Source organism: Candidatus Palauibacter sp. (assembly GCF_965197445.1).
Classification (GTDB): Bacteria; Gemmatimonadota; Gemmatimonadetes; order Palauibacterales; family Palauibacteraceae; genus Palauibacter.
The window spans coordinates 460,001-517,671 of sequence record NZ_CBDANE010000004.1; the positions used below are offsets into that span (position 1 = coordinate 460,001).

Annotated in this window: 47 protein-coding genes (2 of these 47 running past the window's edge); 36 read left to right on the plus strand and 11 right to left on the minus strand. The window is 67.9% G+C overall.

Annotated elements, in window-relative coordinates:
• From rnr to ACN9M6_RS06060, 36 genes are all read left to right on the plus strand, one after another.
• Positions 1-1,271 carry the 3' portion of a ribonuclease R gene (rnr, locus tag ACN9M6_RS05885; RefSeq protein ID WP_419161981.1) on the plus strand. 1,018 nt of this gene lie to the left of the window's left edge, so 1,271 of the gene's 2,289 nt are visible here — the last part of the coding sequence; its start codon lies beyond the left edge, outside the window; the stop codon is at positions 1,269-1,271.
• 97 nt (positions 1,272-1,368) lie between these two features.
• Positions 1,369-2,479 (plus strand): peptide chain release factor 2 gene (gene prfB, locus ACN9M6_RS05890; protein WP_419161982.1). Its coding sequence is split into 2 segments (ribosomal slippage): positions 1,369-1,440 and positions 1,442-2,479, totalling 1,110 coding nucleotides; the frame shifts between segments, so codons are not numbered across the junction.
• Positions 2,476-4,074, plus strand: a complete 1,599-nt coding sequence (gene lysS, locus ACN9M6_RS05895) for a lysine--tRNA ligase (RefSeq protein WP_419161983.1) — start codon at positions 2,476-2,478, stop codon at positions 4,072-4,074. Before prfB ends, lysS begins: the two co-directional genes overlap by 4 nt.
• The gene (locus ACN9M6_RS05900; RefSeq protein ID WP_419161984.1) at positions 4,071-5,375 is read left to right on the plus strand and encodes an FtsX-like permease family protein; all 1,305 of its coding nucleotides are present in this window, start codon (positions 4,071-4,073) and stop codon (positions 5,373-5,375) included. Before lysS ends, ACN9M6_RS05900 begins: the two co-directional genes overlap by 4 nt.
• Positions 5,372-6,085, plus strand: coding sequence for an ABC transporter ATP-binding protein (locus ACN9M6_RS05905; RefSeq protein WP_419161985.1), 714 nt, complete (start codon positions 5,372-5,374; stop codon positions 6,083-6,085). The genes ACN9M6_RS05900 and ACN9M6_RS05905 overlap by 4 nt, the downstream gene beginning before the upstream one ends.
• A 34-nt stretch (positions 6,086-6,119) precedes the next feature.
• Positions 6,120-6,614 (plus strand): UvrB/UvrC motif-containing protein, encoded by a 495-nt coding sequence (locus tag ACN9M6_RS05910; RefSeq protein WP_419161986.1) that lies wholly within the window; start codon positions 6,120-6,122, stop codon positions 6,612-6,614.
• Positions 6,615-6,624: 10 nt separating this feature from the next.
• Positions 6,625-7,722: an ATP--guanido phosphotransferase gene (locus ACN9M6_RS05915; RefSeq protein ID WP_419161987.1), complete on the plus strand. Its 1,098-nt coding sequence runs from the start codon at positions 6,625-6,627 to the stop codon at positions 7,720-7,722.
• 69 nt (positions 7,723-7,791) lie between these two features.
• On the plus strand, positions 7,792-10,278 hold the full coding sequence (locus ACN9M6_RS05920; protein WP_419161988.1) for an ATP-dependent Clp protease ATP-binding subunit: 2,487 nt from the start codon (positions 7,792-7,794) through the stop codon (positions 10,276-10,278).
• Entirely contained in the window at positions 10,275-12,707 is a 2,433-nt protein-coding gene (gene bamA / locus ACN9M6_RS05925; RefSeq protein ID WP_419161989.1) for an outer membrane protein assembly factor BamA, read from the plus strand. The genes ACN9M6_RS05920 and bamA overlap by 4 nt, the downstream gene beginning before the upstream one ends.
• A 48-nt stretch (positions 12,708-12,755) precedes the next feature.
• Entirely contained in the window at positions 12,756-13,361 is a 606-nt protein-coding gene (locus ACN9M6_RS05930; RefSeq protein WP_419161990.1) for an OmpH family outer membrane protein, read from the plus strand.
• 40 nt (positions 13,362-13,401) lie between these two features.
• On the plus strand, positions 13,402-14,463 hold the full coding sequence (gene lpxD / locus ACN9M6_RS05935; protein WP_419161991.1) for a UDP-3-O-(3-hydroxymyristoyl)glucosamine N-acyltransferase: 1,062 nt from the start codon (positions 13,402-13,404) through the stop codon (positions 14,461-14,463).
• A complete protein-coding gene (lpxC, locus tag ACN9M6_RS05940; RefSeq protein ID WP_419161992.1) occupies positions 14,460-15,740 on the plus strand; it encodes a UDP-3-O-acyl-N-acetylglucosamine deacetylase in 1,281 nt (426 codons plus the stop codon). Before lpxD ends, lpxC begins: the two co-directional genes overlap by 4 nt.
• A complete protein-coding gene (gene lpxA / locus ACN9M6_RS05945) occupies positions 15,737-16,561 on the plus strand; it encodes an acyl-ACP--UDP-N-acetylglucosamine O-acyltransferase (RefSeq protein ID WP_419161993.1) in 825 nt (274 codons plus the stop codon). The genes lpxC and lpxA overlap by 4 nt, the downstream gene beginning before the upstream one ends.
• Positions 16,558-17,532, plus strand: a complete 975-nt coding sequence (locus ACN9M6_RS05950) for a Gfo/Idh/MocA family protein (RefSeq protein WP_419161994.1) — start codon at positions 16,558-16,560, stop codon at positions 17,530-17,532. Before lpxA ends, ACN9M6_RS05950 begins: the two co-directional genes overlap by 4 nt.
• Positions 17,510-17,644 (plus strand): hypothetical protein, encoded by a 135-nt coding sequence (locus tag ACN9M6_RS05955; RefSeq protein WP_419161995.1) that lies wholly within the window; start codon positions 17,510-17,512, stop codon positions 17,642-17,644. The genes ACN9M6_RS05950 and ACN9M6_RS05955 overlap by 23 nt, the downstream gene beginning before the upstream one ends.
• A 32-nt stretch (positions 17,645-17,676) precedes the next feature.
• Positions 17,677-18,759, plus strand: coding sequence for a lipid-A-disaccharide synthase (gene lpxB / locus ACN9M6_RS05960; RefSeq protein ID WP_419162264.1), 1,083 nt, complete (start codon positions 17,677-17,679; stop codon positions 18,757-18,759).
• On the plus strand, positions 18,756-20,501 hold the full coding sequence (locus tag ACN9M6_RS05965; RefSeq protein ID WP_419161996.1) for a tetraacyldisaccharide 4'-kinase: 1,746 nt from the start codon (positions 18,756-18,758) through the stop codon (positions 20,499-20,501). Before lpxB ends, ACN9M6_RS05965 begins: the two co-directional genes overlap by 4 nt.
• Before the next feature lie 11 nt (positions 20,502-20,512).
• A complete protein-coding gene (locus ACN9M6_RS05970; protein ID WP_419161997.1) occupies positions 20,513-20,974 on the plus strand; it encodes a 23S rRNA (pseudouridine(1915)-N(3))-methyltransferase RlmH in 462 nt (153 codons plus the stop codon).
• A complete protein-coding gene (locus ACN9M6_RS05975; protein ID WP_419161998.1) occupies positions 20,971-21,711 on the plus strand; it encodes a class I SAM-dependent methyltransferase in 741 nt (246 codons plus the stop codon). The genes ACN9M6_RS05970 and ACN9M6_RS05975 overlap by 4 nt, the downstream gene beginning before the upstream one ends.
• The gene (bshC, locus tag ACN9M6_RS05980) at positions 21,708-23,270 is read left to right on the plus strand and encodes a bacillithiol biosynthesis cysteine-adding enzyme BshC (protein WP_419161999.1); all 1,563 of its coding nucleotides are present in this window, start codon (positions 21,708-21,710) and stop codon (positions 23,268-23,270) included. Before ACN9M6_RS05975 ends, bshC begins: the two co-directional genes overlap by 4 nt.
• A gap of 86 nt (positions 23,271-23,356) precedes the next feature.
• Positions 23,357-23,659 (plus strand): hypothetical protein, encoded by a 303-nt coding sequence (locus ACN9M6_RS05985; RefSeq protein ID WP_419162000.1) that lies wholly within the window; start codon positions 23,357-23,359, stop codon positions 23,657-23,659.
• A gap of 22 nt (positions 23,660-23,681) precedes the next feature.
• A complete protein-coding gene (murJ, locus tag ACN9M6_RS05990) occupies positions 23,682-25,220 on the plus strand; it encodes a murein biosynthesis integral membrane protein MurJ (protein ID WP_419162001.1) in 1,539 nt (512 codons plus the stop codon).
• Entirely contained in the window at positions 25,217-27,124 is a 1,908-nt protein-coding gene (uvrC, locus tag ACN9M6_RS05995) for an excinuclease ABC subunit UvrC (RefSeq protein WP_419162002.1), read from the plus strand. The genes murJ and uvrC overlap by 4 nt, the downstream gene beginning before the upstream one ends.
• A 183-nt stretch (positions 27,125-27,307) precedes the next feature.
• Positions 27,308-28,777 carry a glutamate--tRNA ligase gene (gltX, locus tag ACN9M6_RS06000; protein ID WP_419162003.1) on the plus strand — a complete coding sequence of 490 codons (1,470 nt, stop codon included), beginning with the start codon at positions 27,308-27,310 and terminating at the stop codon, positions 28,775-28,777.
• Positions 28,774-29,907: a threonine synthase gene (locus ACN9M6_RS06005; protein ID WP_419162004.1), complete on the plus strand. Its 1,134-nt coding sequence runs from the start codon at positions 28,774-28,776 to the stop codon at positions 29,905-29,907. The genes gltX and ACN9M6_RS06005 overlap by 4 nt, the downstream gene beginning before the upstream one ends.
• A 114-nt stretch (positions 29,908-30,021) precedes the next feature.
• On the plus strand, positions 30,022-31,347 hold the full coding sequence (locus ACN9M6_RS06010; RefSeq protein WP_419162005.1) for a tetratricopeptide repeat protein: 1,326 nt from the start codon (positions 30,022-30,024) through the stop codon (positions 31,345-31,347).
• 84 nt (positions 31,348-31,431) lie between these two features.
• Entirely contained in the window at positions 31,432-32,709 is a 1,278-nt protein-coding gene (locus ACN9M6_RS06015; RefSeq protein ID WP_419162006.1) for a DUF512 domain-containing protein, read from the plus strand.
• 5 nt (positions 32,710-32,714) lie between these two features.
• The gene (gene der, locus ACN9M6_RS06020; protein WP_419162007.1) at positions 32,715-34,040 is read left to right on the plus strand and encodes a ribosome biogenesis GTPase Der; all 1,326 of its coding nucleotides are present in this window, start codon (positions 32,715-32,717) and stop codon (positions 34,038-34,040) included.
• Positions 34,037-34,681, plus strand: a complete 645-nt coding sequence (plsY, locus tag ACN9M6_RS06025; protein WP_419162008.1) for a glycerol-3-phosphate 1-O-acyltransferase PlsY — start codon at positions 34,037-34,039, stop codon at positions 34,679-34,681. The genes der and plsY overlap by 4 nt, the downstream gene beginning before the upstream one ends.
• Positions 34,678-35,688: an NAD(P)H-dependent glycerol-3-phosphate dehydrogenase gene (locus ACN9M6_RS06030; protein ID WP_419162009.1), complete on the plus strand. Its 1,011-nt coding sequence runs from the start codon at positions 34,678-34,680 to the stop codon at positions 35,686-35,688. The genes plsY and ACN9M6_RS06030 overlap by 4 nt, the downstream gene beginning before the upstream one ends.
• Positions 35,689-35,751: 63 nt before the next feature.
• Positions 35,752-36,114 carry a MerR family transcriptional regulator gene (locus ACN9M6_RS06035; RefSeq protein WP_419162010.1) on the plus strand — a complete coding sequence of 121 codons (363 nt, stop codon included), beginning with the start codon at positions 35,752-35,754 and terminating at the stop codon, positions 36,112-36,114.
• A complete protein-coding gene (gene surE / locus ACN9M6_RS06040; RefSeq protein ID WP_419162011.1) occupies positions 36,111-36,878 on the plus strand; it encodes a 5'/3'-nucleotidase SurE in 768 nt (255 codons plus the stop codon). Before ACN9M6_RS06035 ends, surE begins: the two co-directional genes overlap by 4 nt.
• The gene (locus ACN9M6_RS06045) at positions 36,860-37,546 is read left to right on the plus strand and encodes a protein-L-isoaspartate(D-aspartate) O-methyltransferase (protein WP_419162012.1); all 687 of its coding nucleotides are present in this window, start codon (positions 36,860-36,862) and stop codon (positions 37,544-37,546) included. The genes surE and ACN9M6_RS06045 overlap by 19 nt, the downstream gene beginning before the upstream one ends.
• 14 nt (positions 37,547-37,560) lie before the next feature.
• Complete coding sequence (locus tag ACN9M6_RS06050) at positions 37,561-38,457, plus strand: DUF368 domain-containing protein (protein ID WP_419162013.1); 897 nt, start codon at positions 37,561-37,563, stop codon at positions 38,455-38,457.
• Positions 38,458-38,519: 62 nt separating this feature from the next.
• Positions 38,520-39,332, plus strand: coding sequence for a tetratricopeptide repeat protein (locus ACN9M6_RS06055; RefSeq protein ID WP_419162014.1), 813 nt, complete (start codon positions 38,520-38,522; stop codon positions 39,330-39,332).
• A gap of 93 nt (positions 39,333-39,425) precedes the next feature.
• On the plus strand, positions 39,426-39,896 hold the full coding sequence (locus ACN9M6_RS06060; protein WP_419162015.1) for a DUF2299 family protein: 471 nt from the start codon (positions 39,426-39,428) through the stop codon (positions 39,894-39,896).
• A gap of 887 nt (positions 39,897-40,783) precedes the next feature.
• On the opposite strand, the gene ACN9M6_RS06065 is transcribed toward ACN9M6_RS06060, so the two are convergent.
• The 11 genes from ACN9M6_RS06065 to ACN9M6_RS06115 form a co-directional block, all read right to left on the minus strand.
• On the minus strand, positions 40,784-43,063 hold the full coding sequence (locus tag ACN9M6_RS06065; protein WP_419162016.1) for a DUF5916 domain-containing protein: 2,280 nt from the start codon (positions 43,061-43,063) through the stop codon (positions 40,784-40,786).
• Positions 43,064-43,076: 13 nt separating this feature from the next.
• On the minus strand, positions 43,077-45,305 hold the full coding sequence (locus ACN9M6_RS06070) for a DUF5916 domain-containing protein (RefSeq protein ID WP_419162017.1): 2,229 nt from the start codon (positions 45,303-45,305) through the stop codon (positions 43,077-43,079).
• Positions 45,306-45,445: 140 nt separating this feature from the next.
• The gene (locus tag ACN9M6_RS06075; RefSeq protein WP_419162018.1) at positions 45,446-47,758 is read right to left on the minus strand and encodes a DUF5916 domain-containing protein; all 2,313 of its coding nucleotides are present in this window, start codon (positions 47,756-47,758) and stop codon (positions 45,446-45,448) included.
• Positions 47,759-47,811: 53 nt separating this feature from the next.
• The gene (locus tag ACN9M6_RS06080; protein ID WP_419162019.1) at positions 47,812-48,567 is read right to left on the minus strand and encodes a class I SAM-dependent methyltransferase; all 756 of its coding nucleotides are present in this window, start codon (positions 48,565-48,567) and stop codon (positions 47,812-47,814) included.
• Positions 48,568-49,470 carry an ion transporter gene (locus tag ACN9M6_RS06085; RefSeq protein ID WP_419162020.1) on the minus strand — a complete coding sequence of 301 codons (903 nt, stop codon included), beginning with the start codon at positions 49,468-49,470 and terminating at the stop codon, positions 48,568-48,570. It lies immediately after the preceding gene.
• Positions 49,470-50,255 carry a polyprenol monophosphomannose synthase gene (locus ACN9M6_RS06090; RefSeq protein WP_419162021.1) on the minus strand — a complete coding sequence of 262 codons (786 nt, stop codon included), beginning with the start codon at positions 50,253-50,255 and terminating at the stop codon, positions 49,470-49,472. The genes ACN9M6_RS06085 and ACN9M6_RS06090 overlap by 1 nt, the downstream gene beginning before the upstream one ends.
• A gap of 94 nt (positions 50,256-50,349) precedes the next feature.
• The gene (locus ACN9M6_RS06095; protein WP_419162022.1) at positions 50,350-51,783 is read right to left on the minus strand and encodes a LamG-like jellyroll fold domain-containing protein; all 1,434 of its coding nucleotides are present in this window, start codon (positions 51,781-51,783) and stop codon (positions 50,350-50,352) included.
• Entirely contained in the window at positions 51,681-52,685 is a 1,005-nt protein-coding gene (locus tag ACN9M6_RS06100; protein ID WP_419162023.1) for a hypothetical protein, read from the minus strand. The genes ACN9M6_RS06095 and ACN9M6_RS06100 overlap by 103 nt, the downstream gene beginning before the upstream one ends.
• Positions 52,678-55,029 (minus strand): YfhO family protein, encoded by a 2,352-nt coding sequence (locus ACN9M6_RS06105; protein WP_419162024.1) that lies wholly within the window; start codon positions 55,027-55,029, stop codon positions 52,678-52,680. The genes ACN9M6_RS06100 and ACN9M6_RS06105 overlap by 8 nt, the downstream gene beginning before the upstream one ends.
• Before the next feature lies 1 nt (position 55,030).
• The gene (locus ACN9M6_RS06110; RefSeq protein WP_419162025.1) at positions 55,031-56,539 is read right to left on the minus strand and encodes a hypothetical protein; all 1,509 of its coding nucleotides are present in this window, start codon (positions 56,537-56,539) and stop codon (positions 55,031-55,033) included.
• Positions 56,536-57,671, minus strand: the 3' portion of a protein-coding gene (locus ACN9M6_RS06115; protein WP_419162265.1) for a glycosyltransferase family 4 protein. Its footprint extends 154 nt past the window's final position; 1,136 of the gene's 1,290 nt are visible here — the last part of the coding sequence; the start codon falls outside the window, past its right edge; the stop codon is at positions 56,536-56,538. Before ACN9M6_RS06115 ends, ACN9M6_RS06110 begins: the two co-directional genes overlap by 4 nt.

Consider the following 57,671-nt stretch of genomic DNA (forward strand, 5'->3'; position numbering starts at 1 on the left):
GGATCGGGATCCATATCGCGGACGTGTCACACTACGTTCGCGAGGGCGACGAGATCGATGGCGAAGCCTGGGAGCGGGGCACGAGCGTCTATCTGGTCGACCGGGTGCTGCCCATGCTCCCGCATTCGCTGTCGAGCGACCTCTGCTCGCTCGTACCGGGCGAGGACCGGCTGACGCTGGCGGCCTTCATCCGGGTCAATGCGGCGGGTGCCGTCGAACATGCCCGGTTTGCCCGCGCCGTCATCCGGAGCGCGCACAAACTGTCGTATGAGGAGGCGCAGGACATCCTCGAGGGCCGGGAGACGCCGGCCACGCGCAGGGACCCGGCGCTGGGTGACGACCTGCGGGGCCTGCTCCGCGTGAGTCGGGCGTTCCGCGAGCGGCGGCGAGTGCGCGGGAGCCTGGATTTCGATCTCCCGGAGTCACATGTCGTGCTCGACGACGAGGGGGCGCCGGTCGATGTCCGGCGCCGAGAGCGTCTTGCCGCTCACATGCTGGTTGAAGACCTGATGATCGCGGCGAACGAGGCGGTGGCGGGCTGGGCCATCGAGAAGGCCGTGCCGGTGCTCTACCGCATCCACGAGGAGCCGAACCGGGAGAAGCTCGAGGCGCTGCAGCTCCTGGCCGGAGAGTTCGGTCTCTCCTTCCCGAAGAAGAACCCTCAGCCGATCGACTTCCAGCGACTGCTCGACGCGGTGAAGGGTCGGGTCGAGGAGCCGATCGTTTCCATGCAGGTCCTGAGGAGCCTCGCCAGGGCGCGCTATGCGACGAGCAACGACGGCCATTTCGGGCTCGCGTCTCCGGCCTATCTCCACTTCACGTCGCCGATCCGCCGCTATCCGGACCTGGTGGTACACCGGCAGCTTGGCCGGTGGCTGGAGGCGCCGGGATCCGCCCGGAAGATCAACCGCGAATGGCTCGAGGCGACGGCGCGTCATTCGTCGCAGCGCGAGGAGACGGCCGCCCGGGCGGAGCGCGACTCGGTCGACCTGAAGAAGGTCGAATTCATGGAGCGGCATGTCGGCGATCACTTCGAGGCCGTGATCAGCGGGGTCACCGGTTTCGGGCTCTTCGTCAGGCTTGATGAGTATGACATCGAGGGGCTGGTGCACGTGAGCAGTCTGGCCGGCGACTATTACGTACACGACCAGACGAAACACACGCTCCGAGGGCGCCGCACCCGGAAGACATACCGCTTCGGCGACCCCGTCGAAGTCCGGGTGGTTCGCGTGGACCGCGAGGAACGGAGGATCCACTTCGACCTCGTATGAGGGCGGCGGGAAAGTTCGCCTTCCGCGAGGAAACGTGGTCTATTGGCCCCGGGCCGCCGAGCCACACCGAGACGTGCGGAGGGGTGCGACAGAACCGATGGAACTCGCGAAACAGAAGGAGCGCGCCGAGGCGCTCAGAGGCCGGCTCGATGAGCTACGGGGGTATCTTTGAGATCTCCGCGAAGCTGAAGCGCATCGCCGAACTCGAGGAGCGGATGGCGGCCCCGGGTTTCTGGAATGACCGCGACGAGGCGAAGCAGGTCATCGGCGAGGCCAATCGCCTCAAGAGCTGGACCCGGCCGTGGACCGCCGACTCCTCACGTGTGGATGACCTGCTCGAGATGGTGGCCCTGCTTGAGGAGGAACGCGACGCGGAGCTGAACGCGGAGCTCGAGGCGGGGCTGACCGCGGCCGAGAAGGACGCCGCCGAACTCGAGTCCCGCAACATGCTTAGAGGTGAGGACGCGCACCGCGGCGCGCTGGTCACGATCAACCCGGGTGCCGGGGGCACCGAGTCGCAGGACTGGGCCCAGATGCTGATGCGGATGTACATGCGCTGGGCCGAGCAGCACGGCTACGACGTCGAGATCATGGACCTGCTCCCGGCGGAAGAGGCGGGGATCAAGTCGGCCACGCTCGACGTAGACGGCCAGTTCGCCTACGGGTATCTGTCGGCCGAGCGTGGGGTCCACCGACTCGTGCGGATCTCGCCATTCGACTCGCAGAGCCGCCGCCATACCTCCTTCGCCTCGGTCTTCGTCTACCCCGTGGTGGACGATGACATCGAAATCGCGGTGAACGAGGAAGAGCTGCGGATCGACACTTTCCGGGCTTCCGGGGCCGGCGGCCAGCACGTGAACAAGACCGACTCCGCCGTGCGCATCACGCACCTGCCGACCGGGATCGTCGTCTCCTGCCAGCAGGAGCGCAGCCAGCACAAGAACAAGTCCAAGGCCATGAAGATGCTTCAGGCCGCCCTCTATCAGCGGGCGGTCGAAGAGCGGGAAGCTCGGCGTGCCGAACTGGAGGGATCGAAGACGAAGATCGAGTGGGGACGGCAGATCCGCTCGTACGTCCTGCAGCCGTACAAGATGGTGAAAGACCATCGCACGAACATCGAAGTCGGCAACGTCGATGCGGTGCTCGACGGCGATATCGACGACTTCATCCAGGGTTACCTTCAGGAAGCCGGCAAGACGAACGCATGAACTGCCCATCGTGCGGCGCCTCGACGCCTGGACTCCGCGACGGGGTCTGCGTCTCCTGTTGGTACGCATCCGAGGAGCGCCCGAAGCCGATCAGGGACCGCTTCGCCAAGCTCGCCCGGCTGCGTGAGCTGGGTGTAGACCCCTACGCCTACACCTTCGACCGTTCCCACGATCTGCACGAAGCGTTCGCGGCCTTCGAACGGCTGGAGGAAGCCGGGGACGGTGCGGCGGAACTCGAAGGGGTCCGCGTCGCGGGCCGCATCCTCTCCTACCGAGACCTCGGAGGCAGCGCCTTCGCCCACATGGGGGACCGCGACGGACGGCTGCAGATCCACCTGAGGCGGAACCTCCTTGGTGGCGAGGGACCGGCCCTCATGGACCTGCTCGACCTCGGGGACTGGGTCGGCGTCGAGGGGGCGGTGTTCCGCACACGGCGCGGAGAGGTCACCGTGCGCGCTGAATCCCTCACGCTCCTGGCGAAGACCCTCCGCCCGCTGCCCTTCGGCAAGGAGGAGATCACCGGAGATGGCCGTCGCATCGTGCACAGCGGGTTCAGCGACCAGGCCGCGCGCTACAGGCAGCGGGTTGCCGATCTGGCGGTCAACCCGGAGGTCCGGAAGGTGTTCCGGATCCGGAGTCGCCTGACGACCGCTTTCCGCAACTGGCTCGACGCGCGCGGCTTCCTGGAGGTCGAGACGCCCGTGCTCCAGCCGCTCTACGGTGGCGCGCTGGCGCGACCGTTCTCCACGCACCACCACAGCCTGGACCGGAAGATGTTCCTGCGCATCGCCGACGAGCTCTATCTCAAGCGCCTCATTGTCGGAAACCTGGACCGCGTGTACGAGATCGGGCACGACTTCCGGAACGAGGGGATCGACCGCACGCACAACCCCGAGTTCACGATGCTGGAGCTGTACTTCGCGTTCGCGGATTACGAGGACGTGATGCGCCTCACCGAGACGATGGTGAGCGACGTGGCGCGGGAGGTGATGGGCACGACCCGGTTCGAGTACGACGGGACGGAGGTGGACCTCACCGCCCCCTGGGGCCGCATCCGATGGGACGAGGCCTTCGCGGAGGCGACGGGTCTCGATCTCTGGACGGCGGGAGACGACCAACTCCGGGCGCTCGCCAAACAGGTGGGACGGGCCGACTCCGACGACCTCTCCCGCCTGCAGTTGCTCGACACGCTGTTCTCGGATCTGGTGGAAGACCGGATCACGGATCCGGTCTTCGTGTACGGCCACCCAATCGAGATGAGTCCGCTCGCGAAGCCGAAGCGGGGCGAGCCGGCGCTGGCCGAGCGGTTCGAGGCCATCGTGTGCGGGTTCGAACTGGTGAACGCGTTCAGCGAACTCAATGACCCAATCGACCAGTGGAACCGCTTCGCGGCGCAGCAGCGCCTGAGGGAGGCCGGCGATCAGGAGGCGATGGAGATCGACGAAGACTACGTGCGGGCGCTGGAGTATGGGCTGCCTCCGACCGGGGGTTTCGGGCTCGGGATCGACCGCCTCGTGATGCTGATGACCGGACAGACCTCGATCCGCGATGTCGTGCTGTTCCCCATGCTCCGGCCCGAAGAGGGAACCTCGTGAGCGGGGAAGGGGGCCGGTTCGAGCGCTTCATCGCGCGACGCTACCTCCGGGGTACCGGACGGCGTCTGTCGTGGCGCCCCTTTGGCGGTAACCGGACGGTCGACGAGCACGATTCCAGGCTCGTCACCTTCATCTCGAGCCTTGCCGTCGGCGGAGTGGCCGTGGGCGTCATGGCCCTCATCGTTGTGATCGGTGTGCTCAACGGGCTCCAGGAGAGCCTCCGGGACCGGATCCTGAGCGGCGGCCCGCACGCGCACGTGATGGAGCTCGAGACGGGCTTCCGGATGGACGACTGGGAGATCGTCCTCGACCGCGTCCGGGCGGACGAGGACGTGGTTTCCGCCTCTCCATTTGTCTTCACCGAGATCCTGCTCAACGCGGGCGACGACTACCACAAGGCCAGCGCGATGCGCGGCATTTCAGGTGACTCGGCCGGGACACGGATCGCAGGGCTGCTGGAGCACCTGGTCGTCGGCGGGCCCCCGTTCGGGCCGACCGAGTCGGGGGAACCCGGCATCGTAGTGGGTCGGGGGCTCGCGCAGCAGCTCGGCCTCTATGAAGGCAAGCTCGTCACCGTGGCGTCGCCCCGGAATGCGCCGCTCTCCGCAGTCGGCTTCTCGCCCGCGCTCAAACAGTTCGAGGTGACGGGCGTCTTCCAGACCGGGCTCTATCAGTACGACGACGAACTTGTGATGGTCGCACTCGAGGAAGCCCAGGCTCTGCTCGGTCTCGGCGAGGGGGTGACGGGCATCGAGTTCGACGTTCGCGACCCCTGGCAGGCGACAGAGGTGTCCGCACGGCTCGAGGAGGGGCTCGGGTGGCCGTACCGGGTCGAGGGCTGGCAGGAACTCAACCAGAGCCTCTTCTCCGCGCTGCGGCTCGAGAAGCTCGGGATGGCTGTCGTCCTCACGCTCATCGTCCTCGTCGCCTCCTTCAATATCATCTCGACGCTCGTGATGATGGTCGCCGACCGCACGCGCGAGATCGGGATCCTGCGCTCGATGGGGGTCACCGCCCGCGGAGTCGGGAAGGTGTTCACGAACATGGGGCTGTTCATCGGAGTCGTCGGCACCGCCATCGGGGGCACGCTCGGAGCGCTCCTCGCCTGGGCGCTGAGCCGCTACCAGTTCATCACGCTCCCCAGCGACGTGTATTTCCTCGACCGGCTTCCGATTTCGCTTGCGCCGCTCGACGTGACGCTGATCCTCCTCGGGTCTGTACTCATCTCGTACCTGGCCACGATCTACCCGGCGCGCAAAGCCGCCGCGCTGACGCCGGTCGACGCCATCAGGCACGAATGACGGCCACACTGGTGGAGACGCAGGAGGCGCGACCGCCCGCGGTCGAGGCGCGCGGGCTGGCCCGTACCTTCTCGAGTCCCGACGGCGGCCTGATCCCGGTACTGAAGGGGATCGACCTTGACGTGGCCCGCGGAGACTCGGTTGCGATCGTGGGTCCCAGTGGGTCGGGGAAGTCGACGCTGCTACATTTGCTCGGTGCCCTGGACAAACCGACGCGGGGCGATGTGTGGCTGGGAGGCGACCGTGTGTCCGAGCTCGGGGAGGGGAGGCTGGCCGAACTGCGGAACCGGTTCGTCGGGTTCGTCTTCCAGTTCCATCACCTGCTGCGAGATTTCACGGCGCTGGAGAACGCGATGCTGCCTCAGCTGATTGCCGGCGCTTCGCCGGAGGAGGCGGCGGCGCGAGCCTCGGAGCTGTTGGCGCAGGTGGGGCTGGCCGAGCGGGCAAGCCATCGGCCAAGACGGCTCTCGGGCGGCGAGCAGCAGCGTGTGGCGGTGGCGCGGGCTCTCGCCAACGCCCCCCCGCTCGTGCTTGCGGACGAGCCGTCGGGGAATCTCGACGCCGAAACCACGCTGAGGCTGCACGACCTGCTGTTCGAGCTGATCGACGGGCACGAGACAGCGCTGATCGTCGTGACGCACAGCCGCGAGCTGGCCGGCCGGGCCGCCCGTGTACTGCGCCTCGAGGGCGGCGAACTCTTCGAGACATGATCGGAGCGCCCGGGCGGCGCAACGGAGAACGACGATGGATTGCGAGAACTGCGGGGAGCGAAAGGCGAAGATCACGCTCACCGAGATCGAAGAAAACGAGATGCGCACGGTCAACCTCTGCTCGACCTGCGCCACCCTCAAGGGCGTCTCGGTCGGCAGCGGCTCGCCCCCGATCGCCGATCTCCTCGCGCACCTCGGCGGCGGCGCCGGCGACACCCTGTTCGAGGCCGGCGGCGAAGCGTGCGAGTACTGCGGGACCGGGGCGGCCGAATTCCGCAAGTCGGGACGCCTCGGCTGTCCTCAGTGCTACGTGCAGTTCGACCGGCAGCTGCGCGCGCTGCTGCGTCGCGTACACGGCGCCTGGCAGCACATGGGAAAGGTGTACGTGAGCACCGCCCTCGACACCGACCCCGCTCATGTGCGCCTGTCCACGCTCAGGCGGCGGCTCGAACGCGCGGTCGAGATCGAGGACTTCGAATCGGCGGCGGACCTGCGAGATGAGATCCACGTACTGACGGAGGCATCTTGAGGGGGGTATCGTGACGGAGGAGCTTCGCGCGGGCTCGCCCATCGGCGACCACGGCCTCGCCTGGATCGAGGAGCCGGGGCCGGACAACGACATCGTCGTCTCGAGCCGCGTCCGCCTCGCCCGCAATATCCAGGGGTATTCGTTCTCCTCGCACGCGACCGGTGAGGAGCGCGAGATCCTGCTGGACAAGGCACGGGAGGCCGCCGCGGGCGCCGGGGTCCTCGATGAGGTCGACTTCTGGGAGATCGCGAACCTCGACGCCTTCGACCGCCTGCTGCTCCTCGAGCGGAGGCTCGTGAGCAAGGAACTCATCAGCGGTCCCGCCGGCACGCCCCGCCGGGGCGCCGGGCTCGCCCTCGCCCGCGCTCGTGCGCTGGGGTTCATGGTGAACGAGGAGGATCACCTGCGCCTCCAGGCGCTGAGGGCGGGTTTCCAGCTCTCCGCGGCATGGCGCGAGGTCGACCAGCTGGACGAAGAGATGGGGGCGCGGCTGCCGTACGCCTTCCACCACGAGTTCGGATTCCTCACGTCCTGTCCCACGAATGTCGGCACCGGTCTGCGGGCATCCGTCTTCATTCACCTTCCCGGCCTCGTCCTCACCCGGCAGATTCGGAAAGTGCTGGAGGGTATGGGGCAACTCGGCGTCACCTACCGGGGTCTATATGGAGAAGGCTCGAAGATCGTCGGGAATCTGTTCCAGATCTCCAACCAGACCACCCTGGGCAAGACCGAGGAGGACCTGATCGATCAACTCGAACGTCTGGTCGACCGCGTGATCGGGTACGAGAAACAGGCCCGCTCCGTTCTTCTGAGGGAGGCGCCGAACGTCCTCGAGGACAAGGTGTGGCGGGCGTACGGGATCCTGCGCCATGCGCGCAGCCTGCCGTTCGAGGAGATGATGAACCTGCTCTCCGGCATACGCCTCGGGGTTTCGCTGAAACTTCTGAAGACGCCTCGTGTAGAGGTGATCAGCCGCATGATGATCCACGCCCAGACCGCGCACCTTGCGCGTGCGGCGCGCCGCCGGCTCGATGAAACGGATGCGGATGCGTTCCGCGCGCGGTACGTTCGAGAAGCCTTGGCAGCCCGCGACGAGACCCGGCCTTAGCACCGCGAGCGGTGAGACAACCCACCTGGCAGGGGCGGCTGACAACCGTCGAGGCCACATGAGGCGCGGATGAACTACAACTTCACGGACCGGGTTCGGAAAGTGCTCGCCATGGCGCGCGAAGAGGCCATCCGCCTCAAACACGACTACGTGGGCACGGAACACATCCTGCTCGGCCTGATTCGGGAAGGCGAGGGCGTCGCCGCGGCGGTGCTCGCCAACCTGTCCGCCGACCTCGAACAACTGAATCAGCTTATCGAAACGAACGTCCGCCCGGGGAAGAGCGCCTCGTCCATCGGGGAGCTGCCCTATACGACGCGCGCGAAAAAAGTGCTCGAGCACGCGATGGCCGAGGCGAAGGAACTCAACCACAGCTACGTGGGCACGGAACATCTGCTGCTCGGCCTCCTCCGACAGGACAAGGGCCTCGCGGCCAGAGTCCTCGGCGAAGCCGGGATCGGCCTGGACGGCGCGCGGACGGTAACGCTCAAGCTGCTCGGCACCGACATGCCGGCCGGCGGCACGTCAACGGCGGCTTCGGTGACCGACCCCGCCAGCACCGGCACCAAGGGCGACCGGAAGTCCAAGACCCCGGCGCTCGACCACTTCTGCCGCGACCTCACGCAGCTCGCGAGCCAGGGCAAGCTCGATCCCACCATCGGGCGGCTGGCCGAGATCGAGCGCATGATGGAGGTGCTCTCGCGGCGCAAGAAGAACAACCCCGTGCTCATCGGCGAGCCGGGCGTCGGCAAGACCGCGATCGTCGAGGGGCTCGCCCAGGCCATCGAGCGAGGCGACGTGCCCGACAGCCTGAAGAAGCACCGCGTGCTGGCGCTCGATATGGCCGCCGTGATCGCCGGCACCAAGTACCGAGGCCAGTTCGAGGAGCGGCTCAAGGCGATCGTTAACGAGACGTCGCAGGCGACCGGTGTGATCCTGTTCATCGACGAGTTGCATACCCTCGTCGGCGCGGGCGCCGCCGAGGGTGCGATCGACGCTTCGAACATGCTCAAGCCGGCGCTCGCGCGCGGCGAACTCCAGTGCGTGGGCGCCTCGACCCTCAACGAGTACCGCAAGTACATCGAGAAGGACGGGGCGCTGGAGCGCCGCTTCCAGACCGTGATCATCGAAGCTCCCACCATCGACGAGACCGTCGAGATCCTGAAGGGTCTGCGGAAGTACTATGAGGACCACCACAGCGTGGAGGTCCCTGATGAATCGCTCGTGGCGGCCGCACGGCTGGCGGAGCGCTACATCACGGACCGCTTCCTCCCGGACAAGGCCATCGACGTGATCGACGAGGCCGGGGCCCGCGCGCGACTCGCCGCACAGGTGCCGCCGGCCGAGGTGCAGGAGTTCCAGGCGAAACTCGAGGAACTCGCGGCGTGGAAGGACGCGGCCATAAGCGATCAGGACTTCGAGCGCGCAGCCGACCTGCGAGACCGCGAGAAGGAAGTCCAGGAAGAGATCAAGCGCCGGCGCGACGAATGGGAGCGTGCCCAGGCCAATTTCCGCCCCACCGTCGGGGAGGATGAGATCGCTTTCATCGTCGGCCGGTGGACGGGGATCCCGGTGACGCGCCTCAAGGAGGCCGAGACCGAACGCCTGCTTCGAATGGAGGACGAACTTCACGAGAGCGTCGTCGGTCAGGATGAGGCGATCGAGGCGGTCAGCCGCGCGATCCGACGTGGCCGGGCGGGTCTGAAGGATCCCGACCGCCCCATCGGAAGCTTCATCTTCTGCGGTCCGACGGGCGTGGGGAAGACCGAACTCGCCCGCGCGCTCGCCCGTTTCCTGTTCGTTGACGACAGGGCGCTCGTGCGCGTGGACATGTCGGAGTACATGGAGAAGTTCTCGGTGAGCCGTCTCATCGGAGCACCACCGGGATACGTCGGCTACGACGACTCGGGCGCGCTGACCAAAGCCATCCGGCGGCGGCCGTACAGCGTGGTCCTCCTGGACGAGATCGAGAAGGCGCACCCGGACGTATTCAACATCCTGCTTCAGGTCCTCGACGAGGGTCGGCTCACCGACAACTACGGCCGCGTGATCGACTTCAAGAACACGGTCGTCATCATGACGTCGAATGTGGGGAGCCGGGACATCGGCTCGTCCACGCGGCTGGGCTTTACAAGCGAATCGAACGGCTTCGACTACGAGCGGATCAAGGACCGGGTCTCCGACGAGATCGACCGCGTGTTCACGCCGGAGTTCCTCAACCGGGTGGAAGAGACGATCGTCTTCCATCCCCTCACCAAGGAACAGCTCGGCGACATCGTGCACATCCAGCTGAGGGATGTGCAGAACCGCCTCGCGGAGGAAGGGCTCACGCTGGAGCTGAGCGACGCTGCGGTCCGTTTTCTGGTCGACCGAGGCTACGACAGGAAGTTCGGCGCGCGGCCGCTCAAGCGGACGATCCAACGGCACGTCGAGGACGCGCTCTCCGAGCGGATCCTGATGGCCGATTTCGAGCCCGGAGACCAGATCTCGGTCGACATCTCCGCGGACGAGGATTCCCTGGTGTTCGTCACGCCCACACCTTCTTCGGCAACATGAGACAGCGGCCGCCGCCCGCCGCAGCGGCGAGCGGAGTGGCGCTTCTGGGGGCGATTCTCGCGGCCGCGGCCGTCCGTCCGGCGGCCGCCCAGACGACGGGCCTCGACCAGTTCTCCGTCCGGGTCGACTCGGTCGTGGTCGTCGGGAACCGCCGCCACTCGGCAAACATCATCATCACGCGGAGCGGGCTCCGCCCGGGGAACGTCGTGCGCCAGCCTCAGATCCAGGACGCCATCCGGCGCCTGTTCAGTTCGGGCGACTTCTCATTTGTGCACGTCGGCGTGGCGGATTCCGACGATCCCGAACGGGGCGTCTTCTATATCGGTGTCGAGGAGCGACCCTACATCACGCAGTACGCCTTTCGGGGGCTCGAACGGGTGGGAGAGGATGTCATCCGCGACACCGTCGGCCTCACGAACAACAGTCCGCTGGATCCGCACCGGATCGCCCGGGCCCGCGTCACCATGCTGGACCTCCTCTCGAACGAGGGGTTCCCGACCGCGAGCGTGGACACGCTTATCCGGCCGGATCCGGCGTTTCCCCCCGACTTCCTCGTCGTGTTCGATGTCGACGAAGGGCCGAGACTCGGCGTCACGGCGATCACCTTCGACGGGAACGACGCGTTCACCGACGCGGAACTGCGCGCGGCGATCGCAACGGACGAGGAAGGGTTCTTCTGGTTCGATTCGGGCGAACTCAAGAAGGACGAATTCCGCCGCGACCTGACGGAGCGACTGCCGGAGTTCTATCGCTCGAACGGCTACCTGGATTTCGAGGTGCTCGAGGACACGGTCGTCTCCGACCGCGTCACGGGGAAAGGCCGCATCGAGATCCAGGTGCGCGAGGGTGAACAGTATCTGCTCGAGGACTTGCGCATCACGGGAAACCGGGCCTTCCCGCTGGCAGCGATCGAGCCCATCGTGCGACGCGGCCAGCACGAAGCCCGCGACGAGGAAGACTATCCGCCCTTCAACTTCACGGCCTTCTACGCTTCGCCGGCGGATCTCGGCGACATGTACCGGAACAACGGGTATCTGGCATCGCGGATCTCACCGGACGTGCGGCGCGTCGAGGTGGCCGAGGGCGAGCAGCCCCGGGTGACGGCGCACCTCATCATCGACGAGGGCCAACGCAGCTACATCCGTGAGATTTCGATCGAGGGGAACACCGCGACGCACGACCGCGTGATACGGAACCGGCTGTTCGTCTTCCCCGGCGACGTCTACTCGCAGGAGCGCCTGATCCAGTCTTTCCAGGCGATCCAGGGTCTCAACTTCTTCGAGCCGCTCCCGCCCGACGAGGCGATCAACATCCGCCCGCGACCGGACGGCGACATCGACATCGGGCTTCGGGTGCAGGAGAAGCAGACCGGAACGCTGAACTTCGGGATCACCGCCTCGGGCTTCACGGGCCTGGCAGGATTCATCGGATACTCTCAGCCGAACCTGTTCGGGCTCGCGAAGACAGGGAGTTTCCGCTGGATCTTCGGTCGGCGGCAGCAGGACCTCGATATCAGCTATGCCGATCCGGAACTTCTTGGGAGCCACTACTCGGGCACGGTTTCACTCAGGAGTTCGCGCGACCAGTTCACCGGTTTCAGCCTCGGCGACCGCCGGCAGACGGGTGGTCTCACCGAGTTCGGCACGCCGATCCTCGGCCTCCGCTCGACGCGCGTGTTCGTCGGGTATTCGCTGTTCGCGGACGACGTGCGCGGGCTCGACACGACGAATGTGGTCGGGCGACGGTTCTCGCTCTTCTCCGGGACTCGTTCGACGTTCTCCGGGCGTCTCGTGCAGGACAGCCGCAACAACCCGATTTTCCCGACGAGTGGGGCCCGGAACCAGCTCGCGTTCCGACACACAGGCGGGTTCCTGGGAGGCGACGGCAACTACCAGAAGATCGACCTCACGAGCGAGTGGTTCGTGCCGGTGGGCCAGATCGGCGGGGGACCCGGAAGTACGAGCCCGCCCATCGAACTGACCTTCGGCCTCAGCTTCGAGACCGGGCTCATCCTGGGCCGCAATCCGTTCTTCACCGAGCGATACTATGTGGGCGGCACGCAGGCGGGCATCCAGCTCCGCGGGTACGATGAGGCGTCCGTCACCCCGTCCGGACACATCCCGGACGATGCGCCGTTCAGCGACCTGGACCGGGTGGGGGAGTCGTTCTTCAGGACAGGCGTGACTTTCGGGATCAAGCTCACAAGTAACATCTTCACGAGCGCATTTCTGGATGCGGGGAACGTCTGGCAGGACGCAAGCCAGGTGAATCCGACGGATCTGCTGGTGGGGGCGGGCATCGGTGCGAGCCTCGTAACCCCCTTCGGGCCGTTGGGGCTCGATTACGCGTATGGTTTCGATCGTCGCGATGTCCTGGGTCGACCGAACCCGGGTTGGCAGTTGCACTTCAAGTTCGGACGGGTGTTCTAGCTGCCCGTGGCAACGCTCAGCGTACTGGACCGACAAGGGATATCTCACATGCATTGGATCCATAGGGGCGCGTTCCCGGCGGTCATCCGCGGGCTGGCGCTCGGCCTGCTGGTGGCGGCGCCTGTGGGCGCGCAGCAGCAGGCGGGGGCGCCGTCCTTGCCGGGAGCTGCCCCACTGCCTCCCGAGGGGACGACGCTCGTCTTCGTGAACACGCAGGCCATCCTCCCCATCGCCCCCGGCGCCGATTCGGCCCAGGCGGCGTTCCTGCGCGTCAGCACCGATTTCGACCGGGAGCTGGAGGGATTGGCGGCGGAGATCGACTCTCTCCTCACGGCATACCAGCAGCAGGAGTCGCTGCTCGATCCGGCCGGCCGTCAGCAGAAACAGCAGGAGATCCTGGCCAAACGGGAGGGAGCCGCCGCGCGACAGCAGGAACTCATCCAGGAGTCCGAGCGGCGGCGGACGGAGCTGCTCGCGCCGATCCTCGAGCGCATCACCCAGGTGATCGAGGATCTCCGCGCGGAGCGGAGTTACTCTATCGTGCTCGACATCACCGAGTCCGGCGTGGTCGCGGCAGACGCTTCGCTCGACATCACGGGTGCCGTGCTCGAGCGGCTCGGCGTCGACATCCCCGCGTCCGCGTCGGGCGGCTAACCGGTCGCGGGCCGCCCAGGAGCGGGGCTCGCCTCGGCGAATGCCGGCCTTCACGGTCTCCGACCTCGCACGTCGTCTGAACGCCGAGATAGCAGGCGACCCTGACAGGTTGCTCAGCGGGGTCGCCTCGCTCGGAGTTGCAGGTCCCGAAGATCTCACCTTCTTCGCCCGGGAAGCGATGCGGAACGCGGTCGAGGGGACCGAGGCCGGGGCCGTCCTGGCCCCGCGGAGCTTCCACTGCCCGGGGGCCCGCTTCAGCGTCCTGAAGGTCGACAATCCACAGCTCTGCTTCGCCAGGATCGTGAGGCTGTTCCACCCCGAGCCCGAGCCGCAACCCGGACTCCATCCGTCGGCCCGTATCGGCACGGGCGCCCGGATCGGAGAATCCGTGTCGCTGGCCGAGGGCGTGGTGGTCGAAGACGGTGCGCGGATCGGCCGGGGCACGCACGTGGGCCCCGGGACACTGATCGGGCGGGGGGCCCGTGTCGGCGAGGACTGCCGGATCGGGCACGCCGTCTCCATCCTGCATGCAGTCGAGATCGGAGACCGCGTACGGGTGCACGCGGGGGCCCGTATCGGGACAGATGGCTTCGGGTACGCGCCGGGGCCATCCGGGGCGCACAAGGTCCCCCAGATCGGCGGGTGCGTGATCGGCGACGACGTCGAGATCGGAGCGAACTGTACGATCGACCGCGGCGCGCTCGACGAAACCCGGATCGGAGACCGGACGAAACTGGACAACCTCGTCCATGTCGGTCACAACGTCCTCATCGGGAGCGACTGTCTGATCATTGCCCAGGTCGGCATCGCGGGCAGCACGAGGATCGGCGCCGGGGCGCAGCTCGGCGGGCAGGCCGGTATCATCGGCCACCTCGAGATTGGCCCCGGTGCGCGGATCGCGGCGCAATCCGGAGTGATTCGAGACGTGCCGCCAGGCGCGACGCACGGGGGCACGCCGGCTCAGCCCCGGCGGTCGTGGATGAAGGCCATCGCCCACACGCGGAAGCTGCCACAGCTCGTCCAGCGCGTCGCCCGGCTCGAGCGGCGGCAGGGGCTCGCGCGGAGTGGTGCGGAGGAGCCGGCGGACGACGGGACCGCTTGACGGAGAATCAGCGGACGATCGCACGGGCCGTCGAGGCCCGCGGGCACGGTCTGCACACGGGCGAGGCCTCGGTCGTCACACTACGCCCGGCGCCCGAGCACACCGGCCTGCGCTTCCGGCGCACCGATCTGGCCGGCGCCCCCCAGATCCCGGCCACGGTGGACGCGGTGGATTCGGTCTATCGCGAGACAGCCCTCCGCCGGGGGGAGGCGGTCGTGCGCACCGTCGAGCACCTGCTGGCCGCCGCGCACGGGCTACACCTCGATAACCTGTGGCTCGACATCTCCGGACCGGAGCCGCCGGCTCTGGATGGGAGCGCGGCGCCGTGGTGCGACCTTCTGCTGGAGGCGGGAGAACTCGCCCAGAAAGCGGAGGCCACGCGCTTGCGTGTGCGGGATCCCTTTCACTTCGAGGTCGGCGAGGCCCGATACGTTGTCCTGCCCTCGAAGTCCTGGCGCGTGTCCGCGAGCATCGACTTCGACCACCCCCTCATCGGGCGGCAGTTCGCAAGCGCACAACTCGACACCGGGCCCTTCATGCGCGAGATCGCGCCGGCGCGCACGTTCGGGCTGTCGGCCTGGCGCGAGGAACTTCAGGCGCGAGGCCTGGCGCTCGGGGCCTCTCACCGGAATACAATCGTCCTGTCCCGGGACGGGTTGATGGCCGGTCAGGAACTACGTTTCCCGGACGAATTCGTACGCCACAAGATCCTCGATGTCGTCGGCGACCTCGCCCTCGTGGGCGCGAGGCTGCAATGTCATGTGATCGCGGAACGGCCGGGACATCACGGCAATCTGGAACTCGCCCGCCGGCTCAGAAGCCGGATCGGGGCAGAACAAGGGTGGGTGATGGACGTCACCGATATTCTGAAGATTCTCCCGCACCGCTATCCAATGCTCCTCGTGGATCGCGTACTCGAGGTCGAACCGGGGAAGCGAATCGTCGGCCTCAAGAACGTAAGTGCCAACGAACCGTTTTTCGCGGGGCATTTTCCGGGGCGTCCCGTCATGCCGGGGGTGCTGATCGTCGAGGCCCTGGCCCAGTGTGGCGGTCTGCTTCTGATGGGCGGGATCGAGAACCCCAAGGACAAGGTCATATACTTCCTGTCGGTGGACGGCGTGAAGTTCCGGCGGCCCGTCGTGCCCGGGGACCAGCTCCGCCTCGAACTCGAGCTGATTCAGGGGCGGGGGAGCCGAGGCAAGCTGAAAGGGGTGGCCCGGGTCGAAGGCAAGGTCGCGGCCGAAGCCACGATCCTGGGCCAGATCATGGACCGTTGACCTCCACCGGCCACGCCCCCGGGCGGCACGCGACCGCGGTCATCGATGCGTCGGCCCGCGTCGCGCCCAGTGCCAGTGTGGGTCCGTACACGGTCATTGGCCCCGATGTCGAAATCGGGGAGCGGGTGCGTATCGGTCCGCACGTATACATCGAGCGTGACACGAAGGTGGCCGAGGACGTGCGCATCGCGAAGGGTGCGGTCCTGGGTTCGGACCCGCAGGACCTGAAATACGCCGGCGAACGGACGTTTCTGGAAATTGGACCACGCACCGTCGTGCGGGAGTTCACGACGCTGAACCGGGGCACTGCCGCCGGTGGCCTCACGACGGTGGGGGCGGACACGCTCGTGATGGCCTACGTGCACATAGCGCACGATTGTCGCATCGGCGACCATGTGGTCCTGACCAACGGAGTGACCATGGCGGGTCACGTCGAGATCGGAGATTGCGCGATCGTGGGCGGGCTCACGGGGATCCAGCAGTTCACCCGAGTGGGCCGGCACGCCATGGTGGGGGGAGGGGCGCGCCTCGTGCGCGACGTGGCCCCCTACACGCTCGTCGGAGGCAGCCGGACCCGCACGTACGGCATCAACCGGATCGGCCTCGAGCGCCGGGGCTTCGCGCCCGAGGCCATCCGCGCCCTCCAGGCCGCCTACCGGGCCATCTTCCGCTCCGGGAAGCCGATCCGGGTAAGCCTGGACAGCCTGGAACCGAACGACGAGCATGCCGAAGTGCGGGAACTCGTGGCGTTCATCCGGGATTCCGCGCGGGGAATTACTCCGACCCGGGCCCGGCGGAAAGAGGACGACGCCGCCGAGTGAATCGGATCCGGGCCGGCGTCGTGGGCGTGGGGCGTCTGGGTGCGGCGCACGCCGGGCTCCTCGCGCACAGCGACGCGTTCACGCTCGTCGGTGTTCACGACCGTTCCGCCGCGCGGGCGGCGGAGGTCGCGGCCGGTCTGGGCGTGCCGGCCTTCGCGGAGGCATCGGCGTTGCACGACAGCGTCGATGCCGTCGTCATCGCCGTGCCGACAGCAGCCCATCACGGTGCGGCCGTGGGCGCGATCGGGGCGGGGTGCCATACGCTGGTCGAGAAGCCTCTCGCCTCGAGTCTCGACGAGGCGGACGAGATGCTGGGGCTCGCGCGCGAGAGGGGGCTGGTGCTCGGCGTCGGACACGTCGAACGCTTCAACGGGGCCCTGCTGGCGGCGGAACCGTATCTGGAACGGCCCCGTTTCATCGAGTCGCTGCGCATGGCGCCGTTTCAGCCCCGCGGCGCCGACGTGACGGTGATCCTCGACCTCATGATCCACGACATAGACCTTGTGCTCACGCTCACCGAGGCGCCGCTCGCGGAAGTCCGGGCGGTGGGCGTCCCCGTCATATCGCCCTGGATCGATCTGGCCAACGCGAGGCTCGCGTTCGAGGACGGTACGGTGGCGAACATCACGGCCAGCCGTGTCTCCTTCAAGCCGCTCCGGCAATTGCGGTTGTTCCAGCGGTCCGGCTATTTCAGCTTGGACCTGGCGGCGGGGACGGGGCACCACTACCGGCGCCGCGACCCGCAGGCCGTGTCACAGGTTACCGGGGTCGAGAGCCTCGTCGAGCGCATCTCCCTGGGGGGGCAGACCGGCGAGCCTCTCGGACGGGAGCTCGACGCGTTCGCCGACGCGATCGCCGGGCGACCGAACCGGCTGGTTTCGGGACAGGCGGGCAGGGAAGCACTCGAAGTCGCAATCCGGATTACCCGCGAGATCGAGGAGTTCGTACATGTCGTTGCTCAAGATTCGTGAAGAGCGGAAGAAGCTCGGGGGCGCGGTGAAGCGGGGGCCCAAGACCCTGATCCTCCTGGTTCTCCTCGCGCTGGTGCTTATGCTGATGGCATATCTCGGCCGCGTCTCCTGAACCCAACCTCGAGCCCGGCGCCGGCGATCTTCATTTCGGCCGGCGAAGCGTCGGGAGATCAACATGGGGCCGCGGTCGCCCGGGCGATCCGGGCCCGGCGGCCCCGTGTGAGACTGCTCGGGATCGGAGGCGGCGAGATGGAGGCGGCGGGGGTGACCCGGATCGCCGGCCTCGACGAGCTGTCAGTGATGGGGGGCTGGGAAGTCGTGCGGCGGCTCCCGTTTCTGCTTCGACTTCAGCGCCGCATCGAGCGATTGTTCGCGGAAGAGGAGATCGGGGTCTTCCTCCCGATCGACTACCCCGGACTCAACCTGCGCCTCGCGCGGGCCGCGCGCGGGCAGGGGCGGCCCGTGCTCTATTTCATCGCGCCGCAGGTCTGGGCCTGGCGGGAGGGGCGGGCCCGCAAGCTCGAGCGCTGCTGCGATCGCGTGCTCACGGTGCTTCCCTTCGAGGCGGATCTGCTGCGCAAGTACGGCGTGCGGGTCGACTTCGTCGGGCACCCGCTGCTCGACGCGGGCCTCGCACCTGAGCGGGAGGGCGGTCCGCCCTCCTCCGACGGGAAGCGCCTGGTGGGCCTGTTCCCGGGATCGCGGGCGCAGGAGGTACGACACATGCTGCCGGTGTTCGCGGAGGCGGCTCGTCGGCTCGCCCGCCGCTACCCCGACCTCCAGTTCCGTGTGGCCCGCCCCGGGCATCTGCCGGAGGCGCTCTATGCCGAGGCCGGGTTCCCGACCGCGGGGGCTCGGGAAGTCGCGGCGGGGGCGACGGCGGCACTGACGAAATCCGGGACCATCACACTCGAGCTTGCGCTGGCCGGGGTTCCCATGGTCGTCGGCTACCGGACCACGAGGCTCGAGTGGGCCGTCGGCCGCCGTCTTGTGCGCGTCCCGTCGATCGTACTCGTCAACCTCGTGGCCGGAGCGCCGATCGTGCCGGAGCTGCTCCAGGCCCGGTTGACCCCGGCGAGTGCGGTCTCCGCGCTCGAGCCGCTGCTCGACGAGGGCTCGCCCGCCCGGCGCGCCATGCTGGCGGGGTTCGAGGACATGCGCGAGCGGCTTGGCGCGCCGGGCTGCGCGACCCGGGTCGCCGCACACGCGATCGAGCTCCTGGAGTGAGTGCTCGACGCATTCCGCCCGGCGTCGCGGTCGGGACGCTGCGAGCCGTCCTGCCCATCGGCCGTACGTGGCGCTTCCGGCACCCGGACGATCCCGCGCGGCCCTACCGGCCGGTCCTGGAGCACGAGATCCACGCCTGTTGGCACGAGCACCTGCTCCCGCTCGCCTGTCTCTTCGCCGGTCAGGGAGTCGCGACGCTCGCAAGCCGTGACCGTGACGGGGAGATTATCTCGCGCCTCCTGCGAGGCCTCGGGTACGACGTCGCGCGCGGGTCGAGTACGCGCGGAGGCCAGGCCGGATTCCGGCAACTCGCCCGCTCGTTCGCCCAGGGCCGCGGCGTCATCCTCACGGGCGATGGGCCGCAGGGTCCCCGCCGATCACTCAAGGACGGTACGGCGCGGCTGGCCACACACACCGGCGGCCCCGTGACCGCAGTCGGCCTCGCGACCACGGCGGGCTGGCGGCTTTCGAGTTGGGACCGCTTCCTCATCCCCGCACCCGGCGCCACCGTCTTTGTCTCCGTCACGGCCGCGGGGGCCGGGACAACCGTGACCACCCGCAGCATCGAGGCGGCACTCGAGCGCGAGGTCGCCCGCTGCGAACAGGCCGCCCGGGAAGCCCGCTGGGCTCGACCGCCAGCCATCGTCCGCCGAAGCAGCGCGGACGGACCGGGAGAGCGGCGCCGCGGGGAGGAGGCGCGACGGGCGATCGAACGACGCGTCCGTGCGCACTGGCGCGCCCCGCGTCCCGCGCCCGCTCTCCGGACCGCCGCCCGCGCGTTCGGCCTGGTCCACGACGCCCGGCACCGGTTCTACGATCTCCGGCTGATTTCGACCCTCTACGCCCCCCTCCCCGTGATCTCCGTCGGGGGTGCGACCGCCGGAGGCAGCGGCAAGACACCGGTCGCGGCCTGCATTGCCCGTGCCCTCGACGAAGCTGGCCACCGGACGGCCATTGTCGCGCGTGGCTACGCGGACGAACTCGAACTCCTCACTCGGGAGGCGCCGCGAGCGCGCGTGTGGGGCCACCCGGACCGTCTCCGTTCTGCCTGGCGCGCCGCGGCCGACGGCGCCACGGTGGCCGTCGTCGATGATGGCTTGCAGCACCGACGCCTCCGGCGCGACCTCGATCTGCTCCTGCTCGACCGCGACGCGCTCCGCCGTACCAACGGCTCCCGCCTCCCCGCGGGGCCCTTCCGGGAAGACTGGCGATGGGCCGCCTCCCGCGCGGATGCGATCATCACCACGGGACGGGAGCCATGGACCGACGATGTCGCGCGGTTCGAGTCGGAGCTTCGTGCTCGAGTCAGAAGCCTGGCGGACGGTGTACCGATCGCCACGGTGGTGTTCGGGACTGCGCCCATCGAGCCGGCCAGCGTCGGCGCGCGAGCGTGGACCGGGCCGCCGGCTCCCCGACTCGCCTTGACCGGGATCATGAAGCCCAATCTCTTCTTCGCGCAGGCCCGCGCCCAATGCGCGTCGGTGCGGGAGGAGCACGCCCTGGGAGACCATGGGGTCCCTTCACCGCGGGAGCACGCAGCCCTCGCCGAAGCCGCAGGGCGGGGTGGGGTGCTGACCACGCGAAAGGACCTGCCGCGGCTGCGGCCGTTCTTCGCCCCGGACCTGCCGATATGGGTGCTCCCTGAAACCATCACCTGGAAGGCGGGCTGGGAGGAGTTGAGGCTTCTGATTCTCGACGCGGCATCGGGCCGGGAGGCCCCCAACCTCGGGCGCGGACCGTGACGAGGATTCTGGTGGCAGCGGTAGGGCGCAACCGGAGATCCCATATCCGGCGGGCGACGGGGGAATACGAGGACCGACTGCGCCACTACCTCCGTTTCGAAGCTCTCACGGTCGAGCCTGCGAGGCTCCCGGACGGCCGGGCCGGGGAAGCGCTCGAACGGGAAGCCGCTGCGCTCGAACGTCGTCTCCCGGACGATCTGGACCTCGTCGCGCTCACCCGGGGAGGGGAACTTTGGTCGACGCGGAAACTCGCCGACTACCTGGACGGGATGCGGATCTACGGACGCCCCGGAGCCGCATTCGCGATCGGCGGTGCGCACGGGCTCGCCCCCCGCCTCCTCGCCCGGGCGCGGGCCCGCCTCGCCCTCTCGGCCATGACGCTACCTCACGAAGTGGCCCGGCTCGTGCTCACGGAACAGTTGTATCGCGCGGCCACCATCCTGCGCGGCGAGCCCTACCACAAGGGGCCGTGAGCGCACCCGCCGAGTGGTTCCGGGACTGGTTCGGCGAGGCCTACCTCGAGCTGTACCCGCATCGGGATGAGGAGGAGGCCGCCCGTGCCGTCGCGCTCTACGGCGAGCGGACGGGCCTCCCCGCGGGATCCCGCGTGCTGGACCTGGCCTGCGGCGCGGGCCGCCACCTCCAGCGGCTCCGGGCCGCCGGCCTCCGGGCGACCGGGATCGACCTCTCGGCCCCGCTCCTGCGCGCCGCCCGCACCCGACCCGGCCTGGCCGGCACGCTCGTGCGGGCCGACATGCGCGCGCTCCCCTTCGCCGACGCCAGCTTCGACGGCCTCGTCAACTTCTTTACGTCTTTCGGCTATTTTCTCACCCCGGAGGAGGATGTCGCCGTGCTGGGCGAGATCCGACGCGTGCTTCGCGCGGACGCGCCCTTCCTCATGGACTACCTCAACGCGGCGTGGGTGATCGATCGTCTCGACCCCGAGTCTGTGGGCGAGATCAACGGCACCCCCGTACGGCAGACTCGCTGGGTGGAAGGAGATCAGGTCTTCAAGCGCATCGAGATCGCGGGCCGCGAGGGGCAGCCGCCCGAGGTGTACCACGAGCGGGTCCGGCTCTATCCGCCCGAAACCCTCTGGCAACTGCTGCGCGAGAACGGTCTCGACCCGATTCACACGTTCGGCAGCTACGATGGCGCCCCCTTCGGCCCCGAGTCACCCCGCCTGCTCATGATCGGACGGACTCTGTGACCGCCGAAATCCGCCCCCGACGCCTGGCCGCGGCGGGGTCGCTCGCACACACCGTGCTCGGCGGAGAAGGGCCGATCTCCCTGCCGCGGGTCTCCGCACTCGACCCTTCGGCGCTCCCGCCCCCACGCGAGGTCCGGCTCGGACCGGAGGCGTTCGGCAGTTCCGGACCCGAGACTCGGCGTCGGCTCGAGGCCGTGCTCCGGGGGGAGGGTTACTTCGTCTCGACGGGGCACCAACCCGTTCTCCTGCTCGGGCCGCTGTACATCGTCTACAAGGTCCTCACCGCCATCTCCCTCGCCGCCCGATTGGAGCGGACGCTCGGACGGCCGGTCGTCCCGCTCGTCTGGGTCGCGGCCGACGACCACGACTGGGCTGAGGTCGGACGAGCGACGCTGCTCGACCGTTCGGACGAACCACATGAGCTGGCGCTACCCGTCCCGGAGGGCGCCGGGCGCCGGTCTGTCGGGTCGTGCCTCATCGATCAGGATCTATTGCGGCCGATTGCAGATGTGTCCGAAATCGTTCCTGCGTCAGAATTTGCACCGCATTATCTCGAGTCAATTCGAAATGCATACGCCGAAGGTCGGACGCTGTCGGAGGCCTTCGTCGGCCTCCTCCGTGAGGTGCTGGGAGACCGGGGGTACGTCTGGATCGATTCGGCCCGACCCCGGATCAGGCGGGCGGCAGCCCCGTTCTATCGGCGCCTCCTCGACGGCTGGGAGGGGGCGCTCGAGGCACAGGCAGCCGGTGCCCGGGCGCTGACCGAAGCGGGCTTCGAGGCGCCGATCGCCGCCGTGCAGGGCGCACTGCCCCTGTTCTTCGACGGTGGGGAGGGGCGACGGCGGATCAGGCCGGGGGCGGAGGAGTCTCTCCGCCGCTGGCGGGAGCGGCTGGAGACGGAGCCCGAAGGCTTCTCCCCGAACGTCGCGTCGCGTCCCGTGCTCGAGTCCTACCTCCTGCCCGTGGCCGCCACCGCGCTCGGTCCGGGCGAAATCGCGTACTGGAGCCAGCTCCGCCCCCTGTTCGATTCCCTTGACGTGCGGATGCCTCTGATACAGCCGCGAGCCGCCTGGACGCTCATCGAACCGCGCGTTCGACGGACTCTCGATCGGGCGGAGATTTCGCCGCAGGATCTCGCGGCCGGCGCGGAGCCTGTCGTGGCGCGGCTGACCCGGGAGGCGCGGCCGGAAACGGTCAACCGGGCGCTGCGCCGGTTCCGCGAGGAGGCGGAGGCGAGGCTGGCCGAGGTCGAGCAGGCCGTGGCCGACAAGCTGCCCGGGCTGCGGGGGACGGCCGGGAAGACGCGAAAGAACGTCCTCAAAGCGGCCGACGATCTGTCCCGGCAGGTCGACCGGCTGACCCGACAGCGGCTCGACGTGCGCATCGGGCAGGTCCGGCGTGCGGCGGCAAGCCTCTTTCCCGGACGACGTCCGCAGGAGCGCGTGCTGAGCCCGTTCCCCTTCCTGTGTCGTTATGGGCCGGAACTGATCGACCGTCTTGCCCACGAGACCGACGAGTGGGTCGCCGCCTCCTTGGCGGACGCCGGAACAGATGGATAGCTTTCGGCGGTCGTGGGTATGACCGGCCAGAAGCACACGCGTATTTCCCCCGGGAGCTCGACGATGACCTGCACAGGACACCCGAGATGACCATTGCCTTCATGGTGGTTCTCGGGATGATCGTCCTCATTCCCGTGCTCGCCATCGTGATCGATTCCCCCCTCTCCGAAGCCCTCGCGCGCCGGATCGGAAATGGCGGCGACGCGCCCCAGGGGCAGTCCGCTCGCCTCGATGCGATCGAGCAGGAACTCCAGTACCTGTCCCAGACGGTCGAGAGCATGCGGGAAGAGGCGGCGTTCGTCCGCGCACTGGTGGAAGGGGACGACACCCTTCCGGCGCTTCCGACGCGGGAGTTGGACCGGCGGGCCGGGGACCACGGGGAGCGCTGACCTGACCGACGGGAAGGCGCCGGTGCGGGGCCGGTCCGCGGCGCTCGTCGGCGCCGGAATCCTCGCGAGCCGAAGCGCGGGCTTCGTGCGCGACGTCATCATAGCGGGACTCATCGGCTCGGGCGCCGCAATGGACATCTACGCGGCGGCGCTGCGGGTCCCCAACGTCTTTCGCAACCTGCTGAGCGAGGGCGCGCTGTCGGCGTCGTTCGTACCGGTGTTCTCCTCGTTGCTCGATGACGGGGATGCCGTTGCGGCGCGGAGACTGGCCCAGGGCGTGCTGTTCCGCCTGCTCGCGCTCTCCGCCCTCGTGGTCGCCGTCGTGGTCGCCGCCGCACCCTGGCTCGTCCCGCTACTCGCTCCCGGGTACGACGCGGAGTTGAGCGCCCGCGCCGCGCACCTCGTCCGCATCCTCTTCCCCATGTCGGGCGTGATGATCATCGGGGCCTGGTGTCTGGGCGTGCTCACGAGCCACCGCCGCTTCTTCCTCCCCTTCGCCGCGCCGGTGCTCTGGAACCTGTCCCAGATCGTGGGCCTCCTGCTCGGTGCGCGGCTGGGGTGGGGGCCGCTCATCGTAGTGCTCGCCTGGTCCACGCTGGTCGGCAGCGTGCTGCAGGTAGGGGTGCAACTGCCCCCCGTGCGGCGTCTCCTCGGGACGCTGCGGCCCCGGGTCGATCGCGGCTTCGGGCCCACACGCCGGGTCGTGCGCAACGCGGGCCCTGTCGCGGTCGGGCAGGGGATATTCCAGCTCTCGAGCCTGACCGATGTCTTCCTCGCCAGCCTGCTGGTCGAGGGGGCCATGGCGGGGATCTACTTCGCCCAGCGGATCGCCCTGCTCCCGCTTGCCCTGTTCGGCGCCTCCATCGCGGTGGCGGCGCTGCCGGAGATGTCGCGTGAGAAGGGCGTCGAGGCGCTTCGATCCCACCTCTCCACCGGCGTACGACGCGTCGCCTACTTCATCTTACCCTCGGTCGCGGTCCTCTTGCTGCTCGGCGATGTTGCCGTCTCGATCATCTACCAGAGGGGGGAATTCAAGCCCGAGGATGTTCCCGCTGTGCAGTGGATTCTGGGGGCCTACGCCGTGGGACTCGTCGCGACGAGCCTCACCAAGCTGTTCGCGAGCGCTTTTCACGCCCTCCAGGACACGCGCACGCCGATGAAGTACGCTGCGGCGGGCGTGGGTCTCGGGATTCTGGTCGGCGCCGCAACCTGTCTCTGGCTGGACGCCCGCGGGTTCGGAGCGCGCGCGGCGGCCGGCATCGTCTTCGGCGGCTCCATCGGCGCGTGGGTCAACCTGGCTTTCCTCACGCGTGGACTGGGCCGCCGCGGCGCGGGCGGGTGGCTCGTCCCTGTACGCGGCTCGCTCGCTCGCATGCTGCTCGGTTCCATCCTCGCGGGGACCGCGCTCTGGCTCGTCCGTCTGGCGCTCGAGGCCCGGCTGCCGGATGGGTTTCTGGGCCAGGCCGTTCTGCTCTCGGCCGCGCTCGCCGCGGGGGGGCTCTGTTACGTGGCCGTGGCCGGCCTGCCGACATCGCTCCGGACCGTACGGGACGACGCGTGACCGGCGAGAAGCCGGCGGATCGGCCCACCCCGGCCAGCCTCGAGGCGCTCCGCGAGCAGGGACGGGCGCTCCCTCGCGAACCCGGCGTGTACCTGTTCCGGGATACCGCCGGCGAGGTCCTGTACGTGGGCAAGGCGAAGTCGCTCCGTGCGCGCGTCGCCTCCTACTTCGGGGCGGAGGCGGGGCGTTCCGTCAAACTCATCCGTCTCGGGCGGGAGATCGACAGCATCGAGACGTTCCCGGTGCGCTCGGAGGCCGAGGCTCTCCTCCTCGAGTGGAACCTCATCCGCGAGTTCGGCCCGCGCTTCAACATCCAACTGCGTGACGACAAGAGCTATCCGTACATCAAGATCACGGTGACCGAGCCCTTCCCCCGGATCTTCGTGACCCGCCGGCTCGAGGATGACGGGTCAAGGTACCTGGGTCCGTTTACGGACGTGGGGGCGATGCGGCGTGCGCTGCGCACGATCAAGAAGATGTACACCGTGCGTTCGTGCCACTACCGGATGCCCGAGGAGCTGCCGCCGCGACCCTGCCTCGACTACCACATCGGGCGTTGCAAGGCGCCCTGTGCCGGCCTTCAGTCGGAGGCGGACTACCGCGCCATGGTCGACGACATCCTGGAGATTCTGGGCGGACGGACGGGGGCGGTCCGGCGGTCGGTGAAGCGGAGGATGGCGGAGGCCGCCGACACGCTGGAGTACGAACGGGCCGCGGAACTGCGGGATGTCCTGAGGGGGCTCGACGCGCTCGAGAGTCGCCAGGCGGCGATAGATCCGCGGGGCGGAAGCCACGATGTGATCGGGTTCGCCAGAGAGAGCGAAGGCGAATCGGTGTGCGGCATCGTACTGCGGGTGAGGGAAGGGCGGCTCGTGGGGCGGCGCATCCACTATCTCGCAAGGGTCGGAGACGAGGTGGACGATGCGGTACTTGGGGCGCTCGTGAAGGGCTTCTATCTCCGCCAGACGGACGATGTCCCTTCCGAGCTGCTGGTCCCCGAGCCGTTCGACGAGCAGGATCTGGTGGAGGAATATCTGTCGGGACTGGCGGGCCGCCGCTTCCGGATTCGGGTGCCCGCGCGGGGACCGAAGCTCGAGTTGATGCGGGCCGCGAACCGCAACGCGGCGCATATTCTCGCCCGGGACCGGGTCGGGCAGGTGGAGGCGGCGGCGAGCGAACCTGTGAATGGCGGCCCCCCGCCCGCCGCGGTGCGTCTCGCGGAGGCTCTGGAGCTGGGGACGCCCGCACGGGACCTCGTCTGCTTCGACGTATCGACGCTGGCTGGACGGGAGTCGGTGGGGAGCTGTGTATGGCTCAGGGATGGCCGGCCGCACAAGGACGAATACCGGAAGTTCCGCATCCGCGAATCGGAGGACGGACGAACCGATGACTACGCCATGATGCAGGAGATCGTGTCGCGCTACTTCGACCGGCGCGTGCGCGAAGGCCATCCGCTCCCGGACCTCGTGGTGGTGGACGGGGGGAGGGGACAGCTGTCGGCGGCTCGCCAGGCAATGAACACGGCAGGTGTGTCGGACCTTCCCACCGTGGCCCTGGCGAAGCGCGAGGAGGAGGTGTTCCGGCCCGAGTCCGCGGTGCCGCTGCGGCTGCCGCGCACGGACCCGGGGCTGCAGTGGCTGCAACGCGCGCGCGACGAGGCACACCGCTTCGCGCTCCAGTACAACCGGACGCTCCGCCGTCGGCGCGCGCTCCGGTCGAGGCTGGGCGAGATCCCCGGCGTAGGGCCGGCGCGTGAACAGCTACTGCTCGAGCGCTTCGGCAGTCTCGACATCATCCGGCGCGCCACACCGGCGCAATTGGCTTGTACGCCCGGGATCGGCCGGGTCACCGCAGCTTCGATCCTCTCTGCGCTCGCATCCGGCGAGCCGGGACCGGAGGCGTAGCATGACGCGCGGGAGGCCGGCGGCGGGACTCTGCACTCGGTGCCGTCACCGACGGTGGATCACGAGCGACCGAGGCTCGACCTTTCTCCTCTGTCTCCTGTCGCGTCGGGATTCGCGCTTCCGGAAGTATCCGAGCCTTCCCGTACTTCGCTGCGACGGGTTCGACCGCGAGGAGCCGACCACATGACGGCTTCGACCCGGACACGGTTCGCGCCCAGCCCGACGGGGGCGCTCCACCTCGGAAACGCGCGGACCGCCATCCTCAACTGGCTGTTCGCTCGGCACCACGGTGGCGCGTTCGTGCTCCGGCTCGAGGACACGGACACGGAGCGCGCGGTCCCCGGCGGCGAGCGGATCATCTACGAGGCCCTCGACTGGCTCGGACTCCAGCCCGACGAGGGGCCGCGCGAGGGCGGGCCCTTCGGGCCGTATCGTCAATTGGCGCGCGAAACCATGCACCGGACTCGGGCGGCGGAGCTGCTGGCGTCGGGGCGAGCCTTCCGCTGCTACTGCCGACCGGATGAACTCGAAACTCGGCGTAAGGCCGCGATCGCCGCGGGCGAGCCGACGGGTCGCGACGCGCGCTGCCGGGACCTGCCGGCCGAACGGGCCCGCCGCTACGAGGCGGAGGGACGGACGGCGGCAATTCGTCTCCGGGTGGCGTCGGGCCCCGTGGCGTTCGAGGACCGTCTCAAGGGCACACTCTCCATCGACGGGGACGATCTGGGCGACATGGTGCTCGTACGCGGGGACGGCCGGCCAACGTACAACTTCGCCGTCGCGGTGGACGACCTCGAGATGGAGATCAGCCATGTGATCCGCGGCGTCGGACACCTCTCGAACACGCCGAAACAGGTGCTCCTGTACCGTGCCTTCGGCGTGACGCCGCCGGAATTCGTCCATATCCCGACCGTCCTCGCGCCCGGGGGAGGGAAGCTCTCCAAGCGGGACGGGGCCGCCGGGATCCTCGACTACCGGGACCGGGGGTTCCATCCCGATGCGGTCCTCAACTATCTGTCCCTCCTCTCCTGGTCCGCAGCGGACGGGAAGGAGTTCCTGACCCGGGAGGCGCTCGTCGTACGCACCGATCTCGACCGGGTGGGGGCGGCCGACAGCGAGGTCGACGAGGAAAAGATGACCTGGCTGTCGGGGCAGCACCTGCGGGCTGAACCGGCTGAGCGGCTGGCCCGGCGCTGGGCCGAGCGGCTCGACGTGGAGGGGCTGGGCCTGACCGACGCCGACCTCCGTCGCGTCGCGGAGGTGTTCGCGAAACGCACGAAGCTGTTCGGCGATGCGTCTTCCGAGGTCGAGCCGATCTTCCGCGCGCCGGAGCTCGACGGGGCGGCGTCACGGGAGGCGCTCTCGACCCCGGCGGCAGCGACCGCGATCACCCGTGCCCGGGCCTCGTGGGAAGAGACGGCGTGGCGACCCGAGCCCCTGGCCCGGGCATTGCGTGGCGCGATGCGGGAGTCCGGGGTGCCCGGGAGGTCGTTCTTCCCGCCCATTCGGGTCGCCCTGACCGGGCAGCTGCACGGTCCCGACCTCGGCGAAGTGGCCTACGCCCTTGGACGGGAGCGGACCCTGGCGCGGCTCGCCGCGACACAGTCCCCGACACCGCAGGACACAACCGACGAACAGGAGGAAGACCTATGAGCTGGCGTCTCGAATGCGGTGCCTGCGGGCGGCCGGTCCCCCGGGGACTTGCGACCGTGTGTCCGGATTGCGGAAAACCCCTGCTCGCGCGATACGAACTCGGGACGCTCGACGGCGCGGCGCTGCGACGGGCCTGGGCCGGTCGCCCGGCCGACATGTGGCGCTATCGAGAGATCATGCCGATCGAGGCGGACGAGGCACCGGTCACGTTGGGAGAGGGGGGCACGCCGCTGCTCGAACTCGAACTCGGTGGCGACTTCGACGGCCTCACACTCCTCGTCAAGGACGAGGGTCTCAACCCCACCGGGAGCTTCAAGGATCGCGGCCTGTGCGCGGCGGTCACGCGGGCGGTGCATGAGGGCGCATCGGATTTCGTGATCCCCAGCGCGGGGAACGCCGGCGCGGCTCTGGCGGCCTATGCGGCGCGCGCAGGTGCGTCCGCCCGTCTCTTCATCCCCGAGGACACGCCGGAAGGCGTCGCGCGCCGCTGCGACCACTACGGCGCCGAGGTCGTGCGGGTCGATGGGCTGATCGACGAGTGTGGGCGCCTCTCCGCCGAGTACGCCGAGGCGACGGGGGCCTTCAACATTTCCACGCTCAAGGAACCGTACCGGATCGAGGGAAAGAAGACGATGATGCTGGAGATCGTCGAGTCGCTGGGCTGGCGGGCGCCCGACGCGATCGTCTACCCGACCGGCGGCGGCACCGGTCTGATCGGGAGCCACAAGACGCTCTCGGAACTGCGCGATCTGGGACTCATCGACGGGACAACGCGGCTGTATGCGGTGCAGGGCTCGGGCTGCGCACCCATCGTACGGGCCCACCAGGCGGGAGCGACGCACGCCGAGCCATGGCGGGACGCGTCGACCGAGGCCTGGGGGCTCCGGGTGCCCGGGGCGCTCGGAGATTTCCTGATGCTGGACGCCCTGCGGGAATCGGGCGGAGGCGCCGTCGCGGTCTCCGACGAGGCCATGAGGGCTGCGGCCCTCGAACTCGGGGCGGCCGGTGTCGGCGCGGCAATCGAGGGCGGCGCCACTCTCGCGGCGGCCCGTGAACTCCGCAGATCCGGAGAGCTGAGGGACGAGGAGACCGTCGTCCTCTTCAACACCGCGCACCTGCTGACCTACTAGCGCCGACGCCGCGCCGGCGGCGAGGGGCTCCAGGGGTCGTAGTCCGTGCGCGCGCGGGCGGCTGCGGCTACTTTGGGCCGTTGGACAAATCATCAACGACAGGGGTTCTGAGCGATGTTGAACACAGTACGCACAGGCGCGAGGACCGTGGCCGCTGCGGCCCTGGCTTCGATTGTCGCGACTCCGGGGCTCTTCGGGCAGGAATGCCAGTTCGACGCAAACCCCGCGGCGAGCACGGCGTCCGAAGCGATCCAGGATCTGACCGAGGCCACTGCGGCAGACAGCCTGGCCGCCTTCACGGTGGCCTGGGAAGCCATTTCGGCAGATCTGGACAGTGACAACCCCGTGGTCCCTCTGTTGGCCGCCCAGATACAGATCGCCCTCGGCGACTTCGCGGAAGGCGTGGGATTTCTGGATCGCTACGATGAGCTTTCTCCGCCCGAATGCGCGGAGCACGGCGATGCCCAGCGCTACAACGGGTGGGTTCGGCTCTACAACGCGGGCGTGTCCGCATACAGCGCGGGCGAGAACGAGGCGGCGCTCGAGGCGTTCATGCTCGCCAACGAATTCAGGCCCGACCTTCGCTCGTACAGCAACGCGGCGCTCCTTCAGGCTTCGACGGGGGACAACGCCGGGGCGATCGAGACGTACCGCGCCGCGCTGGCGGCGGACATTCCGGACGCCGACCCGGAGCAGCTCCGAAACACGGTCCGCGGCCTCGGCGACATGCTGATGGACGAAGGACGGGATGAGGAAGCCGCGGAAACCTACGGCAGCTTCCTCGCCACCTACCCGGACGACGTCGTGATCAAGATCCGCTACGCCGGCGTGCTGGCGGACCAGGGTCGAGGCGACGAGGCGACGGCCATCTACGCGGAGACGCTCGAGCGCACCGACCTCAGCTACCAGCAATGGATCGAGGTCGGCGCCGGGCTCTACAACGCGCAAAACTACGACGACGCGACCGCGGCATTCGGGAAGTCACGAGAGGGGAACCCCTACAACAAGGAAGCGATGGAGAATTTCGTCAACGCCTCCATCCAGGCCGGGCGTCCGGGACCGGTCATCGCGCTCGCCGACACCCTGACCACGTGGTATCCCTACGACCAGCTGGCCCATCAGCTCCGCGCCCAGTCTCTGGGCCGCGCGGACATGAACGATGAGGCCATGGCGGCCATGGCGGAGGAGCAGCAGCTGCCGCTTTCGTTCACGTTCGCCCAGATGGCCGCTGCGCCGGACGGGCGCTACATCGTGCAGATCAGTTTCACCACACGCACGGCGTCCGGCACGATACAGATCCCGTTTGAGTTCGTGGACATCACGGGGGCAGTGGCGATGACGGAGACGCGCACGACGGAGGCCGACGCCGGTAACCTTGTCTTCGAGATACAGTCCGACGTCCCGCTGGCCGGGTTCCGGTACGGGACCATCGGCGGCTGACCGGCCGGCCGGAGACGGTGCTCCGGGCTCCGGCCGCTCCTTCGGGCGGGGCGGCCGGAGTCCGGATCGTACGGCTGCCTGATCATGATACGAATCGCCAGGGTCGAGCCTGGCTCGATCGCCGCCGACCTCGAGCTTCCGGCCGGTCTCGCCGTGCTCGAAATCAATGGCCGTCCCATCCGGGACAGCCTGGACCTTCTGTTCCATCAGGCGGAGTCGTCACTCCGCGTGCTCGCGGAACAACGCTCGGGCGAGCGACTGCTGCTCGAGATCGAGAAACCGGTCGATGAGCCGCTCGGGATCATCCCCGAGCCCGACAAGATCCGCCGCTGTACGAACGCCTGCCCGTTCTGCTTCGTAAAGGGGAACCCGAAGCTCGACAAGCTCCGCGCTCCTCTCTATGTGAAAGATGACGACTATCGACTGTCTTTCCTCCACGGCCACTACATCACGCTGACGAATCTTCGTCCCGATGACTGGGACCGAATATTCGAGCAGCGACTGTCTCCTCTGTATGTGAGTGTCCACGCCACGGACTCCGATGTGCGGCTCGCCATGCTCAAGAATCCACGTAGCGCCAATATCGGAGAGGATCTCGACCGACTCTCCGCCGAGGGCATTCTCGTGCACGCCCAGGTCGTCCTCTGTCCCGACGTCAATGACGGGCCGCATCTGACGCGCACCATGGAGGACCTCTATCAGCGCGGAGACGCGATCCGGTCCCTGTCGATTGTGCCGGTGGGACTCACGATCTGGAATGCCGGGAGGGGAGGGCGAGCCCTGGCCCCGACGGAATGTCGGGCGGCGCTGGCGGCCATCGACGCGATCCGGACACGAGCGCTGGCGGAACGCGGCACGGGCTGGTGCTATGCGGCAGATGAGATGTACCTGCAGGCCGGACTTGAACCGCCGGGGCCGGACTACTTCGACGACCAGGAGCTGGAGAGCAACGGCGTCGGCGCGATTTCGAGCCTCACGCACGATGTCGGACGGCGGCTTGGCGAGCTCGGAGCGCTGCCCGGGCGCAGGGTGGTCGCGGTGACGGGTCTGTCGATGGGACCCACGCTGTCGGGGCTGGGGGACCGGATCGCCCGCCGGACCGGCGCCGAGGTGTCGGCGGTGGGGGTCGAGAATACGCTGTACGGGCCCATGGTGACGACAGCCGGGCTGCTGTCCGGAGCCGACCACCGGAACGCGCTCCGGGAGGCCGAAGAGTTCGACGTGGCGCTCTTCTCGGCCCAGGCGCTGAACGACGACGACTTCTTTCTCGATGATGTGAGCCTGTCAGAGCTCAGAGCCGATTTTCCGGGACGCCGGATCGAGCCCTCGCGCGACTTCGTCGACGTCCTTTCCCGGCTGTAGCGGCGATGGCCCTCCGCACGGTCGCCATCGTGGGCCGTCCCAACGTGGGGAAGTCGACGCTGTTCAACCGAATCCTCGGGCGTCGCGTCGCCATCGTCGCGGAGCGCCCCGGCGTGACCCGGGACCGGCAGTTCGCCGAGGCGGAGTGGGCGGGGCGGCGATTCCTCCTCGTCGATACCGGGGGGCTCGTCGAACAGCCCGACGAGCACATGGACCTCGAGGTGAGGCGGCAGGCCGAGACGGCGATCGGACACGCCGATGTCGTCGTGCTGGTGGTCGACGGCCGAGAGGGCGTCCAGGCCGTGGACCGGCATGTGGCCGAACTCCTGCGCCGCTCCGGCCTTCCCGTGGTGCTGGGCGTGAACAAGCTGGACGAACTCGGCGACGCGATCGACCACCTCGACTTCTACGAACTCGGTCTCGGCGACCCGACGCCGCTCGCGGCCCTCAGCGGAAAGGGTTCCGGGGACCTTCTCGACCGGGTGGTGGGAGCGCTGCCGGAGTCGGAGGAGGACGAAGGGACCGAGGTCGACATCCGCATAGCGGTGATCGGACGCCCAAACGTGGGGAAGTCCAGTTTCGTGAACCGCCTCCTCGGCGAAGAACGCCTCATCGTACACGAGGAGGCGGGGACGACCCGCGATGCCATCGACACGGATCTGGAGGTGGGGGACCGGCGCGTGCGTCTGATCGATACGGCGGGTCTGCGCCGGCAGGCCCGTATCGTGGACAACCTCGAGTTTCTCGGGCGCCTGCGCGCGGCCTCGGCGATCGACCGCGCGGACATCTGTCTTCTGCTCGTCGACACGGAGGCCGGAGCGGCCAATCAGGATTTCAGGATCGGACACCAGGCGTGGGACGCGGGCAAAGGTGTCGTGTTCGTGGCCAACAAATGGGATCTGATCGAGGACCGGGGGCCGGGGGCGCTGGCCGGATTCGAGCGGGAGCTGCGCGGGCGGGCGCACTACCTGCGCTGGGTCCCGATCATCACCTGTTCGGCGCTGACGGGGAAGAGAGTGAGCAAGGTCATCGACCTCGCGTCAGCGGTGCAGGAGGCGCGGGCGCAACGCATCCGCACCTCCGAGGTGAACCAGGTGCTCCAGAATCTGGTTGCGCGTCGCCAGCCGCCGCAGGGGGGGCGGGGTGACGTGCGGCTGCTGTACGCCAGCCAGGTGGCGGCATCCCCGCCGCTCTTCATACTCTGGTCCAACCGGCCCCACGACCTGAAGGAGCACTATGTGAGATACCTCGTTGCCGGCTTCCGGGAGGCCTGGGGATTCGAGGGGTCTCCCATCCGGATCAAGCTGAAGAAACGCTCGGGGCGCGAGTGACGGCGCCGCTGCTCACACTCTCGGCCTATCTCGTCGGAGCATTTCCGACCAGCTATCTCGTGGGCAGGGCCTACGGGTATGACCTCCGGCGGGAGGGGAGCGGCAACCTCGGCTCAACCAATGCCTACCGGATCCTGGGGTTCTTTCCGGCCGTTGCCGTGCTCATCGTCGACCTGCTCAAGGGATTCCTCCCTGTGTGGTTCTTCCCGATCTGGGACGGGCGGACCGGAGCCTGGGCGCTGGCCTACGGGCTCGCCGCGATCACCGGCCACGTGTGGCCCGTGTACACGAGGTTCAAGGGAGGGAAGGGGGTCGCGACCGCGGCCGGCACGATGGCGGCGCTGGCGCCTGTCGCCGTGGCGGTCGCCTTCCTGGTGTGGGTCGTGACGGTGACCCTCACCCGTACGGCGTCCGTCGCCTCGCTCGTATCGGCCAGCCTCGTCCCCATCATGGCGCGCGCCTCGGCGGCGCCGCGCTCGGTCGTGTCGTACGCGCTGCTGCTCGCGCTGACGGTGTGGTGGACGCACCGAGCGAACGTGGCGCGGATCGTGCGGCGGGAGGAGTTCCAGATCGACTGGCGCCGGGGACGGGCGCCGCCGGCCGGGACGCCCCCGCCCGAAGGCCGGGAGGATGGCGCGTGAACGGGCAGACCGTCGCCGTACTGGGCGCGGGAAGCTGGGGCACGGCGCTGGCCGACGTGCTGGTTCGAAACGGTCACCAGGTGCGGCTGTGGGCGCGGGACCCGGAGCACGTCGCCGCGATGCGGGAGGATGGTACCAACGAGCGCTACCTGCCGGGGATCGAACTCGCCCGACCGCTCGCCATTACGGCGGAACTCGGGGAGGCCCTCGCCGGTACCCGGTTTGTAGTGTCGGTGTGCCCGTCGCACGCCGTGCGTGAGGTGCTCGGCCGGGCCGCCGCGCATCTCGACGACCAGGTGCTGATCTCCGCCTCGAAGGGGATCGAGACCGGGACGCACCGTCGCATGTCGGAAGTCATCGTGGAGACGCTGGGGGAAGCGGCCGGAGCGCGCACGGTCGTCCTGTCGGGACCCAGCTTCGCGGAGGAATTGCTCCGGCAACTACCGACGGCGGTGGTTGCGGCCAGTCGGCGTGAGGACCACGCCCTGGCGGTGCAGAGCCTGTTCCGGAACGGTTACCTGCGCGTCTACACGCAGCCCGATGTTGATGGCGTGGAGTTGGGAGGGGCGCTCAAGAACGTGATCGCGCTCGCCGCGGGGATCTCGGATGGACTCGAACTGGGGTCGAACGCGCGGGCGGCGCTGATCAACCGCGGGCTGGCGGAGATCGCGCGCCTCGCCAGGCACCTCGGGGCGCGGGAGACGACGCTGGGCGGGCTCGCCGGACTCGGGGATCTCGTCCTCACATGCACGGGCCGGCTGAGCCGGAACCGCTCCGCCGGGCTGGCCATCGGCTCGGGGCGCCGTCCCGCTGATGTGATCGGTGAGATGGCGCAGGTGGTGGAAGGCGCCAGGACGGCCCGGGCGGCGTTCGAGTTGAGCCGGCAGCTCGGCGTGGAGATGCCGATCACGAGCGGCGTATATTCGATCCTGTACGAAGAAGTCGCGCCCCGAGCGGCGCTTGCCCGCTTGATGGCCCGGGAGCCGAAGCCCGAACGCTGGGGCTAGTTTGGTGCCCGGGGCCGCCGGGCCCGGCACGGAATGACGCATTCGGAGAGGGGAGGGGACAGCGTGGCGAACCGCATCGCGCCGAAAGAGTACTATTCGATCGGAGACGTGTGCGAAATCGCCGATCTCAAGCCGCACGTCCTCCGCTACTGGGAGAGCCAGTTCTCCGTACTGCGACCCTCGAAGAATCGGGCGGGGAACCGGGTCTACCGGCGGAAACAGATCAAACTCATCCAGCTGCTGCGCCACCTGCTCTACACGGAGCGCTACACGATTGAAGGGGCGAGACGGAAACTCGATCAGCTGCGAGAGAGCGGCCAGTTGGCCAAGGCGGCGCGTGTCGCCTGGGATCGCGAGACGATCCGCGACCTTCGACGGGAGGCCGACGAGTTGATGGAACTGCTCGAGAGCGGCGCGGCGGAGTGACCGGCAGGGGACAGCCTGTCCTGCTGTGCACGAACGACGACGGCGTGCAGGCGGGTGGGCTCTCGCTCCTGGCGCGGGTGGCCGAGGCCTTCGGCGATGTGTGGACGGTGGCACCGGACCGGGAACAGAGCGCGACCAGTCACGCCCTCTCCCTCCACCGGCCGATCCGCCTGACACAGCTCTCGGAGCGGCGCTACATGGTGGACGGGACGCCGACCGACTGCGTACTCCTCGCCGTGAAGGAGATCCTCGAGACACCGCCCGGGTTCGTGCTGTCGGGGGTCAACCACGGGCCCAACATGGGCGAGGATGTGCTCTACTCCGGCACGGTGGCGGGGGCGATGGAAGCGACGATCCTTGGCGTTCCCGCGATCGCCTTCTCGTTTACCGGAGACGACGAGACGGTGCTGGACACGTATGCGAACCTGCTGGGCGACCTGATCGGATCCTGTCTCCGCAGGACAGGGTTTCCGGACGAGACCTTCCTCAACGTCAACCTTCCGAACCGCCCCGCGAGCGAGGTGGAGGGCGTCGTGGTCACGGCGCTCGGACGCCGCGTCTATCACGACTCGCTGCGGCGGAGCAGGGACCCGCAGGGGTACGATTCCTTCCGGATCGGAGGGGGGCACTCGGCCTGGAGGGGTCGGGAGGATTCCGATTTCAGGGCCGTGCGCGCCGGCTATGTATCGGTCACGCCGCTCCACCTGGACCTGACGAATTTCGAACTCCTCAACGAGGTGAGATCGTGGGGTCTGGGGAGCTGACGGCGCGCGACCCGGCGGCCGACTTCCGGCGCGACCGCCAGCGCCTCGTGGAACACCTCCGGGCCGGAGGTATCCGTGACCTGGCGCTCCTTCACGCGTTCGCCAGCGTACCGCGACACGTTTTTGTCCCGGAGATCATGAGCCACCGCGCCTACGACGACGTCCCGCTGCCGATCGGCGCCGGGCAGACGATCTCGAGCCCCACCATCCACGCACTCAGCATCGCGGCCGCGGAGGTCGGTGCCGGACAGCGCATTCTCGAGGTCGGAACCGGGGCGGGGTTCCAGACGGCGCTGCTCGCGAAACTGGGGGCGGAGGTGTACTCGATCGAACGGGTGCAGTCGCTGCACGAGAGCGCCGCGCACACCCTGAGCCGGCTCGGCGTGAAGGCCCGCTTGATGCTGGGCGACGGGAATCTGGGCTGGCCGGGGCCCGCGCCGTTCCAGGCCATTATCGTCTGCGCCGCGACGGCACGCCCGCCGACCGCGCTCCTCGAACAGCTCGCCGAGGGGGGGCACATGATCGTGCCCGTCGGGACGCGTCGGCAGGAACTGCGCAGGTATACGCGGCGGGGCGACGAGTTCCTGCGCAAAAAGATCGCCCGCGCGCGCTTCGTTCCGCTCATTGATGGGAATCGGCCGGGCAGACGGCGAGGCCGGCCCGGGTGAGGAGCTGGGGTGCGTTGTACGCGAAGGGCCTGGCCATGGGGATGGCCGACCTCGTGCCGGGGGTGTCCGGGGGGACGATCGCGTTCATCTCGGGGATCTATGACGAACTCGTCGCGACGATCGCCGGCCTCGACCACGGGCTGCTGCGCGTGCTGCGGGAGGACGGCGTCAGTGCGGCGTGGAGGGCCGGCAACATGGGCTTCCTGACCGTCCTGCTCGCCGGTATTCTCACGAGCGTGGTCGCCTTCGCCGGGGGGCTCCACTGGCTGCTCGCCAATCGGCCCGTTCAGCTCTGGGGCTTCTTCTTCGGCCTCGTAGCGGCGTCGGTCCCGCTCGTGGCCCGGCGCATCACCGACCGCCGGCGGGCCGGCGTGTGGGCCCTCGCCACCGCCGGCGCAGCGCTGGCCGCCTCCGTCACGTCGCTCCCGCCACTCGTCCGCTCCGACGCGCCGCTCTTCCTCGCCGCAGCCGCGGGAGTGGCCGCCTGTGCCATGATTCTGCCCGGTATCTCCGGTAGCTTCATCCTGCTCATCCTCGGGGCCTACGCCCCGGTGATCGGCGCTCTGCAGGGCCTCGACGCGGTACGGATCGTGGCCGTCGGCGTCGGGGTGGTCCTCGGGCTGCTCAGCTTCAGCCGTGTCCTCGGGCGGCTCCTGTCCCGGAGACGGGCGGCGACGCTGAGCCTGCTCACGGGGTTCCTGGCAGGGTCGCTGAACGCCCTCTGGCCCTGGAAGGAGCGGGTCCGCGAGCTGTACACGCACAGCGGGGGCAGGGTCGAGTGGCTCACGGAGAACCGCTGGCCCCCGAACGCCGCGGAAATCTGGCCGGTGCTGGCCCTCGCTCTCCTCGGGGCCGCCGCGGTGCTGGCGATCGACCGGGCGGCCCGAGGGCGTGGATTTCGAGGCAAGTAGCGGCGATCCGCCGCGCCCGGTAGCTTCCACGCCGACACGGATTTCGAGGAGGGGACACGACAATGGCGGATGCGCTCGCCAGCGGTAAGACACCAGACGGACCCGGTCAGAAGGAGGACGCCTTCGTCCGATCGACCTTCCGTCTGGCCGAATGGGCAAACAAGAACATACGAGCGGTGCTGGTGGGAGCCGCCGGCATCGCGATGGTCGTCGTGGGGATCGTGTACTACACGAACTTCCAGGCCTCGGTGCGAGACCAGGCCACGGGGGACCTCGCGTTACTTCGGCTGGGCGCGGTCAACCCCGAAACCCTCATCCCCGACCTCGAAGCCTACGTCCAGCGATTTGACGGGGTGTCGGCCGCGGACGAAGGCCGTCTCCTCCTCGCGCGGACCTACCTGGACAACGGGCAGGCCGTGGAGGCGGCGAGGGTCGCGAGCGAGGTCTCCGAACCGGTCGACCAGCCCGTCGGCCTCGCGGCACGCACACTCCTGGGCGCCGCCCAGGAGGCGACCGGAGACGCGGAGGCTGCCCTGGCCACGTACGTGGCGCTGGGAGAGGCGGCCCGCTTCGCCTTCCAGCGTCGCGAGGTGCGGGCAGCAGCCGGCCGCATCCTGGCTTCACTCGGGCGTATGGAAGAGGCCGCGACGATCTACGCCGCCATCGCCGAGGAAGCCGCCTCGGAGGATCCGGTGGAAGCGGGCGTGTACCGCCTTCGCCTTGGCGAGGTCAAGGGCGAGCTCGACGCCAGCAGCGCGGCCAACCTTCCTCCAAATGGAGCACAAGGCCGTATGTGCGACCGGGAGCGCGACAGCGGAACTCGAGGGGCCTGTCTGGCGGCGGAGCGCGAGCGCGGTCCCGTGGGGACGAGGTAGCGGCCAGAACCTCGGTCTTGACAGGGGAAACGTGCGCGGCTACCCGGTGTACCCTAGTGGCGAGTATGTCAAGGCACAGCCAACCACGACAAGGTGGTACGTGACCCCTCCGATGCGCGAAATCCTTGGCGGTTGGGTGGAGGAACGGTACACGATGTTAACATTGAAGATGCGGGTTGGACTTGGGGGGTAGTAGTCACCACCAAGCCCGAGCCATCTTCGGGCGTGCTCGTAGCGCAGCGTAGCGAAGATCCGGGTTACATCGCTATCCAGAGTAACATCGTCGTTTCTGATGACCATTTGGCTACGCTGGCGAGTCTCACCGATCGAGCCCTTCGTACCTTCCTGGCCGATCTCAAGCTTACGATTTTTGCCATTCCCGTCGAAGCTGTTTTTGCCGGTGAGGTGCCGGAGGGAGAGCGTCGTGACGGCAGCATGGAGGTAACGCTGACACGGCGACTCGTGGACGAACAGGTAACACGTGTAGGTTTCTTTGCTGGGTACAGGGCTGTGCGCTCAGCGAGCAATATCTTCAAGCGGTTCGAGAAACTTGCCGCGAGGTGACTGGACGAACGGACTCGCCCTACTTCCTGAATCAACAGGGGCGCATACCGCGCGGACGACGTGAGGCAGGACCACCGGACGTGCGCTACCAGCTTGGGGGAGCACGCGTTTCGCGTCCTGGGAACCGCATCACGTCCCCGAACATCTTCCGCGGCGCAATCTACCGTTTGTGGGAAGAGACCGCGAGCTGTTCTTGCAGTCGACTCGATGCAGGGCCCGTTGGCACATTGGGGCGCCATCGCCGGACGCTGCGACCGAAGAACGGATACGCTACTTACCCGTTCGGAGGTAGCGGTGAAGGCGCGGGAGATCGTTAGACGGATCTGAGCGCTGAGTTCTCGCCCCTAGCTACCCACACCGTTCCCGCGGTCTCCCCGTCACGTTCACTGATGGAGGTTATCCCGGCAGCCTCGTATAGCAAGAGGCCGTTGAACGTGTCTACGACGCTCAGCGAGGACGAAGCAAAGCCTTGTCCACATGGGTGATCCCCGCCACAGGTTCTTCCCGGAAGGCCTTCGAAACGGCCAAGGAACTCAAACAACGGAGATCGGAGGCGGACCTGAGAAGCCGTGCCTACTACGCAGCATACGGCGCCGCCAAGGCTCGGTATCGCCGCCGCCCACGGCAAGCCGAACGAGAAGTTCCTCCACGGTCAGATCGGCGGTATCATCATGACGGTCGCACCCGGTCACCCCGTACGAAAAGCCTGGAACTCGTTGCAGCAGCGGCTGACCGCCAACCCCTCCGCGTCGCACCGAGCCGCTTCCTTCAAGAAGCACCCACACCCGGAATTATATGTCAGCCCGCTTATGGCACATAAGATATATTATGTAAACTTGTACGCGAACTTGACCAGGAAAATCCTCTGATGCCCAACGGTCGTGAGGCTAGAGCGTGAAGGTGTGGGAGAACTTCACCATCAGCGCCCGCCCCGACGAGAACGGGAGCACCGGATCGCGGCCGTTGGTGCTGGTACGATCCACGAAGTAGCCCTCGTTGTAGACGACCCAGAGGTCCACACCCTCGCGGAAGTGATAGCGGAAGCGCGCGTTGACGCTGATCTGGTCCATCGTCGAGTTGTACTGCGCGAGCGTGCTCAGCGAGAGGTGCGTGTCGAGTGAGAAATCCAGGTTGAGTCTGGCCAGGTGTGTGGTAAGGTACGGACGACCGGGCAACTCGAAGCGATTGATGTCGTATCCGGGACGGATCTCCAGATGTCGGGAGATGTTTAACGCCGGGCTCAACCGCAGGCTCACCCGGCGCCCGTCGTAGAAGCTGCCGGCCGATCCTCCGAGTTCTCCCCTCACATGGCCGCCGCGCCCCAGCCGCACGGAGACCTCCGCTTCGTGAAACCGGTATTCTCCCGGGTCGATACTCAGCCCCGCGATCGGGAACGAGGTCCGGATGCTCTCGAAGCTCGAGCGGGACGTGAGGGTGAAGAAGCTGCCCGACTTCAGCGCTATGAGCATCTGAGGGGCGAACGTCCGGGATTCCGGCGTCAGGTCCGAGTTTCTGTAGTAGTGCTCGGTTTCAGTACTGATCGTCACCGCGCGAAGCTGCGAATCCACACCGAGGAACCAGGAATACCCGGCCGATCCGCCGAAGAGCGTGAAGTCCTTGCGCAGCTGGAAGCCGAGCCGCGGCAGGTAATCTCCCCCCACACGGCGATACTGCGCGCTGTAGGCGAACCCTTCCTGCCGCCGCCGCGCGAACTGCGCGAAGAAGGCACCGGCGTCGAGCGGGTTCCGCTCCACCACCTCGTCGTCGAAGGTCTGGGCCCACTTCAGCGTCAGGTATTCGTCCCCGAACACCCGGATTTCGCTGTCCGCGCCCCATGCGATGTTGCTTTTGCCGTAGGCGTCCACCCGCGTGGCGACGATCCCCCCGACCGAGGAATTCTGGTTGAAGACCTGCTGCTTGAGCCGCAGCACGCCCATGTTCTCGCCCGGCCGACCCGCCCTTGGGGCCGTCTGCATGTTGAGGAACCCGAAGTCCAGTCCCCCGGCCCGCCCGACCAGGCGCGCACCTCCATAGATGCGCACCAGTTCCCCGCGGTCGAGGCCGATGCGGCGGCTGAAGAACACGCGGTCCGTGATCCCGCCCGTGGCGAAGTCGAAGGTCGCCGACCGCTCCTGGAAGAACTGACGTTTCTCCGGGAAGAAGAGCGGGAAGCGCGTCAGGTTGATCTGCTGGTCATCCGCCTCGACCTGGGCGAAGTCGGTGTTCGCCGTCAGGTCGATGGAGAGGTTCGATGAGGGAGAGTACTTGAAGTCGAGCCCCGGCTCCCGCGTCGGTTCGTCGGTCGTCTCCCAGTACGCGGCCACGTCCGGCGGCTCCCGCAGCGTCGGGATCTGCGTCATCCCCCCGAGCAGATACGGCGTCACGTAGATCGGCTTCGCCCGGTTCACCGTGTGAAACGTGACGCGCTGCGCGAGCGAAGGCTTTCCGAAGCCGAAGAAGCCGTACTCGGGGGAGATGTCCGGATAGACGTGGCGCTCGTTCTTCCGCGAGATGGAACGGTACACGATGAGCCCCATCGTCACTTCCCCGCCGGTGTTCTGGAACCCCAGCGTCGAGAACGGGATGCGCATTTCCGCGGACCATCCCTCCCCCGTCTGCTGCGCGAGGCCATCCCAGTGCGCGTTCCAGTCGCTGTTGAAGGGCCGCGTACCCGCGGTCCATTCGGCATCGCCCCACACCGTGCGGTCGGACCGCGCCCCATTCGGATTCACCACGAACGCCACGGCCGTCTCGTGGTCGTTGTAGCTGTCGAGCACGATGGAGAACTGGTCGTCGCCGCTGAACCCATCGCGGCTGAAGCTGTTCGCACGTATCCCGCCGGGATCGGAATCGAACAGTCGCCCGGCGACATAGAGATAGCGGTCGTCGTAGGCGATCCGGATTTCCGTATCTTCGGTGAGTTCCCCGCCGTAGGTGGGCGAATACATCACGAGAGGCACCGGCTCGATGTCCGCCCAGACGGGCTCGTCGACGAAGCCGTCGAGGTGCACGTGCCCGTGTCCCTCGAGACGCGTGAGCGGGACGGGGGGCTTCCCTCGCCCGCCCTCCTGCGCGGCGCCCAGAGCCGGATTCGCGGCCGCGAACGCCGCCGCCAGACAGAGGGCGAAGCCGGATCGGGTCGGGCGCGTGGCCCGCAAGCCTCTCATGCGGGGGGCCGACCTACCAGATGAAGGTGTGCGAGTATTTGATCATGATGTTGCGTCCCGCCGACCATGGCAGCCTCGGATCGAATCTCCGGTCGCGTTCGAAGTTGAACCCTTCATTGTACACAATCCAGAGATCCGTGCCTTCCCGAAAGTGGTACCGGAAGCGCGCGTTGATGCTCGTCCGGTCAGCGAGGTTGTTGTACTGCGCGAACGCGCTGAGCGAGAGGTGCGTGTTGAAGGCGAAATTCAGCCGCAGGCGGCCGAGTTGCGTCGTCGTCGCTTCGCCCCGGCCGCGGAACTCGATCCGGTTGACCTCGTAGCCCCCGATCACTTCCAGGTAGCGTGAAACGGTCCACGTGGGGTTGAAGATCAAACCCACGCGCCGCCCGTCGTAGAAGCTCCCCATCGACGTCCTGATGTCGCCGCGGAAGATCGTGCTGCGCGGCAGCATCCAGTCGATACCGGCTTCGTGGAACCAGTACTCTCCCGGCTGGATGGACACCGACCCGACCGGGAACGGCCGCCGGATGTCCTCGAACTGCGCGTTCAGGTAGGCCGTGATGTTCGCGGTCGACTTGAAATCGAGCGACACCGAGGGACGGATCGAGCGGGACTCGACCGTGAGGTCGGCGTTGCGGTGGTAGTTCTCGCCCATCATCAGCAGCGTGACAGCGTTGAGCGCGGCGCTGGAGCCCCGGAGCCAGCTATGGGCGAACTGGCCCCCGTACAGCGTGAAGTCGTTCCGCAGCTGGAAGCCGAGACGCGGCAGGTAGTCCGGACCCACCCGCCGGTAGAAGAGATTGTACCAGATCCCGCGATCCGTCCGCCGCTCCCACCGGGCGCGGATGAGACCCGCGTCGAGCGTGTTGCGCTCCCTGACCCGCTCGTCGAAGGTCTGCGCCCACGTCAGCGTCAGGTATTCGTTGCCAAACGGACGCAGTTGAGCATCCAGCCCGTAGGCGATGTTGTCCTGGCCGTTCGCGCCGTAACGGGTCGCGACGATGCCCCCGACGAACGAATACGGATTGAACACCTGCTGCTTGAGCCGCAGCACGCCCATATTTTCGCCCGATCGACCCGCGGCCGGAGCGGTCTGCATGTTGAGGAACCCGAAGTCCAGGCCTCCAAGCCGGCCGACCAGCCTTGCGCCCCCGTATATCCGGACGAGTTCTCCCCGCTCAAGCCCGATGCGCCGACTGAAGAACACCCGGTCGGTGAACCCACCCGTCCCGAAGTCGAAGGTCGAGGTGCGTTCCTGGAAGAACTGGCGTTTCTCCGGAAAGAAGAGCGAGAACCGGGTCAGGTTGACCTGTTGGTCGTCCGCCTCCACCTGGGCGAAGTCCGTGTTGACGGTGAGATCGATGGCCAGATTCGACGACGGAGAATACTTGAGGTCGAGGCCGGGTTCGGCCGTATGATCTCCCTCCGTTCCCCAGAACGAGGCGGCGTCCGACGCCTCCCGCAGGACCGGTGTCCGGCTGAGCCCCCCGAGCACGTACGGGGTGAGGTATGCCGGGGTCGTGGGCCGCACCCCGCGCAGCGTCATCCGTTGGCCCTGTGACGGCTTGAGGAACCCTCCCTGGCCCCATTCGCGTCCGATCGCCGGATAGACGTGGCGCTCGTTCTTGCGGGCGATGAAGCGGTAGATGATGATCCCCATCGTCACTTCGTCGCCCTGCGCCTGGAAGCCCAGGGTGGAGAACGGGATCCGGTACTCCGCGAACCACCCTTCCTCGTTTCGCGAGGTGAGGACGTGCCAATGGGCGTTCCAGTCGACGTTGAACGGCATCACGTCTCCCGTGAACTCCCCGTCGTTCGAGAGCGAGCGATCCTGGCGGACGCCGGCAGGTGTCGTACCGAACCACAGTCCGGTCTCGTAGTCGTTGTAGCTGTCGATCACGAACGAGAGCAGGTCGTCGCCGCTGAACGTGTCGCGGTAGAAGGTGTTCAGGCGGATGCCTTCGGGGTCCGAGTCGTACAGCCGCCCGGACAGGTAGAGGTTCTCGTCATCGTGCGCGATCCGGAATTCCGTGCGCTCGGTTGGATCGCCTCCGTGGGTCGGCGCCCACACGAAGATGGGCAGCGGCTCGATGGCCTCCCACGCCGGTTCGTCCACCCGGCCATCGAGGATGATCTCGCCCGTGAGGCGGGGGATGGGGACCGGCACGCGGGACCGGAGCGACGCCACGTCCGCCTCGTCCGAGCCCCCGGCCTGCGCGGCGAGCCCCGGAGCCAGGAGCATGCATCCCGTCAGGGTCCACGCGAGCGGACCTGAGAGTCGCTGGATTTGACGACGCGTGCGGGCCAACGGCATGTGGGGTGTCCGGGTGGGTCAGGGAGGTGCTTCGCCTACCGCAAGAACACGCCGACAAGCCCGAAGGTTCAAAAGCTGAAGGTGTGCGAGTACTTGATCATGAAGTTCCGCCCGGCGGACCACGGCAGCCTGGGGTCGAACCCCCGATCTCGTTCAAGGTTCAGCCCTTCGTTGTACACCACCCAGAGATCCGTGCCTTCCCTGAAGTGGTAGCGGAAGCGCGCGTTGATGCTGGTTCGCTCGTCGAGGTTGTTGTACTGCGCAAAAGTGCTGAGCGAGATGTGCTGGTTCAGGGCGAAGGACAGCTTCAGGCGGCCGAGGTGGGTCGTCGTCGCCTCGTCGCGGCCGGCAAACTCGATCCGGTTCACTTCGTAGCCGCCGCCGACCTCGAAGTATCGTGACAGGCTCCAGATCGGGTTGAAGATCAGCCCCGCGCGCCGCCCGTCGTAGAAACTCCCAACCGTCGTCTTGATATCGCCGCGGAAGATCGCGGTGCGCGGCAGCATCCAGTCGATGCCGGCTTCCTGGAACCAGTACTCGCCCGGCCGGATCGACACATCGCCGACGCGGAACGGGATCCGGATGTCCTCATACTGCGTGTTCGAGTACACCGTGATCGTCGAGCCCGACTTGAAGTCGAACTCCACCTCCGGGCGGATCGAACGTGACTCCGGCGTGATGTCGGCGTTCCGGTAGTAGCTCTCGCCCGTCACCGAGAGGGTGATATTGTTGAGCGACGCGCTCGGGCCCTGAAGCCATGTATGGGCGACCTGGCCGCCGAACAGCGAAAAATCCCGCCGCAGCTGAAACCCGAGCCGCGGGGTGTAGTCCGGCCCCACGCGCCGATAGTAGAGGTTGTACCACAGCCCGCGGTCGGTCCGCCGCTCCCACCGGGCCCGGAACAGCCCCGCGTCGAGCACGTTGCGCTCGATGACCTGCTCGTCGAACGTCTGCGCCCATGTGAACGTAAGGTACTCGTTCCCGAACGGCCGCAGCTGCGTATCCACGCCGTAGGCAATGTTGTCCTGCCCGTTCCGCCCGAGTCGGGTCGCCACGATCGCGCCCACGAACGAATAGGGGTTGAGCACTTGCTGCTTCAGCCGCATCACACCCGTGTTTTCGCCCGAACGGCCCCCGGCCGGAGCGGTCTGCATGTTCAGGACTCCGTAGTCCAGCCCCCCCACCCGGCCGACGACCCTCGCCCCACCGTAGATCCTGACGAGTTCACCTCGCTCGAGCCCGATCCTCCGACTGAAGAACACGCGGTCGGTGAACCCTCCCGTCCCGAAATCGAAGGTCGAAGCCCGTTCCTGAAAGAACTGTCGTTTCTCCGGAAAGAAGAGAGAGAAACGGGTCAGGTTGACCTGCTGTTCGTCCGCCTCGACCTGAGCAAAATCGGTATTGACCGTCAGGTCGATGGCGAGATTGGAGGACGGCGAATACTTGAGATCGATGCCGGGCTCGGTCGTCGGATCCCGCTCCGCCGCCCAGTACGAGGCCGCGTCGGACGGTTCACGGAGCACCGGCGTCTGGCTGAGGCCTCCGAGCACGTACGGTGTCACATAGACCGGCGCGGTGGGGCGAACCTCGCGCACGGTCATCCTCTGCGTCTGTGACGGCTTCATGAACGCGAGCCTGCCCCATTCCCGCGCGATGGCCGGATACACCTGGCGCTCGTTCTTCCGGCTGATGTAACGATAGATGGTGAGCCCCATCGTCACTTCATCACCCTGCGCCTGAAATCCCAGGGTCGAGAACGGGATGCGGAACTCCGCGAACCAGCCCTCTTCGTTTCGGGTCGTACGGACGTCCCAATGCGCGTTCCAGTCCTGGTTGAACGGCGGGAGGTCACCCGAGAACTCGGCATCGTTGGAGATCGAGCGGTCGTGGCGGACGCCGGCGGGGGTGGTGGCGAACCAGAGCGCGGTCTCGTAGTCGTTGTAACTGTCGACCACGAACGAGAGCAGGTCGTCGCCGCTGTAGATATCGCGGTAGAAGGTGCTTACGCGGATCCCGTCCGGGTTCGAGTCGTACATCCGCCCCGACGCGTACAGATATTGGTCGTCGTGTCCGAGGCGGATCTCGGTCCGCTCGGTCTGCTCGCCCCCGTGGGTCGGGGACATGATGAACAGCGGGAGCGGATCGATCGTGTCCCAGACGGGTTCGTCCACGACCCCGTCCACTTCGATCTCCTCCGTGATCCGGGGGATGGGAACCGGAGCCGTGGAGCGGAGTGCCGCCACGTCCACCTCGCCCGCTCCCGCCGCCTGCGCCGCGAGCCCCGGCGCCGTGAGCGCGGTCCCCAGCGCGATCCACACGAGCGGGACCAGATCTCCCGCCCGCCGGCGAAACCCGCGGGCCAACGTGCCGGAGTTGCGCATAGTCCGGGGGAACGAACCGCCTGCCGCCATAGCGCGCCGGGGTGCCCGAGGGTTCAATCTCGTCGCGTGAGCAGAAAGAACCATTGCGGACCCCAGCGGAGGATCCTCTTCCGCGCACCCGCCGGAAGTCGCGAGAGAAGGCCCCACAACGGCCTCCAACTCCTTCCTGCTCCCCACTCGAGCGCGGACCGGATCGCACGTTCGGTGATGTCGGCGGCTTGAAGGCCCGGGACGTCCATGGTGCGCCTCAGCGGGCCGTACCCCAGAAAGCGGATGCCGCTGTAGTCCCTTCCCCGCCCGGTTCCACGGACGTACCGGTCGGCGAGCCCCGTCGGCAGCCAGCTGAGAAACGGCAGCCGGTAGTGGGGTTCGACAATCGCCCAGCGACTACCCGCGGTCACGTACGCCTGACCTCCGGGTTTGAGCACCCTCAACACTTCCGCGAAGAGTTTCCGCGGCTCGTTCACGTGCTCGTAGACATGGTTCAGGATCAGGAAGTCGAAACTTGCGTCGGACACGGGCAACCGGGCTCCGTCCGCGACACAGGTCCGCCGTCGTTCGATCGGGATGCCGGGATCGACCTCGAAGCCGAGGATACGGCGCCCACATATCCTCTCAAGTTCCCCCTTCAGGAGGCCCGTGCCACTCCCGACGTCACCGACCACCGCGGCAGCCCGGATTTCATCGCCCATGATCGTCGCCAGTACGGCCGCCTTCCGGAGCCGACTCTCCCGATACTCCGGGCTCGACAGGAACTTCATGTAGTAGTCGCTGCCGGAGCCGCCTGCTTGCGATGGCGAACTCCTCATTCAAGGAGTTCGGCGCCGCAGTGCTTGCAGTGGCCGGCGTCGGCATCGTGGCCCGGTGAGGCGCAGCGGAGACACACGCGCTCGAGGGCCTCCCGGCGGCTCTCTCGCCCGCCCGTCATTTCGGCGGTCACGATCCCCGTCGGCACGGCGATCACGCCGTACCCCAGGATCATGAGGAGGGCAGCCAGTCATCTGGCCCGCCGTGGTCTGGGGCGTGATGTCTCCGAAACCGACCGTCGTGACGGTGACGATGGCCCAGTAAACGCCGCGCGGGATGCTGCTGAAGCCCGATTCGGCCCCCTCGATCACATACATCGCGGCGCCCACCACGGTGACGACCACGAGCACCGCGACCACGAACACGGCGATCTTGTATGCGCTCGACCGCAAGGCGCGAATCAGGAGGCGCTCTCCGCCCACGAACTGGGCGAGCTTGAGGACCCGAAAAACGCGCAGCACGCGCAGCAGGCGGATAACCGCGAGCGCCTGGCCGCCGGGAATGAACAGTCCGACGAAACCCGGAAGCACGGCAAGGAGGTCGACGATACCGAAGAAGGAACGCGCGTACCGGGTCGATTTCTCGGCAGAGATGAGCCGGAAGGCGTATTCCACCGTGAACAGCGCCGTGAAGACCCACTCCAGCGCCCGCAGCCCCCCGCCCGAGCCGGGCCGAAGTTCGTTTACGCTCTCCAGCATGACTACGACGACGCTGGCCACGATCACGCCGATGAGAATGAGGTCGAACAGCCGCCCGGCCGGGGTCAGGTTGCCGAAGATGATTCGGTGAGCCTCGCACCTCCACCGCGGTCGGGTGGAAAACACGGGGTGGCGTTTGTAGTCGATCGCGGGCCGCACGGGCTCCCGCCGCGACGGGAAGTACGACATCGTCCGGTCTCTTGCCATCACAGCCTCCCGAGCAGGGAGCGCAGACGCAGGGCCCAGACGCGCCACACCGCCTCACGAACGATGGCCCCCGACATCTTGCTCTGCCCCGCGACCCGATCGGTAAACACGATCGGGACCTCGCCAAGCGTGAACCCTTTCTTCCAGGCGCGGAAGTTCATCTCGATCTGGAAGGTATACCCGGTCGATTCCACCGCATCGAGGTCGATCGCCTCGAGCACTCGACGCCCGAAGCACTTGAACCCGCTGGTCGAGTCCGCCAGCCGCAGCCCGGTGACGAAACGCGCATACTTGTTCGCATAGTAGCTGAGCAGCAGGCGGGACATCGGCCAGTTGATCACGTTCACGCCGGCAGTATAGCGCGATCCGACCACGACATCGAAGTCGGCGCTCGCCGCGATCATGTCGGGCAGATAGCGCGGGTCGTGGGATCCATCGGCATCCATCTCGAAGATCCAGTCGAAGTCCCGCTCGAGCGCCCAGCGGAAGCCGGCGACGTAAGCCGATCCGAGCCCGGCCTTCCCTTCCCTGTGCAGCGCGTGGACACGCGGCTCTGTGGCGGCGATCGAATCCACGAGCGCGCCGGTCCCGTCCGGAGAGGCGTCATCGACTACGAGCACCGAGAGCCGACGGTCACGTGCCAGGACGGCCGACACGATGTCGGCGATGGACTCGATCTCGTTATACGTAGGCAGGATGACGAGGCCACGATGACCCGCGTCAGGATCGGGTCCGGTGTCTGTGCCGGGGTCGGAGTCGCAGGTGAACGGAGTGTCGGAACTCATGGCGCCCCCAACCTATCGACCTCCCGGCCGCTGCCGCAGCCGTACCGGGTCGCGAAGGGCGCTCGCTCGTCCCGTGGTTCGCGCCGTCGTGCCCTCAGGTCTTGCAGATACCCTGCGTGGACGCCGCGAAAACGGCCCGGATTTCCGGCTCGCCGAGCGCCCGACCAAAAAACACGATCTCGTCGATTTCGCCCGCGAATTCGTAGTCGAGTTCGCTGTCACGGAACCCCTGCTCACTCCGCCCCCCGATACCAACGAACGCGTCGCTCAAATTGATCGAGGCGATGCTTCTCCAGCCATCCAGTTGTCCATCAACGTACAGGGAGAGGCCTCGACCATCCCACGTCATGACGACGTGCGCCCAGACATTGGGCCTGAGCGTCGTACCGTAGATCGTCGTAGCCGCACCACGGCCGTCCCGCATGACCGCCCGCCAGGATCCGCGATGACTGTCCAGTATCCAGGACTCCGCCCAGGGGTGCCCCTTCCCCAGGATCGTGCCGGCGGGCGTTGGCCTCGCTCCGGGCCGGGCCCAGGCCATGATCGAGAACGGACCCGTGGGGTTGAGCGTGGCGACATCAGAGACACGACCGATCGCATCCACACCGTCGAAAGAGAAGGCCTCCCCACCGCGGGACGTGACCACGCCGGGAAGGTAGGTCGCTCCACCCATGAGGGTCGCGTTCGCGCCTCCGATACGATCGGCGCCGGTCCCGTCTCCGGCCCACCAATGCAGGGCGCCTTCGGGCATCGGGACGCAGGCCGTCACGCCGACCACCACATCGAATGCCAGCCGGGCCTCGCCGCCCTGGTTGTCGTGCGCCGTCACCGTTACGTCCGCCGCGCCGCTGGACACGGCCCCCACGGTCAAGTGGCTGCCCGCTACCGACACCACCGCTACCGCCGCATCCGAGGATGTAGCCGCATACGTCAGGGGGTCGCCGTCGGGATCGCGGAAGTAGTCGGAAGCGTCCAGCACTTCAGCTTCGCCCGCCTCGAGCATCCTCGACGCGATTTCGGCCACCGCCACGGGACGTCCGTTCGGCACCCTTACCTCGAATGTCTGCCTGGCCTCCCCACCATTCCCATCGCGGGCCGTCACCCTCGCTTCCGCCACGCCACGGGACACGGCCCTCACGGTCAACTGGCTGCCCGATACCGACACGCCCGCCACAAGCGCATCCGAAGACGTGGCCCGGTACGTCAGAGCGTCCCCGTCCGGATCGCTGAAATACTGCGACAATTGAAGCTCGACGTGGTTGCCGGTGCCGATGTCTTGCCGAGGCATCGCGCCGGTTGCGACAGGGGCTCTGTTCGCCGAGTCGGGGTCAACGGTGCCGCCGTCTTCACTGACGCATCCGAACGCACCCGCCGCGGCCGCGGCGAGCGGGATCGCGAAACGGGATCGAAATGTCCTCCGTTGCCTCAGAGACTCCCCCTCTCCCTTTGCGGCTCGCTCCTGCCCCCCACCCACCGTGCGAGCGCAAGACCGACGCCGAAGGCGGCGAGTTCCGCCACGGTCGTCCACAAGCGGGCGGCCAGCGCCAGCGCCGCAGCGGGTCCGAGCGAGATGGTCGACACGACGCCCAGAAGGCTCGCCATCGCACCTTCCCGAACGACAATCCCGCCCGGGGCAATCACAGCCAGATAGCCGATGACGTACGACGCGGAGAAGACGCCGCACGCCACAACGGGTCCGACAGGGTTGTCCGCGACCAACCCCTCGAGGAGCGCCCAGAAACCGAACCCGTGCAGTAACCAGACGAGCAGGCTGCCGGCAGCCGCCCGGATCAACAGGCTCCCTCGGAGCGGTACCTCCTCGATCTCTCCGGGTTCCCGAAGCAGTCGGCCCCCAAGGCGCACGACGAGGCGCAGGACGGGAGGGGTGAGCGCTGCGGCCACTCCCAGTCCCCCCAGTACGACGGGCCAGGCCCCGACACCCTCGAACGCTCCCGCACCGAGCGCCGCCACCGCGATTCCGGCTCCGGAGGCCAGCATCAGAGCCTGGAACACCAGCAGCGTGGCCAGCGCCCCGGCCCCCGAGTCACCGCGGGCGCGGACGAAACCGACGAGGCCCGTCACCTGCCAGATCTTTCCCGGGAGATACCTGCCGAGGTTCGAACCGAGCCACATGGCAGCAGCTTCTCGAATTCCAGAACGACCGCCCGACGCACGGAACATGGCACCCCAGATGGCGCCGCTGATCCACAATGCGGCCCCCCCGGACGCCACTGCACTCGCGAGCCATAGAGGCCGGATCTGCCACTGGGCGCCGGTCGACCCCGCAATGCCCGACCACGCACCCCAGCCACCGAACAGCGCCGAAGCCACGGCTGCCAGCGCGACGAGAAGGAAGACCACCGAGACGAGCATCGTGACGCGCGGCGCCCCCCCCCGGGGGGCGCGTCCGGCCCGGCTCTGCTCAGGCATCCACGCGCCTTGTCCGCGCAGAACGCCGAGATCTCGGAAGCAACACGGCCATCAGGGCCAAGGCGATCAGGCTCGTCCACACGCCGAGCAGAAACGACGGGCTCCGGTACTCGAAGGTGAGCCGATGCTGCCCCGCCGGCACGTGGACGCCACGAAAGGCGGTATTGGTCCGCCAGATGGCCGTCTCCTCGCCGTCCACCACCGCTCGCCAGCCCGGATCGTGGATCTCGCTTACAGCGAGAAGCCCCGCGCTCGCCGCAAAGACATCGAACTCGATCAGATCCGGCTCATATCGGACGATGGCGGCGGTGCCCCGCCCCGCCGCCGGAGGCTCGAAGCCCGGCCGGGACTCGACGATCGCAAGACGCTCGGGCTCCGGGTTGCTCCAGGTCCGCGCCGCCGCCTCGGAGGCATCCGCCGCCACTTCGATTTCCGCGGGGAAGAACGCGTACCTCGCGAGGGAAGGGATCGGATACAGGTGCCGACCGGACGCTTCCGCCAACGACTCGACACCGTCCTGTCCCCCGGCCGTAATGAGGTATCGCACGTTCAGGAAGGCGCGGACGGGGTCGCGGCGGAGCCCCTGGTCCGGACGGATGCCACCCACCAGAGTCGCGTATGGTGCGAGGAGAAACTTCTGACGCCCCGTGGCGGACGAAATCCCGTGGTAGGCCAACTCGTTGGGCCTGTAGTTGCGTATCGGCCCCCCGAAGTCCGGCGCCCACACACGCTCGCCGGGCCGAGCACGTTCCTGAAGCGCCGATACCACGGGATCCGGCGCCAGCGCGACCGCCGCGTCCTGGACATCGAGGTAGCGGACATCGACCCGCCACAGGTCCAGGATGCCGAAGGCCAGTACGGGCACCAGCGCCCAGGGCGCAACTCGCCGGCTGGATACCCCGCGGGAGACGCCCCACGCCAGCGCGAATCCGCCCATGAGGAGGAGGCCGTTCGTTCGCAGCCGAGGAGCCAGGGCCGCGTCGGGCCGTCTCGGCCACCCATCCGGATACCAGGACAACAGCGCGAAGTTCGCGAGACCTTCCGGGTCCAGCGCGGCCCACGCCCCGAGGAGCACGACCGGCCCTCCGAGAAGCGCAAGCGGTACCCAGGACACCCGCGTGTCCGCGGTCCGGCCCGAGAGCGTCGCCTCCCAGCCGTAGGCCGCGAGGAGGGCGACGAACACCGTCACGGGTCCCAGCATCATGGCGGGGGCCCGAAGGCTCCCGATCAGGGGGAGCAGCGTGTAGGCGATGCGATGGACGGGCGTCGCGGCCCCCAACGCGAACAGAATGCCCAGCAGGCTGGCCACGGCGAGGAAACCGACCGTGCGTCGCTGTTCCCTGGGCAGCGCGCCACCGAACCCCGCGGCGATCCCCAGGATGGCGAGGGCAAGCGGCACCGAGCCGAGGAATTCCGTATGCAGCTTGAACGGGTACTGTCCCCAGTAGGATCCGAGGGACCCCACCAGATCCGGCAGGAATAACGCCGTCAGCTCCTGGGGAGGCAGCGCCCAGGACGCCGCGAACTCGTACCCCGTTTCGGCCGCGGCGCGCGTCACATTCGGGAGCAGCGCCAACACAGGGAACAGCTGAGGACCCGCGAGGGCGATCGAGGCCAGAACCGCCAGGGAGAATCCGGTCACCGGCCGAACATAGGATCGCAGTTCTCTTTTCCCCTCCACCCGGGGAATCCGGAACAGGAGATGGAAGAGGAAGAGCAGCACCAGGGCGAGGCTGGAGAAGTACATGACCTGCGTGTGCGGCGTAAAAACCTGCGCCGCGATCGTGAGCGCGAGCCCGCAGAACCAGCGCGGCTCACCCGTCTCGAGACCGCGGTTCAGCAGCCCCAGCGCGAGCGGGATCAGCGCCATGGCGAACATCCGCCCGTCATGTCCTCCGAACAGGTGCGACGTCATGTAGCCGGTGAGCATGAACGAGGCGCCGCATACGACGGCCGACGACGGTCGCAGGCGGAACGACCGCGCCAGGAAGTACCCGAAAGCACCGCTCAGGAACGTGTGAAGGACGAACGTCCAGCCGATCGCCCTGTGAAGCGGCATGAGGAAGTAGAGTATCGTCGAGGGGTAGAAGATGGGTCCGGGCAGGAGCCCGACGAAGGGCATGCCGGCGTAGACGTTCGGAACCCACAGCGGTACGCCCCGGCCCGCCTGAATCTCGTCCACGTAGAACCGCCGCAGCGAGATCCCCTCGAACAGCATGTCCGACCCGAAGATGAGCCGCTCCGGGTGGAAGATGAAATCCCTGTAGAACAGGATGCTGACCAGCGCCGCCGCGCCCAGGAACCACCAGACCGTGGAGTTCCGGCCTTCGCCGAGACTCTTCATGTCAGTCGACATTTTCCGCTGGTGACAGGAGGCGGAAGATCGCGGACGCCGGTTCCCCGCCCACATATACGGCCTCGAAACGATCCTCGTATTCGCGGATTGCCGGGACCAGATAGCGCGCGGTCGTACCGCTCACCTGGTCCACGACCACATAGTCCGCCCCCATCTCTTCCAGGCCCCGCATGACCGCCGCCGGATCGCTGGAGAACGGGTAGAGATCTCCCCGCCGCCGAGCGTGCCAGAAGAACAGGCGCGGCTTCCGGTTGGCAATGACCGCGTCGGGCGGTGTGTTGTCGCGGGCCCAGAAGGCTGCTTCGTACAGACTCGCGTTTGCAGGCGGGTCGCAGGGATTCCCCGCCCCGTACAAGGCCGCGCACGCGACACGATCCGGAGCCGTGCGTGCGACCCATGCGATGCCCAGCAGTGCGATCAGCGCGGGCGCCGCCCACCTCAGCCAGCGCCCGGCAGGCACAGGCAGTTCCCACACCGCCACGAGCGCCAGGAGCAGGATGACGGGCGTCAACGGCAGCAGGAAGCGCCGATCGGTCCAGACGGACGGCCAGACGGCGATCAGCCCGGCGTACAGGACGGCGAACAATTCCGGAGCGCCAAGTCGCTGGCGCGAGCGGAGCGCCCACCCGGCCAGCGCCAGCGACGCCACGATGAGCCCGAGCGCGACCAGGCCTCCACCCGTACCTCCGCCCGGACCGAGGAACGTCTCCGGGAGGACCCGACTCACGTAGGCCCAGCAGTTGTCGGCGGCACGCGCGAAGAGTCCCGCGAACCCAACCGCACCGGACGCCGGAGTGTACGGATCCACCAGCAGGAGTTCAGCCAGGTACCCGGGCTGCTCCGCCGCGGCCAGGCGCTGATAGAGGGCCCAGGCCCCGAGCGCACCCCCTGCGACCACGCCCGACCACGCCGCCCGGCGATGTCGTCCTGCGAGAAGCCAGGCCAGCGGGAGCGCGACCAAAACCGTCATGCCGGCCGTGCGCGTGGCGAACGCGGCCGCCGCCGCAACCATCGCGAGCACCGCACCTCTCCGGCCCTCGCTCCGGGACAGCCAGAGTGCGACGGCGACGCAAAGTGTGAACGGCGCCTCGCTGAGTATGTAGTGCCCGTACTCGAGCAGCGTTGGGTTGATGGCCAGGAGCCCGGCCGCGCCGAGGGCCGGCCCGGACCCCACCCAGCCGCGCCCGAAGTGCGCGGTCGCCCAAACCGTCGTGGCCGTGAGAAGCAACATGGCGACCTTTGCCACACCCACGCCGCCCACCCAACCGAGTCCCGTGAGCAGGACCGGCAGCAGGGGTGGGTAGCGAGCGTGGAGCGGCGTTCCCGGCAAGTGCAGGTCACGATACCCTTCCCCGCTGCGTAGCGCGTCGCCGAGGATCAGGTAGCCCGCGTTGTCTCCGCCCGGAAACAGCGTGGGTTCGAAGACGAGGAGGCCCAACACCAGGTGGAGGATCGCGAGCCCCAGCGCCGTAAGCCCGAACGCGTCCCGGATCGTCATCGCTCCCTCGGTTCCCTTGGGCTCCCCGACCCGGGAGGGGCTGCGTCGAGTCCCCGGCGGGTGGCGATCGCGGTCTCGTAGCAGGTCAGGAGACGGTCGACCACGCCGGAGAGGCCGAAGCGCTCGCGGGCATGAGCCCGCCCCTGCTCGACCCTCCGGCGAGCGGTACCGGGCTTCTCGGCCACGTCCAGGACCGCCCGCGCGAGCGGAGCAGGGTCTCCCGGGGGCACAAGCAGGCCGGTCTCGCCATGGCGGACGATGTCCGGGATGCCGCCCACGTTTGATGCGATCACCGGGAGCCCGAACTCCATGGCCTCGAGTAACACGACGCCCAGGCCCTCCGTGTCCCCCTTTCGGTCGATCACCGCGGGCAGGACGAAGACATGGCTGGTCTCATAGGCCTCCGCGAGCGCCCGGTCGTCGACGCGGCCCGTGAAACGGACGAATTCCGAGACGCCGGCTCGGACGGCTTCGGCCCGGAGCGGACCGGCCAGCCGGCCTTCTCCGACCACCGTGAGCGTGGCGTCGATGTGCTCACGCACCCGGGCCAAAGCCCGGATCAGAACGTCGACGCCCTTCCGTTCCACGAGGCGGCCGACGAACAGGAGTTGAAACGGGCCTCCCCGACGGCTTGTCGAGCTCTCCGCCGCGCCCGGGGCGCTGGCTTCGGCAGCCGGCGTCCGGGCCGCTCGGTCCGACGAAACGGCCGCGCTGAAGGGGATCACGGGTACCTCCCGCCTCGTGTAGCGCGCCACGGCCGAAGCCGTCGCCGAGGAAATCGCCGTTACGACGTCCGAGGTTTCAATCGCCCAGCGCAGGAATGGAATGGCCCATCCGACCCGCCGCTCGATCCAGCGAATCTCGACCGAATAGAAGCTCGAAACCAGCGCCGTGCGACCCCCGGAAGAGGCCCGCAACATACCGCCGAACCAGGCGTGCGGCACCGGCCAGTGGACATGGACCACATCCGGCGGCTCGCCGGTTCCCGCCTGGATCGAAGCCAGACTTCCGCCCACCATATAGCCGGGAAGGAGCGCAAGGGACGCCGGGTGCGATCGTAGGCGATCCGGTGCTGTTTCATCGTGCGTGAGGGTTTCGAGCCGGGACGGAGCGTACCTGAACCGGCGGACGG

Excerpts from the sequence above, each read along its gene's own strand:
- ACN9M6_RS06005 (WP_419162004.1), top strand. The coding sequence starts at position 28,774 with ATGAGCTGGCGTCTCGAATGCGGTGCCTGCGGGCGGCCGGTCCCCCGG.
- ACN9M6_RS05905 (WP_419161985.1), top strand. The coding sequence starts at position 5,372 with ATGACGGCCACACTGGTGGAGACGCAGGAGGCGCGACCGCCCGCGGTC.
- ACN9M6_RS05930 (WP_419161990.1), top strand. The coding sequence starts at position 12,756 with ATGCATTGGATCCATAGGGGCGCGTTCCCGGCGGTCATCCGCGGGCTG.
- ACN9M6_RS05910 (WP_419161986.1), top strand. The coding sequence starts at position 6,120 with ATGGATTGCGAGAACTGCGGGGAGCGAAAGGCGAAGATCACGCTCACC.
- lpxD (WP_419161991.1), top strand. The coding sequence starts at position 13,402 with ATGCCGGCCTTCACGGTCTCCGACCTCGCACGTCGTCTGAACGCCGAG.
- ACN9M6_RS05955 (WP_419161995.1), top strand. The coding sequence starts at position 17,510 with ATGTCGTTGCTCAAGATTCGTGAAGAGCGGAAGAAGCTCGGGGGCGCG.
- ACN9M6_RS06015 (WP_419162006.1), top strand. The coding sequence starts at position 31,432 with ATGATACGAATCGCCAGGGTCGAGCCTGGCTCGATCGCCGCCGACCTC.
- ACN9M6_RS05920 (WP_419161988.1), top strand. The coding sequence starts at position 7,792 with ATGAACTACAACTTCACGGACCGGGTTCGGAAAGTGCTCGCCATGGCG.
- ACN9M6_RS06070 (WP_419162017.1), bottom strand. The coding sequence starts at position 45,305 with ATGCTCCTGGCTCCGGGGCTCGCCGCGCAGGCCGGGGGCTCGGACGAG.
- ACN9M6_RS06110 (WP_419162025.1), bottom strand. The coding sequence starts at position 56,539 with ATGACGATCCGGGACGCGTTCGGGCTTACGGCGCTGGGGCTCGCGATC.
- ACN9M6_RS06065 (WP_419162016.1), bottom strand. The coding sequence starts at position 43,063 with ATGAGAGGCTTGCGGGCCACGCGCCCGACCCGATCCGGCTTCGCCCTC.
- ACN9M6_RS06085 (WP_419162020.1), bottom strand. The coding sequence starts at position 49,470 with ATGGCAAGAGACCGGACGATGTCGTACTTCCCGTCGCGGCGGGAGCCC.
- ACN9M6_RS06100 (WP_419162023.1), bottom strand. The coding sequence starts at position 52,685 with ATGCCTGAGCAGAGCCGGGCCGGACGCGCCCCCCGGGGGGGGGCGCCG.
- ACN9M6_RS06080 (WP_419162019.1), bottom strand. The coding sequence starts at position 48,567 with ATGAGGAGTTCGCCATCGCAAGCAGGCGGCTCCGGCAGCGACTACTAC.
- gltX (WP_419162003.1), top strand. The coding sequence starts at position 27,308 with ATGACGGCTTCGACCCGGACACGGTTCGCGCCCAGCCCGACGGGGGCG.
- ACN9M6_RS05985 (WP_419162000.1), top strand. The coding sequence starts at position 23,357 with ATGACCATTGCCTTCATGGTGGTTCTCGGGATGATCGTCCTCATTCCC.
- ACN9M6_RS06090 (WP_419162021.1), bottom strand. The coding sequence starts at position 50,255 with ATGAGTTCCGACACTCCGTTCACCTGCGACTCCGACCCCGGCACAGAC.
- bamA (WP_419161989.1), top strand. The coding sequence starts at position 10,275 with ATGAGACAGCGGCCGCCGCCCGCCGCAGCGGCGAGCGGAGTGGCGCTT.
- ACN9M6_RS06105 (WP_419162024.1), bottom strand. The coding sequence starts at position 55,029 with ATGAAGAGTCTCGGCGAAGGCCGGAACTCCACGGTCTGGTGGTTCCTG.
- lysS (WP_419161983.1), top strand. The coding sequence starts at position 2,476 with ATGAACTGCCCATCGTGCGGCGCCTCGACGCCTGGACTCCGCGACGGG.
- ACN9M6_RS06075 (WP_419162018.1), bottom strand. The coding sequence starts at position 47,758 with ATGCGCAACTCCGGCACGTTGGCCCGCGGGTTTCGCCGGCGGGCGGGA.
- der (WP_419162007.1), top strand. The coding sequence starts at position 32,715 with ATGGCCCTCCGCACGGTCGCCATCGTGGGCCGTCCCAACGTGGGGAAG.
- ACN9M6_RS06010 (WP_419162005.1), top strand. The coding sequence starts at position 30,022 with ATGTTGAACACAGTACGCACAGGCGCGAGGACCGTGGCCGCTGCGGCC.
- ACN9M6_RS06055 (WP_419162014.1), top strand. The coding sequence starts at position 38,520 with ATGGCGGATGCGCTCGCCAGCGGTAAGACACCAGACGGACCCGGTCAG.